39 protein-coding genes (1 of these 39 cut by a window edge) are annotated in these 40,892 nt (G+C 62.7%); 17 read left to right on the top strand and 22 right to left on the bottom strand.

The genetic code is table 11. The features are described 5' to 3' along the window. Window positions 1–183: 183 nt before the first annotated feature. Window positions 184–1,656: a cobyric acid synthase gene (locus tag NKH52_RS24285; protein WP_352734084.1), complete on the bottom strand. Its 1,473-nt coding sequence runs from the start codon at window positions 1,654–1,656 to the stop codon at window positions 184–186. Then, window positions 1,656–2,270, bottom strand: coding sequence for a dimethylsulfonioproprionate lyase family protein (locus NKH52_RS24280; RefSeq protein ID WP_352734082.1), 615 nt, complete (start codon window positions 2,268–2,270; stop codon window positions 1,656–1,658). Before NKH52_RS24280 ends, NKH52_RS24285 begins: the two co-directional genes overlap by 1 nt. A 144-nt stretch (window positions 2,271–2,414) precedes the next feature. Between NKH52_RS24280 and NKH52_RS24275 the strand changes: the two genes are divergently transcribed. Both NKH52_RS24275 and mmsB read left to right on the top strand, forming a co-directional pair. Beyond that, a complete protein-coding gene (locus NKH52_RS24275; protein WP_352734080.1) occupies window positions 2,415–3,581 on the top strand; it encodes an isobutyryl-CoA dehydrogenase in 1,167 nt (388 codons plus the stop codon). 23 nt (window positions 3,582–3,604) lie between these two features. Continuing rightward, on the top strand, window positions 3,605–4,489 hold the full coding sequence (gene mmsB, locus NKH52_RS24270; protein ID WP_352734078.1) for a 3-hydroxyisobutyrate dehydrogenase: 885 nt from the start codon (window positions 3,605–3,607) through the stop codon (window positions 4,487–4,489). A gap of 329 nt (window positions 4,490–4,818) precedes the next feature. On the opposite strand, the gene NKH52_RS24265 is transcribed toward mmsB, so the two are convergent. The 7 genes from NKH52_RS24265 to NKH52_RS24235 all read right to left on the bottom strand — a co-directional run bounded on the left by NKH52_RS24265 (window position 4,819) and on the right by NKH52_RS24235 (window position 14,918). After that, window positions 4,819–7,254, bottom strand: coding sequence for a GcvT family protein (locus NKH52_RS24265; RefSeq protein WP_352734076.1), 2,436 nt, complete (start codon window positions 7,252–7,254; stop codon window positions 4,819–4,821). 178 nt (window positions 7,255–7,432) lie between these two features. Then, entirely contained in the window at window positions 7,433–8,077 is a 645-nt protein-coding gene (locus NKH52_RS24260; protein WP_352734074.1) for a cytochrome c oxidase assembly factor Coa1 family protein, read from the bottom strand. A gap of 81 nt (window positions 8,078–8,158) precedes the next feature. Then, window positions 8,159–8,524, bottom strand: coding sequence for a hypothetical protein (locus NKH52_RS24255; protein WP_352734072.1), 366 nt, complete (start codon window positions 8,522–8,524; stop codon window positions 8,159–8,161). 141 nt (window positions 8,525–8,665) lie between these two features. Then, complete coding sequence (locus tag NKH52_RS24250) at window positions 8,666–10,045, bottom strand: aspartate aminotransferase family protein (protein WP_128303967.1); 1,380 nt, start codon at window positions 10,043–10,045, stop codon at window positions 8,666–8,668. Between the two features lie 255 nt (window positions 10,046–10,300). Then, complete coding sequence (locus NKH52_RS24245; protein WP_352734070.1) at window positions 10,301–12,373, bottom strand: prolyl oligopeptidase family serine peptidase; 2,073 nt, start codon at window positions 12,371–12,373, stop codon at window positions 10,301–10,303. Window positions 12,374–12,441: 68 nt separating this feature from the next. After that, window positions 12,442–13,614 carry an MFS transporter gene (locus tag NKH52_RS24240; RefSeq protein WP_352734068.1) on the bottom strand — a complete coding sequence of 391 codons (1,173 nt, stop codon included), beginning with the start codon at window positions 13,612–13,614 and terminating at the stop codon, window positions 12,442–12,444. 128 nt (window positions 13,615–13,742) lie between these two features. Next, a complete protein-coding gene (locus tag NKH52_RS24235) occupies window positions 13,743–14,918 on the bottom strand; it encodes an MFS transporter (RefSeq protein WP_352679758.1) in 1,176 nt (391 codons plus the stop codon). A gap of 251 nt (window positions 14,919–15,169) precedes the next feature. Here NKH52_RS24235 and NKH52_RS24230 point away from each other — a divergent pair, with 251 nt between their 5' ends. The 4 genes from NKH52_RS24230 (at window position 15,170) to NKH52_RS24215 (ending at window position 21,303) form a co-directional block, all read left to right on the top strand. Continuing rightward, window positions 15,170–16,747: a trimethylamine methyltransferase family protein gene (locus tag NKH52_RS24230; RefSeq protein ID WP_127291733.1), complete on the top strand. Its 1,578-nt coding sequence runs from the start codon at window positions 15,170–15,172 to the stop codon at window positions 16,745–16,747. 258 nt (window positions 16,748–17,005) lie between these two features. After that, entirely contained in the window at window positions 17,006–17,371 is a 366-nt protein-coding gene (locus NKH52_RS24225) for an endonuclease domain-containing protein (RefSeq protein ID WP_502908100.1), read from the top strand. Further along, window positions 17,368–19,938, top strand: a complete 2,571-nt coding sequence (locus NKH52_RS24220; protein WP_352734063.1) for a GcvT family protein — start codon at window positions 17,368–17,370, stop codon at window positions 19,936–19,938. The genes NKH52_RS24225 and NKH52_RS24220 overlap by 4 nt, the downstream gene beginning before the upstream one ends. Before the next feature lie 9 nt (window positions 19,939–19,947). Further along, window positions 19,948–21,303: a M24 family metallopeptidase gene (locus tag NKH52_RS24215; protein ID WP_352734061.1), complete on the top strand. Its 1,356-nt coding sequence runs from the start codon at window positions 19,948–19,950 to the stop codon at window positions 21,301–21,303. Here the strand turns inward: NKH52_RS24215 and NKH52_RS24210 are convergent. After that, window positions 21,268–22,095 carry a phosphate/phosphite/phosphonate ABC transporter substrate-binding protein gene (locus tag NKH52_RS24210; RefSeq protein WP_352734059.1) on the bottom strand — a complete coding sequence of 276 codons (828 nt, stop codon included), beginning with the start codon at window positions 22,093–22,095 and terminating at the stop codon, window positions 21,268–21,270. The genes NKH52_RS24215 and NKH52_RS24210 overlap by 36 nt on opposite strands. A 91-nt stretch (window positions 22,096–22,186) precedes the next feature. Then, a complete protein-coding gene (locus NKH52_RS24205; protein WP_352734057.1) occupies window positions 22,187–23,197 on the bottom strand; it encodes a fatty acid desaturase in 1,011 nt (336 codons plus the stop codon). A gap of 229 nt (window positions 23,198–23,426) precedes the next feature. On the opposite strand from NKH52_RS24205, the gene NKH52_RS24200 reads away from it, so the two are divergent. Together NKH52_RS24200 and bmt are read left to right on the top strand one after the other, a co-directional pair. Further along, a complete protein-coding gene (locus NKH52_RS24200; protein WP_352734055.1) occupies window positions 23,427–24,284 on the top strand; it encodes a helix-turn-helix domain-containing protein in 858 nt (285 codons plus the stop codon). Window positions 24,285–24,418: 134 nt separating this feature from the next. Continuing rightward, complete coding sequence (gene bmt / locus NKH52_RS24195; RefSeq protein ID WP_352734053.1) at window positions 24,419–25,441, top strand: betaine--homocysteine S-methyltransferase; 1,023 nt, start codon at window positions 24,419–24,421, stop codon at window positions 25,439–25,441. Between the two features lie 15 nt (window positions 25,442–25,456). Here bmt and NKH52_RS24190 read toward each other — a convergent pair whose 3' ends face one another. From NKH52_RS24190 to NKH52_RS24180, 3 genes are all read right to left on the bottom strand, one after another. Continuing rightward, on the bottom strand, window positions 25,457–25,726 hold the full coding sequence (locus NKH52_RS24190) for a hypothetical protein (RefSeq protein ID WP_352734051.1): 270 nt from the start codon (window positions 25,724–25,726) through the stop codon (window positions 25,457–25,459). 207 nt (window positions 25,727–25,933) lie between these two features. Then, window positions 25,934–28,048 carry a vWA domain-containing protein gene (locus NKH52_RS24185; RefSeq protein ID WP_352734049.1) on the bottom strand — a complete coding sequence of 705 codons (2,115 nt, stop codon included), beginning with the start codon at window positions 28,046–28,048 and terminating at the stop codon, window positions 25,934–25,936. 2 nt (window positions 28,049–28,050) lie between these two features. After that, window positions 28,051–28,611 carry an RNA polymerase sigma factor gene (locus tag NKH52_RS24180; RefSeq protein WP_352734047.1) on the bottom strand — a complete coding sequence of 187 codons (561 nt, stop codon included), beginning with the start codon at window positions 28,609–28,611 and terminating at the stop codon, window positions 28,051–28,053. A 155-nt stretch (window positions 28,612–28,766) separates the two neighbouring features. On the opposite strand from NKH52_RS24180, the gene NKH52_RS24175 reads away from it, so the two are divergent. The 6 genes from NKH52_RS24175 (at window position 28,767) to NKH52_RS24150 (ending at window position 31,159) form a co-directional block, all read left to right on the top strand. Continuing rightward, window positions 28,767–29,090, top strand: a complete 324-nt coding sequence (locus NKH52_RS24175; protein WP_352734045.1) for an ArsR/SmtB family transcription factor — start codon at window positions 28,767–28,769, stop codon at window positions 29,088–29,090. Beyond that, window positions 29,087–29,512, top strand: a complete 426-nt coding sequence (locus NKH52_RS24170; RefSeq protein ID WP_352734043.1) for an SRPBCC family protein — start codon at window positions 29,087–29,089, stop codon at window positions 29,510–29,512. Before NKH52_RS24175 ends, NKH52_RS24170 begins: the two co-directional genes overlap by 4 nt. Before the next feature lie 55 nt (window positions 29,513–29,567). Further along, entirely contained in the window at window positions 29,568–29,789 is a 222-nt protein-coding gene (locus NKH52_RS24165; protein ID WP_352734041.1) for a hypothetical protein, read from the top strand. Between the two features lie 10 nt (window positions 29,790–29,799). After that, a complete protein-coding gene (locus NKH52_RS24160; protein ID WP_352734039.1) occupies window positions 29,800–30,237 on the top strand; it encodes a DUF1801 domain-containing protein in 438 nt (145 codons plus the stop codon). A gap of 83 nt (window positions 30,238–30,320) precedes the next feature. Further along, window positions 30,321–30,713: a VOC family protein gene (locus NKH52_RS24155; RefSeq protein ID WP_352734037.1), complete on the top strand. Its 393-nt coding sequence runs from the start codon at window positions 30,321–30,323 to the stop codon at window positions 30,711–30,713. A 41-nt stretch (window positions 30,714–30,754) separates the two neighbouring features. After that, on the top strand, window positions 30,755–31,159 hold the full coding sequence (locus tag NKH52_RS24150) for a DUF1801 domain-containing protein (protein ID WP_352734035.1): 405 nt from the start codon (window positions 30,755–30,757) through the stop codon (window positions 31,157–31,159). Between the two features lie 29 nt (window positions 31,160–31,188). Here NKH52_RS24150 and NKH52_RS24145 read toward each other — a convergent pair whose 3' ends face one another. Next, window positions 31,189–32,367: a BaiN/RdsA family NAD(P)/FAD-dependent oxidoreductase gene (locus NKH52_RS24145; RefSeq protein WP_352734033.1), complete on the bottom strand. Its 1,179-nt coding sequence runs from the start codon at window positions 32,365–32,367 to the stop codon at window positions 31,189–31,191. Window positions 32,368–32,447: 80 nt separating this feature from the next. Continuing rightward, the gene (locus NKH52_RS24140) at window positions 32,448–33,035 is read right to left on the bottom strand and encodes a TetR/AcrR family transcriptional regulator (RefSeq protein ID WP_352609536.1); all 588 of its coding nucleotides are present in this window, start codon (window positions 33,033–33,035) and stop codon (window positions 32,448–32,450) included. Between the two features lie 130 nt (window positions 33,036–33,165). On the opposite strand from NKH52_RS24140, the gene NKH52_RS24135 reads away from it, so the two are divergent. Further along, a complete protein-coding gene (locus NKH52_RS24135; protein ID WP_352734031.1) occupies window positions 33,166–33,723 on the top strand; it encodes a DUF308 domain-containing protein in 558 nt (185 codons plus the stop codon). A 138-nt stretch (window positions 33,724–33,861) separates the two neighbouring features. Here the strand turns inward: NKH52_RS24135 and NKH52_RS24130 are convergent, their stop codons facing one another. The 5 genes from NKH52_RS24130 to NKH52_RS24110 all read right to left on the bottom strand — a co-directional run bounded on the left by NKH52_RS24130 (window position 33,862) and on the right by NKH52_RS24110 (window position 39,136). After that, entirely contained in the window at window positions 33,862–34,599 is a 738-nt protein-coding gene (locus NKH52_RS24130; protein ID WP_352734029.1) for a dienelactone hydrolase family protein, read from the bottom strand. 104 nt (window positions 34,600–34,703) lie between these two features. After that, complete coding sequence (locus tag NKH52_RS24125; protein ID WP_352734027.1) at window positions 34,704–35,999, bottom strand: CynX/NimT family MFS transporter; 1,296 nt, start codon at window positions 35,997–35,999, stop codon at window positions 34,704–34,706. Next, complete coding sequence (locus tag NKH52_RS24120; protein ID WP_352734025.1) at window positions 35,996–36,673, bottom strand: FadR/GntR family transcriptional regulator; 678 nt, start codon at window positions 36,671–36,673, stop codon at window positions 35,996–35,998. Before NKH52_RS24120 ends, NKH52_RS24125 begins: the two co-directional genes overlap by 4 nt. A 103-nt stretch (window positions 36,674–36,776) precedes the next feature. Then, window positions 36,777–37,472, bottom strand: coding sequence for a hypothetical protein (locus NKH52_RS24115; RefSeq protein ID WP_352734023.1), 696 nt, complete (start codon window positions 37,470–37,472; stop codon window positions 36,777–36,779). Window positions 37,473–37,561: 89 nt separating this feature from the next. Further along, on the bottom strand, window positions 37,562–39,136 hold the full coding sequence (locus NKH52_RS24110) for a trimethylamine methyltransferase family protein (RefSeq protein WP_352734021.1): 1,575 nt from the start codon (window positions 39,134–39,136) through the stop codon (window positions 37,562–37,564). 274 nt (window positions 39,137–39,410) lie between these two features. Here NKH52_RS24110 and NKH52_RS24105 point away from each other — a divergent pair, with 274 nt between their 5' ends. Beyond that, on the top strand, window positions 39,411–40,109 hold the full coding sequence (locus NKH52_RS24105) for a cobalamin B12-binding domain-containing protein (protein ID WP_126069400.1): 699 nt from the start codon (window positions 39,411–39,413) through the stop codon (window positions 40,107–40,109). Between the two features lie 86 nt (window positions 40,110–40,195). On the opposite strand, the gene NKH52_RS35515 is transcribed toward NKH52_RS24105, so the two are convergent. After that, a complete protein-coding gene (locus tag NKH52_RS35515) occupies window positions 40,196–40,336 on the bottom strand; it encodes an entericidin A/B family lipoprotein (protein WP_013531174.1) in 141 nt (46 codons plus the stop codon). 63 nt (window positions 40,337–40,399) lie between these two features. On the opposite strand from NKH52_RS35515, the gene NKH52_RS24095 reads away from it, so the two are divergent. Next, on the top strand, window positions 40,400–40,892 hold the 5' portion of the coding sequence (locus NKH52_RS24095; protein WP_127291795.1) for a DUF1638 domain-containing protein. 140 nt of this gene lie beyond the right edge of the window; only the first 493 of its 633 coding nucleotides appear in the window; the start codon lies at window positions 40,400–40,402; the stop codon falls past the right edge of the window.

The following is a 40,892-nucleotide window of genomic DNA, read 5'->3' as shown; positions in this document are numbered from 1 at the left end:
ACGGCCTGTCCTCGAAAGGACGACCAGGATCCCCTCGGTCTCCTTCCCACTTCAGACATAGCATGGGAACAACACACAGGATCCTCGGGTCTGCGGCGCGTCGCTACGCTCCTTGCTCCGCCCGTGGATGACGACGTGATGGGCGTTTATCGCTAGTTGCCAAGGTGGTTCGCCAAACGGGCTCTATCGAGCCAGCGCAAAGATCGCGTCGCAGTCGAGATGGGTCTCCAGCTCGGCTGCGACCTCGTCCAAGGCCCGCTCGACCTCGGCCCGATAGTCGATGCCACCGCCCTTGATGCCGAGGCTTTCGAGGAATTTCCCGCGAAAGCCATCGGCGCCAAACAGACCGTGCATATAGGTGCCGATCACCTTGCCATCGGCAGACACTGCGCCGTCATCGACACCATTGATGACTGCCGACGGCCGCAGCGTATCCGGTCCGGTGGTGCGGCCGAGATGGATTTCGTAGCCCTCGAGCGGCAGGTCGAACGGCACCGAGCGGGCGCTGACGTTGCGCACCATCTTTTCCGGTTCCATCACCGTTTCGACGTCGAGCAGGCCGAGCCCTTCGGCCTCGGTGACGCTGCCTTCGATGCCGTCAGGATCGCGCACCATGCGGCCGAGCATCTGGAAGCCGCCGCAGATACCGACGACATGACCGCCGCGCTTCCGGTGTGCGAGAAGGTCGCGATCCCAACCGTTCTCGCGGAATTTCAGGAGATCGCCGATCGTCGACTTCGAGCCAGGAATGACCACCAGCCCGGCATCGGCGGGCAGCGGCTTTCCCGGCGGCACGAACACCACCTCGACCTGCGGTTCGGCCTTGAGCGGGTCGAGATCGTCGAAATTGGCGATGCGGCCAAGCATCGGCACCGCCACCTTCAGCGCGCGCGCTTCGCCGGACGCCAGCCTTTCCAGCACCACCGAATCTTCCGAGGGCAGGCGTGCCGCCGCCTTCAGCCACGGCACGACGCCAAAACAGCGCCATCCCGTGAATGTCTCGATCGACCTTATGCCGTCGTCGAACAGCGAAACGTCGCCGCGGAACTTGTTGATGAGATAGCCGACGATCATCCGCCGGTCCTCTTCCGGCAGGATCAGATGAGTGCCGGCGACCGAAGCGATGACGCCGCCGCGATCGATGTCACCGACCAGCACCACGGGCACATCAGCGCGCGTGGCAAAGCCCATGTTGGCGATGTCGCGGCTGCGCAGGTTGATCTCGGCCGGCGAGCCGGCGCCCTCGACGATGACCAGATCGGCGCCCTCGCCGACCTTGCCCCAGGAGTCCAGAACGGCATCCATCAGCCGGCCTTTCAGTGCCTGGTAGTCGCGCGCCCGCGCTTCGCCGAACACCTTGCCCTGCACGATGACCTGCGCGCCGACATCGGTCTGCGGCTTGAGCAGCACCGGGTTCATGTGGACCGATGGCGCGACGCCGCAAGCGATCGCCTGCAGCCATTGCGCGCGGCCGATCTCACCGCCGCCGGCTTTATCGCCGGGGATATCGGCAACGGCGGCGTTGTTTGACATGTTCTGCGGCTTGAACGGCCGCACCTTCAGACCACGGTTCTTTGCCGCGCGGCAGAGGCCGGCGACCAGCACCGTCTTGCCGACATCGGAACCCGTGCCTTGCAGCATGATCGCTCTGGCCATCAGCCCCTGCCCTGCGCCACGGTTCCAGTGATGTTCGATTTTGCCGCCAGCGGCCCGCCGCGCCAGATGTAGAGCGCCAGCAATGGCTCCTTGCCGGTGCGCATGGCATGATTGACGTTGGACGCGTGGTGGACGACCTCGCCGGCCGTGCGCATGCAAAAGCCGCTCTCGCCCATGCGCCATTCGGTACCGCCGGTCAGCGGAATGTAGATTTCCTCGGCAATGTGATGGTGGTCGGGATAGACGATATCAGGCCCAAGGATCAGCACGCCGGCGGCGACCGCGTCATTGACGAAGTGGCCTCGGGTGCCGAACACTTCCAGCCAGCCGTAATTGTCGATGAACTCCTTTCCGAAATCCGCCTCGCCATAGGTCTGCCCCCAGCGGAAATCATTCCGACGCTCGGCAAGCAGTTGCACCAGCGGCTTGGCATCCGGCGGCGCCAGTTCGGCGGCGCGACCAAGATGGCGCAGGCAGGCAAGCGGATGCGGCTCCAGCGTGCGGGCCGGCATGTCCCAGCCGATCCGCGGCACGGCATCGCGCACCAGGGCGTGATCGACGGACGCAAGGTATGCGTGGAACCGGCCCAGCAGTTCATCGAATTTTGTCGCCACATCTTACTCCGGACATGCATTGATGCACAGCCGCTCCGCAGGGGATCGGGTTGCGCGGCGGCATCATTGGTCTAGATTGGTGCGCGCGCAAAGCCAAAAACGACAGGCCAGCGAGCTAGCTGGCCAGCACATAGGGAGCACGCCATGGACGCCGCGGTCGATGCGAGCACCAGCCAGTTCGAACTCAACGAGGAGCAGCGTGCCATCCAGGAGATGGCGCAAGCCTTCGCCGCCGACCGTGTCGCGCCGAAAGCGCTCGACTGGGACCGCAACAAGCATTTCCCGGCCGACGTGATCCGCGAGACCGGGCCGCTCGGGCTCGGCGGCATCTATATCAGGGACGATGTCGGCGGTTCGGCACTTGGCCGGCTCGATGCCGTGCTGATCTTCGAGGCGCTTTCGCACGCCGATCCGGCCTTTTCGTCCTTCATCTCGATCCACAACATGGTGGCCTCGATGATCGACCGTTTCGGCAATGACGAACAGCGCCTGCGCTTCCTACCAAAACTGACCTCGATGGAATGGCTGGCGAGCTACTGCCTGACCGAGCCAGGCTCCGGCTCCGACGCCGCGGCGCTCAAGACCCGTGCGGTCAGGAGCGGCGGCGACTATGTCCTCAACGGCACCAAGCAGTTCATCTCGGGCGCCGGCGACAGCGATGTCTACGCCGTCATGGTGCGCACCGGTGCCGAGGGGCCGAAAGGCATTTCCACCATCATCGTGCCGAAAGACGCGCCAGGCCTCTCCTTCGGCGCCAACGAACACAAGATGGGCTGGCACATGCAGTCGACCCGCCAGGTCATTTTCGAGGATTGCAAGGTACCGGCCGAGAACCTTTTGTCCGGCGAAGGCGCGGGCTTCGGCATCGCCATGGCCGGGCTCGACGGCGGCCGGCTGAACATATCAGCCTGTTCGCTGGGCGGCGCGCAGTCGGCGCTCGACAAGGCGCTTTCCTACACCGCCGAGCGCAAGGCTTTCGGCTCGAAGATCAACCAGTTCCAGGCGCTGCAGTTCAGGCTGGCCGACATGGAGACCGAGCTGCAGGCAGCGCGCATCTTCCTCTATGCCGCTGCCTCGAAACTCGACCGCAAGGCGCCGGATGCCGGCAAATGGTCGGCGATGGCCAAGCGATTCGTCACCGACATCGGCTTCAACGTCGCCAACGATGCGCTGCAACTGCTTGGCGGCTACGGCTATTTGCACGACTACGGCATCGAGAAGCTGGTGCGGGACCTGCGGGTACACCAGATCCTCGAAGGCACCAACGAGATCATGCGCGTCATCATCGCGCGGGCATTAATTGGCCGCTGACGGCAACAATTCAGGAGAAATCGATGAGCACCATTGCCTTCATCGGCCTAGGGAACATGGGTAATCCGATGGCCGCTAACCTGGTCAAGGCGGGGCATGCGGTGAATGGTTTCGACCTTGTGCCGGAAAGCCTCACCGTCGCCCGAGAGCATGGCGTGACTGTGATGGCCAATGCCTTGGCCGCGGTGAAGGATGCCGACGTGGTGATCACCATGCTGCCTGCGGGCAAGCATGTGCTGTCGGTCTATGAGGACATAGCGCCCAAGGCGAAAAAGGGCACACTATTCATCGATTCCTCGACCATCGACGTCGAGTCAGCCCGCAAGGCCCATGCCGTCGCCAGGAAGCACGGGCTGTCGTCGATCGATGCACCGGTCTCGGGCGGCACCGGGGGTGCCGCGGCCGGCACGCTGACCTTCATGGCGGGAGGCTCCGATGATGCCTTCGTCGCTGCCGAGCCGATCCTGAAGCCGATGGCCGGCCGCATCGTCCATTGCGGCGGCGACGGCGCCGGCCAGGCGGCAAAGATCTGCAACAACATGATCCTCGGCATTTCGATGATCGGTGTCGCCGAAGCCTTCGTTCTGGCCGAAAAACTCGGCCTGTCGCATCAGGCGCTGTTCGACGTCGCCTCGACCTCGTCGGGACAATGCTGGTCTTTGACCACCTATTGCCCGGTGCCCGGCCCGGTGCCGACTTCGCCCGCAAACAGGGACTACAACCCAGGATTTGCAGCAGCACTGATGCTGAAAGACCTGAAATTGTCCCAGGAAGCCGCGCAAAGTGCGGGTGCAGTAACGCCGCTTGGTGCCGAAGCAGCCCAGCTCTATGCCTTGTTCAACGCCCAGGGACATGGCGGCGTCGATTTCTCCGGCATAATTAATTTTCTCAGGGGTAACCCAGCGTAACCCTTGGATTTGGCGGGTTTTCCGGTTTCCTTCGGTGGAAAAAATGCAAATTTAGATTTGCTTAAGCTCTCGATAACTCCGCGGTAACGATGTCCCTATAAAACGGACTGCGAGGCGGACATATCTCATCCGCCCGGCGCTCCGGATCAGGTCTCGCGTACCGGAGCCCGTAAGTTTCGACAAGTGCCATAAGTTTCGCAAAGTGTTTGCGTAGCGAAGCGCCATGCGTATCTGGCAAAGCCGCGTTCCTGATGGAGCGCGGTTTTTGCGTTTTGCCCTGCAGCACGTTTTGAGACATCGATAACCCGGAAACTGTACTCCGGGATGCCTCACATGCGCCCGCGGGCGCCTTCCGGATCATAGGGCGAGTCGGCGATCACCTTGGCCGCGCGGCGCTCGCCGAGGATGGACACCTCGAGCTCGATACCGGGCGACACAAGTTCCAGGGGCAGCAGCGCGAGTGCGATGTCGTGACCAAGAGTATAGGAAAAGCCTGCCGAAGTGACGTGACCAACGAGTGCGCCTTCGCGGTAGACGCCCTCGAAGGCGAACGCGCTCGCACCTTCGGTATCGATCGACAGCGTGACGATCCGGCGTGTCACCTGCTTCTGTTTTGCGACCAGTGCCGCGCGGCCGACAAAATCCCCCTTGTCGAGACTGACGAAGCGGTCGAGACCGCTTTCCCAGGCCGACAATTCGAGATTCATATCGCGATACATGGCGCGGTAGGATTTATCGAGACGAAGCGATTCCAGCGCTTGAAGTCCGACCAGCCTCAGCCCGTGTGCCTCTCCCGATGCGAGGAGCGCATCCAGCAAATGCCGCTGGTAGCAGAGCGGATGATAGAGCTCCCATCCCAGTTCGCCCGAATAGTTGACGCGCAGCAGTCGCACGTCGCTGGCCATGCCGACAGTGCCGGACTGCACGCTGAACCATGGAAAGGCTTCATTGGAGAGGTCGATCTCCGTCAGCGGCTGCAATATGTCGCGCGCCTTCGGCCCAACCACCGTGAAGCTGCCGCGATCCTCCGTGACGTTGCGCAGATGCACGCTGCCGTCCTTCGGCAACAGCCGGCTGAGATCGTCAAGGTTCCAGCGCTCTGCGCGCGGGGTCGATATGAGGTAGAACAGGCCGCTCTGCAGCCGCACCACCACATACTCGGCCTGCACGCCGCCGGCTGGCGTCAGGTGATGGGCAAGAGCGACACGACCGGGACGCGGCAGTCTGTTGGCCAGGATTCCGTCGAGCCAGTCCCTTGCGCCCGGTCCGCTGACCTCGAACTTGGTCATTGGTGTCATCTCGACCAGGCCAGCGGCCTGGCGGACAGCCTGGACCTCTGCGGCGACGTGGTTTCCTTTAGGGGTCCAGCGCCAACTGTAGACGTTGCGCGCTTCGATACCGGCAGGCGCAAACCAGCTCGGCATCTCCCAGCCGTTCAACACATCCCACACGGCGCCGAGCTGGCTTAGGCGGTCATAGGAGGGGGCCGTTTTCTGCGGTCGCGCCGCCGGCATGTCCTGGCCAGGATAGTGCTGTGCGGCGTGGGTGCCCCAGGCTTCCCGGACCTTTGCCCGGGTCCAGTTCTTGTTGGCATATTGGCCGAACCGACGGGGATCCAACTCCGCCGTGTCGATGCTGTTGCCACCCTCCACGATCCGTTCGGAGAGGTAATAGCCAATCGCACCGCCCCAAAGGATGCCCCCTGGCACTCCTTCGGCGAGCCAGACATTCTCCAGGCCCCACGCCTGCCCCATCAGCGGCAGTTCATCGGCTGTCATCTGGAAAGGTCCTCGCACGTTCCGCTTGATGCCGGCGCGTCCGAGCGCGGGAACTAGTTCGGTCGCGCGTTCCCAGTTCCAGGACACAGCGTCGAAATCTTCATCGAGCAGATCGGCGCCGAACCATTCCGGGACGCCGTTTTCGGCGAACAACTTGAGCTGTTCGGTACGCTCATAGGGACCGAACATCAGCCCGTCCCCCTCCTCGCGCAGATAGCCCTCGTAACCCTCGTCCCTGAGGATCGGCATCTCCGGAAGACCAAGCCGTTTGCGTTCCACCACCTCGGGAACCGCCTCGGTGATCCAGTACTGATGCAGGATCGGGATCGCGGGAATGTCCAGGCCCAGCATGGCGCCTGTCTGGCGTGCGTAATTGCCGGTCGCAAGGATGACATGTTCGCAAACGATGTCACCGCGCGAGGTCTTGACCCTCCACTCGCCGCTCGGCATCCGCTCGAAACCCACAACCTCGGTATCAAGATGGATCTTCGCGCCGAGGTCGCGTGCACCCTTGGCCATGGCCTGGGTGACATCGGCGGGTGCAATGTGGCCGTCATCGGGATGGTAGAGGGCGCCCAGCATGCTGTTGTTGTCGAGCAGCGGCCAGATCTCTCGCGCCTCCGCGGGCGATACGATCCGGGCCCGCACACCCTGGACCTCGGCGACGTCCATATAGCTTCTGTACTCGTCCAGCCTGTCGCGCGTGTTGGCAATGCGCAGTTGCCCGCATTTGTGCCAGCCGACGTTCTGGCCCGTCTCCGCCTCCAGGCCCTCATAGATTTCGATCGACCTGGCGATCATGCGGCCGACATTACGGCTGCGCGCGTAAGAGGGGATGAGCCCCGCGGCATGCCATGTCGAGCCGGCCGTAAGCTGTGTTCGCTCCAGCAATGCCACATCGGTCCAGCCGCGCTTTGCCAGGCCGTAGAGAATGCCGGCACCCACACAGCCGCCACCGACCACGACCGCACGAACGGAACTCACCATATGCACGTGCCCTTGTCTGAAATTGCCACCGATCCACATGAACGCATGCGCATACTGTCAGACAGCATCCGGCTTTTCAGCATATTTCCTTGTCTGGAACGCAGCAGTGGTCACCCGACTGTTGGGCCACAAAGCCGGCCGCGCCCGCGTTTAGGCTGCGTTTTTGCGTTTTGCCCAGCTATATTCCGATTGCAGCATTCGGGATCGGGACATGATCTTCGTTGATCAGCACGATTGGCGCATCGGCTCCCTCGACCCTGACGACCAGCAGGCGCAGGCTCCATGTGCCGGCTGTCCGGACAGCGGTCGAATAGGCCGTGCCCTTGCCCTTGGCGCCGTGGACAGGAATGCCGAACTGGGCGTCGCCGGCCCCATTTGCATTGACGTTGAGATGGCCGCCGACCCAGAAACTGTCGGTCAAATCATCACCCAACGCCGCCTTGACGCGGTCGTCGGCGCGAAGCCTGTCCATCGTCATGTGGTAGGCATCGCTGCCTTTCAGGACGTAGGGAATGCTGCCCACCATCGTCGCGCAGCCGCCAATCCCGACCACCCAGACGGCAAGGCCGGCGATTGCCCAGTTGCGCTGCGTCTTGCGAAACTGTTCCGCGTCGCGCCAGGCGCGGTTCTGCCAAGCCCAGCGGCTGCCGCGTGCGCCCAGCACGATGATCATGACGATGTTGACGACCGGGATCAGCGCCAGCAGCGCGATGAAGGTGCTGTTGCCTATGCCCCAGATCCAGTTGAGGAAGAAGGCGCCCCAGTTCCAGCGGTCGAGTTCGGCTGGAATTTCAGCCGGCTGGTTGAGCGGTTGTCCGGCCATCGTGTCCCCCATCGGTAACGTACCGACTGGTTCTAGCGCATGCGCTCCTCGATGCGCAAAATCAAAGTTCTGCAACCTCGCTCAGGTCTTGTTGGACAGCCGGCGAAAATTCGCTTTCACGGCACGGCTTGCCGGCTTCAGCGCGGCGCTGATCGAGCGTTCAGCGGCGACCCCGTTGAACAGCGATGGCGTGCGGCCGGAAAAGATTTCCGGCCAGAACCGCGATGCCGACTGCAGGAAGGACATTTGCGCCGCAAGCGCACCTTCGGCCATGGCAACGGTCTTCTCGTTGACCGCACGCGCGGTCTCCGTGCTCCATGGCTGGCTACTCCCGCTATCCATGGCCATCAACGGCAGCCGCATCATCGCCACCAGCGGCGCCAGCATCAGGTCGTCGCCGATGCTGGCCGCTTCTTGCGTCCGTCGGCTTTTGCCGGTCTTTCTCATGGAAACAAACCCCTTGTCGCGGCCGAATCAGCCGCAGCCCCACACACTACGCGCTTGTGGTGGAATTCGTTCGCTCCCCGCTTCAGCATGGTCTCAAGGCTGGGCGCTCCCTCAAGGAGCGCCCAGCCAAGGGGTCGAGTTCTACCGCTTGCGAAGATCGGCTTGCGCCAGATCCAGCGCCTTCGAGATGCGATCGCAGGCCATGTCGATCGTATCGCGGGTCCAGATCAGCGGCGGCGACAGGATCATCGTGTCGCCGGTGGCGCGCAGCATCATGCCATGCGCGATGGCATGATCGCGCACGGTCACCGCCGCACTTCCAGCCGGCAGGAACCGCTCCTTGGTCGCCTTGTCCTTGACGATCTCGATCGCGCCCATCAGTCCGATCGAACGCACCTCGCCGACCAGATCATGTCCGGCAATGCGCTCCTGCAACGCCTTGGCGAAATAAGGACCGGTGTCGTTCCTGACGCGGTCGACCAGCCCTTCGCGCTCGATGATCTCGAGGTTCTTCAGCGCCACGGCGCAGGCCACCGGGTGCCCGGAATAGGTGTAGCCATGGTTGAACTCGCCGCCCTTCTCGACCAGCGTCGAGGCGATGCGGTCGCCAACCAGCAATGCCGACAACGGCTGATAGCCCGATGTCAGCGCCTTGGCCGTGGTGATCGTGTCGGGCTCGATGCCGAGCGTCTGGGCGGCGAACCATTCGCCGGTGCGGCCATAACCGGTGATGACTTCGTCCAGCATCAGCAGGACATCGTATTTGCGGCAGATGCGCTGCACTTCCGGCCAGTAGCTCGCCGGCGGTATCTTCACGCCACCCGCCCCCATGACCGGCTCGCCGATAAAGGCGGCAACCTTGTCGGCGCCGGCCTCGAGGATCGCCTCCTCGACAGCCCCGGCCGCGCGCAGGCCGAAATCATGGTCGCTCTCTCCCGGCAGCGCCAGTTCATAGGCGTAGGGCATCATCACATGGACGATGTTGGGCACCGCACCGTTGAGCTGCTTGTGCATACCATCCATGCCGCCGAGCGAGGTGCCGGCAACGGTCGAGCCGTGATAGGCCATCTTGCGCGAGATGATGCGGTTCTTCTCCGGCTGGCCTTCCAGCACCCAATAGTGGCGCACGAGGCGCAGGGCCGTGTCGTTGGCCTCCGAGCCCGACGAGCCATAGAACACCTGGTTGACGTGCTTCGGCGCGATCTCCGCCAGCTTCTTGGACAGCAGCACTGGCGTCGGCGTCGAGCATTTGAAGAAGGAGTTGTAATAAGGCAGTTCCTTCATCTGGGCATAGGCGGCGTCGGCCAGCTCGTCACGGCCATAGCCGATGTTGACGCACCACAGCCCGGCCATGCCGTCGAGGATTTCAGCCCCTTCGGAATCGTAGATGAAAGGGCCGTTGGCATGGGTGATGATGCGCGACCCGGCCCCGCGCATTTCCTTGTGGTCGGTGAACGGATGCAGATGATGCGCGGCGTCGATCTGCTGAAGCTGCTTCAGCGAATAATTCTGATAGGTCATGTCTGATCTTTCCTCTGGATTCTATCCGGCAAGCCGGGGCGAATGCTTCAGAGGCAGAGAGGTGGCGAATAGCCGATGCGGGCGCACAGCCGCAAAAGCTCGGCGCGCAGCGTACGCGGTGACGGCGTCACCGCGACCCGCAATGCGCGAGCCTCAAATGCGTCAATCAACATCCTGACGAGAGCCATGGAAGCATCTTAGAGCAAAGGCTGGTCGAGGAGAACCACCCTTTGCTTGGCCCATAACGGAATGAGTCTAGGCCTTGGCTGTCAGCGCCCTCTGCAGGAAGACATATTTCATCGCCGTCTGCGCCGCCTGCGGCCGGCGGTCGCCACGCCCGCCATGGCCGCCCTCGGTCTCCTCGAAGAACAGCGTCCTGGCATGGCCGGCTTCCTGCAGGCGGGCGGCCATCTTGCGCGCATGGCCGGGATGGACCCGATCGTCAGCGGTCGATGTGGTCAGCAGCACCGGCGGATAGGCGGCAGCGGCGTCGACATGCTGGTAGGGCGAGTAGGCTGAAAGCCACTTCGCGTCTTCGGGTTTCGACGGATCGCCGTATTCGGCCATCCACGAGGCGCCGGGCGGCAATTCGGCGTAACGCAGCATGTCGAGCAGCGGCACCTCGATAATGACGGCGCCGAAAAGCTCGGGATGCTGCGTCAAGGAAACGCCGGTCAGCAAGCCGCCATTCGAACCACCCTGGATGCCGAGCGAGCTTGCTGTCGCGATGCCGCGCTTGACGACGTCCTGCGCGACCGCTGCGAAATCATCGAATCCGTTTTGGCGATTGCCCTTGAGCGCCGCTTGATGCCAGGCCGGGCCGAACTCGCCGCCGCCACGGATGCAGGCCTGCACATAGGCATTGCCCTTTTCCAGCCATAGCCTGCCGCGCACGCCGGCATAGCCGGGCAGCAGCGGCACTTCGAAACCGCCATAGCCGTAAAGCAGCGTCGGCACCGGCCGCTTCTGATCGCGCCGCCTGACGACGAAATAAGGGATCATCGTGCCGTCCTTGGAGCGCGCCTCGAACTGTTCCGAGATCAGCGGCGAGGCATCGAAACGCGCCGGCTGCGACTTCACGGTTTCTAGCGTCTCGCCATTGTCCTCAGACCAGATGATCGAACTCGGGGTCAGGAAATCGGTGAAGGAGAAGGACACGCTCGAGCCGAACTGCTCGGCATGGCTGATGCCGACATTGCCATTTTCGGGCAGCGCCACCGGTTTCAGCGACCAGTTGCCATCCTTGCGCTCGCAGACGACGACCTTGCCGCGCACATTGTCCATCAGGCTGATGAACAGCCGGTCCCGCGTGCGGGCAACGCCGGCTATGGAAACGCGATATGCCGGCTCGAACAAGGTTTCGACAGGTCCGAGCGCGCCGATCTTGACCCAGTGCGCGAGATCCAGCGAATAGAGGCCGTCGGGCTTGCAAACCGTGCCGTCGGGCGCCGTCCATGGACTGCGCACGCCGAACACGAGCTGATCCCTGAATATTGCCGTATCGGTCATGTCGTCCGGTAGCGGCAGTTGTTTGTTTTCGCCGGAAGGCAGCCGAAGGAAGATGTGCGAAGCGAAGAAATTCAGCGTTCGAGCCAGGACCAGATAGCGTCTGTCATCGTCGTACTCGACAGCGGCACCAACGGCGAGATCCTCTTTCTGCGCCTCGAAGATCGGCGTCGCGTCTTCCAGCTTGGTACCGCGCTTCCACAGCTTTATGACTCGCGGATAGCCGGACTCGGTCTTGTCGGCCTCGTCGAAAGCGGCCGAAACAATCACGGTGTCCTTGTCCAGCCAGCTGAAGCCCGACTTGGAAGCGGGTGCACGAAACCCACCCTCGACAAACGACTTGGTCGCGATGTCGAATTCGCGCATCTCGCTGGCGTCGCCGCCATCCGGCGACATACTCACCAGGCAACGGTTGAAGTCTGGATAGAGTCGGCTTGCGCCGCCAAAAACCCATTTTACCCCCTCCTTCGCCGCAAGCTGGTCGAAGTCGATGATCGTTTCCCAGTCGGGCTTCTCGGTCTTGTAGGAAGCGACGGTCGTGCGGCGCCAGAGGCCGAGCACATTGGTCTTGTCCTGCCAGAAATTGTAGACATGACCGGCTGTTGCCGCGCCGACCGCGATGTTGTCCTCGGCCGTCATCAGGTCGAGCGCGGTCTGGAACGACGCCTGATAGGACGGATCGCCCTGCAATTCGCCAACCGTGACCTCGTTCTGGCGATGTACCCAGTCCAGTGACTGCTTGGCCGTCCTGTCCTCCAGCCAGAGGAAGGGATCGTCGGTCGAGGGGGTGGAATTCGGCGTCTGGGTGGCAGGCTTGGTCATGAGGTCTCCGATAAACGCGTTGCTTTGAAAAAGCCAACGCCGATAGGCTGTATCGATATTCACTATGCTCAGCGCATGATTGAGGCTTTCCGCCGACCAGCGAGGCTCGCAATGGCCAGCGCCAGGCACAGCAGCCCAAGCGTGATCGGCAGCCCGCCGGCACCCAGAATATCCATGGCGCCGCCGGCCAGCGGCGGCACGGCGATACCGCCGACGCCCCACATCAAGGAAAAGGCCGCATTGCCGGCAACCAGTGCGGAGCCGGTGAAGCGTTCGCCGAGCTCGATGATCGACATCGTGTAGATGCCGTAGGAAACCGCGCCCCAGACAAAGATCATCGGCCAGATGAGCGGCGACTCGATGAGAAGCGGAAGCAGGGTGCAGCCGAGCACCGTGATCGCGACGCAGGCGAGCCGCACCAGGCGCGCGGAAAGCCTTTCCGCCAAAAGGCCGAGCGGCACCTGCATGGCGATGTTGCCGGCAATCATCACCGACAGCAGCGCCGACATGCGGGTTTCGGTGATGCCGTGATGGGTGCCATAGACCGGCAGCAACGCCAGCGCGCCCTGTTCGAAGCCGGCGGCGACTATGACGGCAAACAAAAGCAGCCACGCCAGCGGCACGAAACCCAGGACGGAAACCTGATGCCCGGCCTCGTCGACCTTGGGCAAACGCGGCAGCACCAAGCCCAGGCAGATGCCGCACAGCACGAAGGCGGAGATGCCGACGAGGAAGGGCGGCCAGCCCTCGGTGCCGACTGCAAGCAGGCACAGTGGCCCGGCCGCGAAACCGGCCGAGATGATCGTCGAATAGACACCCATGACGCGCCCTCGCCGGGCCGGCGGCGCCAGCGCGATGACCCAGATCTCGCTCAGCACATAGAGCGGGTTGGTCACCACACCGATCAGGAAGCGCAGGGGAAACCACAAATAGACATTTTGCGTCCAGCCGATCAGCGCCAGCACGACAGCCGAAAGGGCCGCACAGGTAAGCGCCGTGCGCCCTGCCCCGAACCGCCGCGCCAGCGCCGGGATCAATGGCGACGACAGGATGAAACCGATCGGCGTCATGGCCGCCGACAAGCCGATCATCGCTGGCGAAACGCCCTGGCGCTGCAGGATGAAACTCAGCAGCGGATAGGACAGCCCTTGCGCGATGGCGAACACCGAGACGGTCGCGATCACCCCGGTGATCGCTGCCCATTGCATCGTCTCGTCCTTGTTCGATTCAACCAAATTCATGTGCGCACCGCTATCGAGGCTGCAGGATTAGCGATTGAGCAACGTGGTGGTAAGCCCCTGGCAGGCGAAAACCGCTTTCTCCGGACAATGCCTGTCAGGAGGTTGGGCCTGTCAGGAGGTTGGGCTCGTCAGGAAGCTCGGCGCACGGACGACCGATACAGCGCGAACATCACCAGCACCGCGTCGAGGCCGGCGATCACGACCGGCAGCCCGAGCGGGCCGATGCCTTGCATGAGCAGGCCGGCACCGGGTGGGCCGACGATGCCACCGACGCCCCACATCAGTGCAAAGGCAGCGTTGCCGGCGACCAGCACAGAGCCCTTGAACCGGCTGCCGAGTTCGACCAATGCCATGGTGTAGACGCCGTAACCGACCGCGCCCATCACCAGCAGCACGACCCATATCAACGGCGTTGTGATCAGCAGAGGCAGCAAAAGCGCGCAAACGGTTGTTGCCAGCGCGCAGACGATGATCATGGCGCGGCCGCCAAAACGCTCCGCCAGAAGACCGAGTGGTATCTGCAGCAGGATGTTTCCGAGGGAAAGCGCCATCACCAGCGAGGCCAGAACGGCTTCGGCCAGGCCGTAGCTGGCGCCGAAGACCGGGACCAGCGCATAGGTGCTCTGCTGGACCGCCGCCGAGACAAGCACGGCAAGCAGCAGCGCAGGCGCCATCCTGGCAAAGCCGACAAGGCCGCTGGCAGGCTGGCCGTCATCCTCGAAACCGGTGAGCTTAGACGAGACCGCGTGCAGGATCACCGCGCAGAGCGCGAAACCGGCGACGCCGACCATGAAGGGCGCCCAGCCCGACGTACCGAGCAGGGTCAGCGCGAATGGTCCGGCGGCGTAACCGGCGCCCATCAGCGTGTTGAACACGCCCATCACCCTGCCGCGCCGCGATGGCGGCGCCAGCGACAGTGCCCACACCTCGCCGAGGATGTAGAGCGGGTTGATGACGACGCCGATGATAAAGCGGATGACGAACCAGGCCACCCAGTCCTGCAGATAGCCGATGCCCAGGAAGCAGAGCGCGCCGATCAGCGAGCAGCCGACCGCCAGGTTGCGCCCACCGACCAGCCGCACCGCGGCCGGCACGAAGGAAGCCGAAAGGATCAGCCCGAGCGGCATCATCGCCGCCGACAAGCCGATCAGCGCCGGCGACATGCCCTGTTTCTGCATCAGCAGCGTGAACAGCGGCGAGCTCAACCCCTGCGCAGCGCCGAACATGGCAAGTGCCGCGGTGACGCCGGCAAGCGCTGCCCATTGCGTTCCTGCTTCGCCTTCGCTCGAGCCGGTCGCGACCATGCTGCCATCCAAATGAACTGCTGGCCATCCGGCCGGCAAGCCGAGTAGCTATCGGTTCGATCCCGGGAAAGGAAGGGCCGGCCGCCGAAATCCGCTTAAGCCAACGAGGCGGCGGGATCAGGCCGATGTCGTGGCCGCGCAACTGCCGTTCCGACATGTCGCTTCCCTCGCCCTAGTGGTCGCCGCCTCCGCAATGGCTGGGCAGCCGCCGGTCCATTATGTCGCCGCTATCGCATCCTACGAGGACCATCATGACCGCCGCCCTACAACCCTTGGAACCGGCATTGGCCACTGACCGCGCCCGTCGCGGCGGCCGCGCCGGAAAGCGCGCCGGCGGCTCGGCCGCGTTCGAGCAGCCGGCTTTTCGCCAGCTGAAGAACCCGCTGGCGCCAACCAGGCTGGTCTCCGACGACGAGCTGGAATCGATCCACCTCGCTTCCCTGCGCGTGCTGCGGGAAATCGGCGTCGACGTGCTGCATGACGAGGCCCGAAGCATCATGAAGGCGCATGGCGCCGATGTGCGCGACGGCAGCGAACGGGTGCGTTTCGACAGCGACATGATCCTGGAACTGGTGTCGCACTGCCCGTCGGAGTTCACCATCCATGCCCGCAATCCCGCTCACAATGTGCGCTTCGGCGGCAACAATGTGATCATCTCGATGATGGCGTCGGCGCCCAATTGCTCCGATATCGATCGTGGCCGCCGGCCCGGCAACCAGCAGGACTACCGCAACTTCCTCAAGCTTGCGCAGATGCACAACATCCTGAACTGCACGGGCGGCTATCCGGTCGAGCCGACCGATATCCATCCGTCCGTCCGCCACCTCGAATGCATCCGCGATCTCAGCGTGCTCACCGACAAGGTGTTCCACATCTATTCGCTCGGCAAGGAGCGCAATGTCGACGGCATCGAGATCGCCAGGATCGCGCGCGGCATCAGCCATGAACAGATGCTGGAGGAACCATCCGTCTTCACCATCATCAACACGAATTCGCCGCTCAAGCTCGACGTGCCGATGATGGAAGGCATCATCCAGATGTCGAGCAAGGGCCAGGTCGTCGTCGTGACGCCGTTCACCCTGTCGGGGGCCATGGCGCCTGTCACCATCGCCGGCGCACTGGTGCAGCAGAACGCCGAGGCGCTTGCCGGCATCGCCTTCGCCCAGATGGTGCGCAAGGGCGCGCCCGTCGGCTATGGCGGCTTCACCTCCAATGTCGACATGAAGTCCGGTTCGCCGGCGTTCGGCACGCCGGAATACATGAAGGCGCAGCTTGTCGGCGGCCAGCTTGCCCGCCGCTACAACATCCCCTACCGCACCTCCAACACTTGCGCCGCCAACACGGTCGACGCGCAGGCGGCTTATGAAAGCGTGTTCTCGCTGTGGGGCGCCATCCAGGGCGGCGGCAATCTGATGATGCATGCCGCCGGCTGGCTCGAGGGCGGCCTACGCTGCTCCTACGAGAAGACCATTCTGGACATCGACCTGCTGCAGATGGTCGCCGAATTCCTGACCCCGCTCGATCTTTCCGAAGATGCACTCGGCTTCGACGCCATCCAGTCGGTGGGGCCAGGCGGCCATTTCTTCGGCACCCAGCACACGCAGGACCGCTACAAGACCGCCTTCTATTCGCCGATCCTCTCCGACTGGCGCAATTACGAGACCTGGGCGGAAGCCGGCTCGCCGACGGCACTCGAAAAGGCCAACAAGGTCTGGAAGGAGCGGCTGGCGTCCTATGAGGAGCCTTACATGGACCCGGCCATCCGCGAGGAACTCAACGCCTTCGTCGCCAAGCGCCGGTCCGAAGGCGGCGCGCCGACCGATTTTTGATCATCTGTGTTGTTGATGAACGTTCGACCCCCACTCCGTCGAGCTGCGCTCGACACCTCTCCTCCAATCGACGGCGGAGAGGGAAGGCGCGAGCTTATACAGGCTGGCTCCCTTCCTCTCCCTCCGGAGGGGGGAGAGGTGGCGCCGCGAAGCGGCGACGGAGTGGGGGAAGCCGTTCATGAAACGCGCAGCCGCCGAAAAACAGGCACAACTCGGCGAGCGAGAAAACTCAGGCAAGGCGACAATCAAGCCGAAGCGCTGCTTTGGCTTGAGTTAAAAGCCCGCAAGCTTGGCGGTTACAAGTTCACGCGACAGTTCTCTATCGAACCATACTACGCTGACGTCGCTTGCCGCGAAAATTGGCTTGTCGTGGAAATCGACGGGCACCAACACGCCGGCAGTTCCTATGACCGCCGCCGCGACGATTTCATGCGCGCCCAAGGCTATTCGATCCTGCGTCTTTGGAGCCATGACGTCCTGAAACATCGTACTTCCGTCTGTGAAACCATCCTTGCCGCGCTTGCTAGCAGGCTGGCCGAAAACATCGCTGTCTCGGACCTCCGCTTTGTTTTCACGCCGCTCTCACTCGATTCAATCCCTTCAAGAACGGACCTATCTAGATGAAATCTCACGTAAAAGCGGTTGTCATCGGCGGCGGCGTCGTCGGCTGCTCGGTTCTCTATCATCTGGCCAAGGCCGGCTGGACCGACATCATGCTGATCGAGCGCTCGGAGCTCACCTCCGGGTCGTCCTGGCATGCGGCGGGAGGCTTCCACACGCTGAACGGCGACCCCAACGTCGCCAAGCTGCAGGCCTATACGGTGCAGCTTTACAAGGAGATCGAGGAGATATCCGGCCAGTCCTGCTCGCTGCACCTGACCGGCGGCGTAATGATGGCTGATACGCCAGAGCGCATGGATTTCCTGCGGCTGGCCCACGCCAAGGGCCGCTATCTCGGCATGGACACAGAGCTGATCACCCCGTCCGAAGCCAAGGCGATGTTTCCGCTGATGGACGAGACCAATTTCGTCGGCGCCATGTGGGATCCGGTCGAAGGCCATCTCGACCCGTCCGGCACCACCATCGCCTATTCCAAGGCGGCGAAAAAACTCGGCGCCGAGATCGTGCTGCGCAACCGCGTCGTCGAACTGACACAGGAGGTCGACGGCACCTGGAACGTCGTCACCGAACAGGGCACGGTGAAGGCCGAGCATGTCGTGAACTGCGGCGGCCTGTGGGCGCGCGAGATCGGCCGCATGGTCGGCGTCGAGCTGCCGGTTCTGGCCATGGAGCACATGTATCTGCTCACCGAGCCGATGCCGGAGGTCGAGGAGTTCAACAAGTCGACCGGTCGCGAAATGATCGGCGTGCTCGATTTCAAGGGCGAGATCTACACCCGCCAGGAGCGCAACGGCATCCTGCTCGGCACCTATGAGAAGGCCTGCAAGCCATGGTCGCCGGTCAATACGCCGTGGGATTTCGGCCATGAATTGCTGCCGCCCGACCTCGACCGCATCGCGCCGTCGCTGGAAATCGGCTTCAAGCATTTCCCTGGCATCGAGAAGGCCGGCATCAAGCAGATCATCAACGGCCCCTTCACCTTCGCGCTCGACGGCAACCCGCTGGTCGGCCCGGTGCAGGGCCTGACCAATTTCTGGTGCGCCTGCGCCGTGATGGCCGGCTTCAGCCAGGGCGGCGGCGTCGGCTTGGCGCTGTCGAACTGGATGGTCCATGGCGATCCCGGCTTCGACGTCTGGGGCATGGATGTCACCCGCTTCGGCGAATGGGCAGGCCTGCGCTACACCAACGCCAAGGTGCGCGAAAACTATTCGCGCCGCTTCTCCATCCGCTTCCCCAATGAGGAACTGCCGGCGGCACGCCCGGCGCAGACGACGCCGCTCTACGACACCATGCTGGCCAACAACGCCGTCATGGGCGACTCCTGGGGCCTCGAAACCCCGCTCTGGTTCGCACCTGAAGGCAAGGAACCCAGGGATATCGTCTCCTTCCACCGCTCCAACGATTTTGGGCCGATCGGCGAGGAAGTGCGCGCCACGCGTGAGCGCGTCGGCGTCACCGAGATCGCCAACTTCGCCAAATACGAAGTCTCGGGACCCGCGGCCGAGGATTTCCTCAACCGGCTGATGACCAACCGCATGCCGAAGACCAGCCGCATCGTGCTGACGCCGATGCTCAACGAATTCGGCAAGCTGATCGGCGACTTCACTATCGCCAAGGCGGCAGAGGACCGCTTCATGATCTGGGGCTCGTCGGCGGCGCAGAAATACCACATGCGCTGGTTCGAGAAGCACCTGCCGAAGGACGGAACGGTGCGCATCCACCGCTTTGACCAGACGCTGGTCGGCCTGTCGATCGCCGGGCCGAAATCGCGGGACTTGCTGCAGAAACTGGTCGATGTCGACGTCTCGACAAAAGCCTTCCGCTTCATGGATTTCCGCGAGATGGCGGTTGGCGGGGCGCCCTGCATGGTCAACCGCATCACCTACACCGGCGACCTCGGCTATGAAATCTGGATGGCGCCGGCCTACGAGCGCCTGGTTTACAAAGCGATCAAGGACGCCGGCGAGGAATTCGGCCTTGTCGATTTCGGCATGCGCGCTCTGCTCTCCATGCGCCTCGAAAAGAATTTTCCGACCTGGTTCCGCGAGTTGCGGCCGATCTACGGACCGTTCGAAGGCGCGATGGACCGCTTCATCAAGCTCGAGAAGAACGATTTCATCGGCCGCGTGGCCGCCGCCAAGGAACAGGCCGAGGGTCCGAAACTGCGCCGCGTCTCCTTCATCGTCGATGCCGCCGACGCTGATGTCATGGGCGATGAGCCGATCTGGGCCAAGGTCAGCAAGGACTATGGCACGGTTGAAAAGCCGCATGGCTATGGCGCGCCGCGCTTCGACAAGAGCGGCAAGGAAATACGCGGCTCCAAGGCTGCCGAAGGCGCGTCCGCCGTGCGCGGCATCGTCGACGGCGACTGGCGCGTGGTCGGCTGGGTCACGTCGGGCGGCTATGCCCATTACGTGCAGAAGTCGATGGCACAAGGCTACGTGCCGGCGGCTCTTGCCGAGGACGAAAGTGCCGGGCTGTTCGAGATCGAGATCCTCGGTCACCGGCGCCCGGCCCGCATCAATGTCGAAGCGCCCTTCGATCCGAGCGGCGAGAAGATGCGGACCTGAGGTTCGACGATGGACAGCGCGGGGCCGAAGGGCAGCTTTGGCCGCCATCGCAAGATCATGCCGTTCGAGCCAGGCTCGATCGAAGTGCTGCGCGACGCCTCCCGCCGGAAGGCGGCTTCGCTCAACCAGCATGTGCTGGGCTATGGCGCGCAGGCCGAGGCTGAATGGGCTGCGGCAGGCATTGCCGCTCCCGACCTGGCGGCGATGCGCCAATACCGGCTGGAGCGCATCCGCGCCGAGTTGAAGCGGCGCGGCTATGCCGGCGTCCTGCTCTACGACCCCGTCAACATCCGCTACGCCACCGACTCGACCAACATGCAGCTGTGGGTGGCGCACAATCCAACGCGGCATTGCTTTGTCGCCACCGAAGGGCCGGTGGTGCTGTTCGACTATTTCTCCTGCGAGCACCTGTCCGACCATTCCGGCGTCGTCGACGAAGTGCGGCCGGCGGTATCCTGGATGTATCTTTATGGCGGCGAACTGACCGAGCAAAAGGTCCGCCGCTGGGCCGCCGGTATCGCCGATCTGGTGAAAGAGCATAGCGGCGGCAACAGCCGCATCGCCGTCGACCATATCAATCCGGAGGGCGTCGAAGAACTGGCGCGCCTCGGTATTTCCATCGGCAATGGCGAAGCGGTGATGGAGAACGCGCGGCTGATCAAATCACCCGATGAGATCCTCGCCATGCGCCGCGCCATTGTCGCTTGCGAGGCGGCGATGGGCGAGATGGAACAGGCGCTGAAGCCGGGGATTTCCGAAAACGAACTGTGGGCGGAACTGCACCGCGGCAACATCGCGCGCGGCGGCGAATGGATCGAGACGCGACTGCTGACGTCAGGCCCGCGCACCAATCCATGGTTCCAGGAATGCTCGTCACGCCAGATTATATCAGGCGACCTCGTCGCCTTCGACACCGACCTGATCGGCCCCTACGGCTTCTGCGCCGACCTGTCGCGGACATGGCTGTGCGGCGATGCAAAGCCGACCAATGAACAGCGCGACCTGTTCCGTATCGCCGCCGATCAGATCGAGCACAACACGGCACTGATGCAGCCGGGCATCTCTTTCCGCGACCTTGTCGAACGCTCGGCGGTGCCGCCCGGCGACTGCTTCCCGACGCGCTACGGCGTGCTCTATCACGGCGTCGGCCTGGCCGATGAATACCCGACCTTGCCGCATGCCAGCGACTGGACATCGGACACTCCGGACGGCGTGCTGGAACCGGGCATGGTGCTGTGCGCGGAAAGCTATATCGGCCGGCTTGGCGGGCGCGAAGGCGTCAAGATCGAGGAACAGATCCTGATCACCGAGACCGGCAACGAACAGCTCTCAACCTACCCATTGGATGCGAGGCTGCTCGGCTAGCCCGGCAAGGGCCTCGCGCAACGCCCCAACCGTCTTTTCCGGTGTCACCGCGGCGGTGATGTAAGGCAGGCCTTTGCGCCGTCCGGTCCAGCCGACGACCGCCACCTTTTTCGCCGCCGGCTCGAAACGCTGCGCCAGTGCCCAGCTCTCGCAGTCGATCGCAGCTATATCGGCCTTGCCTTGGGCGACAGCGATGATCGAGCCGCGATGGCCACCGCTTTCGCTGCGCGACGAGAAGATGCCCAGGCTTTCGCCGGCCGTTTGCAGGTCGCGCGTCAGCGCAATAGTACCCGACATCGAATCGAGGCTGTTGAAGGTAAAGCGCTTGCCGCGCATCAGATCAAGCGGGAGCAAGGGGCTGCCATCCGCCGGCGATCGAATCTCTGGCCCCTCGCCTGTCCGCATCACCAGCGCGCTGGAATAGAGTTCGCCCTGCCCGCCTTCATAGGCGTCGTAACTGGGCTGGCCGATCACCTGCACATGCCTGGACAGGCCAAGTTCCATCGGCCCCCAGCAGGTCTGCGCGAACAGCAGCGCCGGATGCATCCACAATCTATGGAAATCGAGTTCATCCGGCGGCAATGTCGCCGGATCGGGCGCAACGAGTTTCCCCTCGGCATCACGAATACCGCCCGGCACCCGCGGCAGATCACCATTGCGGCGCACGATGGTTTGCGGCGCGTCGATGCCCTTTTGCCGAAACGCATCGCGCAGCAGCGCCCAATGCGCGTCGACCTCGCCGCGCATTTCGGGCCAGTCATACATCGGCAACGCCGCAACCAATTCACTCATGCCGATATCAAATCATCATGTCTGGAAAAAGGATCGCAAAAACGCGGCGTCCAATCAGAATTGGCCGACACGGATTCCGGATAGACCGGAATCATTCCTTCGGCGGCTCGGCGGGAACCGGCGCACTGCCGAGCCCGCTGATGCTGCGCGCCCTGATGCGTGGCTTGAAGGCCCTGCCCGGCTCGGCTTGACGCCGCAGCACCGGGTGCACGATCGGTTCCTTCGCCTTGAAGGCATAGGCTTTGATCAACGCGAAATAGTTCGGATAGGCATAGCCATTGTTCATCCGCAGCCATTCTTCACGGCGGTCGCGAAACAGCTTGGGCAGCTTGTACCAGGCCACGGTCGGGGTCTTGTGATGGACGAAGTGCAAATTGTTGTTGAGGAACAGGAACGACAGCGGCGAGCGCTCGACGATCACCGTGCGGCCTTCCGGATGTTCCGACCATTGATGCTCGGCAAACGTACGGATCGAGATCAGCGACTGGCCAAGCCAGACCGGCACGAGAATGTAAAGCCACAGTGGAATGCCGAAGCCGAACTGCACGATCGGCATCACGACGGCAAGGCCGATCGCATGCAGCAGCCAGGCCTTGCGGATCGCCTTGTCGCCGGCGATCACCTGCTTGGCATCGTCGATGAAGAAGCCGAGGCAGGACAGCCACGGGCCAAGCACGAAGCGGCCGGCCATGGTGTTGTTGATCTTGAGCAGGAATTTCATCGTCGGCGGCAACTCGTCATGCTGCCAGAGCGCCTGATAATAGCTTTCCGGATCGTCCAGCGGATCGGTCAGCCGCTCGTCGGCGTGGTGGCGCAGATGGATGGTCTTGAAGCGGCGGAATGGCCAGACCAGACCGATCGGCAGGAACACGAAGGCTTCGTTGACCCGTGCATTGCGTGTCGGATGCCCGTGCAGCACTTCGTGCATGATCGACGATTGCAATGCGGCTGTGAAAGCCAGGATGGCGAGCGCCAGGACGGGATAGGATGGCCAGAGCAGAAAACCGGTGGCGAACCATGTTGCGTAGCAGAAGAAGGCGAGTATCACGGTTGGCCACTCGATGGCCGGTACGCTGTGTCGCCTGATGCTCTTGCTCGTCATGCTATCGACCACTGTCCCTCAGTCGCCGGAACCACAATTGGTTCCTGACAGCATTGTGTCAGGAGAAATGATTCCACTCAACGAGACAAAGTGCACAAACTGTTGCGATTGCGCATTTTTGACCGCACATGTTATATATTGTAAACAGACCTAGGGATTCATTTACGCATCAAACGGCCCCAGAGCGGCTTCGGCGCAAATTTTTCCTCAATCGGGGTGGAGCACGGACATGGACAAGCGCGACCTGTCGACGATCTTCCGTGAACGCCTGAAAATGCTCTTGACACGCTCCGACCTCAATCAGTCGGCCTTCGCGACCGCGGTCGGCATCGACCGCTCGGCGCTATCGCAACTGCTGTCGGGCGCCTCGACGCGCCTGCCTCGCGCCGAAACGCTGCTCAACATCGCCGCCGAGTTCAAAGTGTCGCTCGATTGGCTTCTCGGCCTCAGCCAGGACGAGGGTCTCACCGGCGAAATCCGCGAGAGCCTGGAGATCGAGGAGGCACCGGACGGCTTCGACCGCACGCTGCTGGCCAAATGGCATGCCGAGGCGGCCGGCACCAAGATCCGCTACGTGCCTGCCGGCATTCCCGATCTTCTGCGCACCGAAGCGCTGGTCGACTACGAAGCCGGCATCACCAACAAGAGCCGCCTGGCGCAGGCCGGAGAAACGCAATACCGCATCGACTACAACAGGCGGCCGGAAACCGACATGGAAGTCTGCATGCCGCGCCACACGCTGGAGATCTTTGCGCGCGGGCTGGGTGTCTGGGACCGTTTCCCCGAAGCCGACCGGCGCGCGCAGCTGCTGCACATGGCGACGCTGCTCGACGACCTCTATCCGACCTTCCGGCTGTTTCTCTATGACGGGCGGATGCGCTATTCGATCCCCTACACAATCTTCGGCCCCTATCGCGCCGCCATCTATGTCGGCGACATGTATCTGGTGCTCAACGCCACCCAGCCGATCCAGACGCTGATCCAGCATTTCGACAATCTGATCCGGGCCGCCAACATCAATGCGCACGAGGCGTCCGGCTTCGCGCACAGACTGGCCGGCATGTCGTTCCCAACAGGCACTGTCTGATTTTCGGCAGCCAAGATCACCACCGCGCCATGGCTCAAGGCGCCGCATGGGCGAATCCGTCCTAGCTATTCATTGACTACACATAAAGACTTCTTTATATCCTTATTCGACTTCGAAACGTGAAAGCCAATCCGATGACGACCACCAACCCGATCGATGCGCTGCTGGCTGAAAAGGGCGTGCTGCTGGCCGATGGCGCCACCGGCACCAATTTGTTCGCCATGGGTCTGGAGGCTGGCGAGGCACCCGAGCTGCTGAACGAGACGGCGCCCGACACCATCACCAGCCTGCACCAGAATTTCGTCGATGCCGGCGCCGACATCATCCTCACCAACTCGTTCGGCGGCACCCGTCACCGCTTGAAGCTGCACCATGCGCAGGACCGCGCGCATGCGCTGAACAAGCGCGCCGCCGAGCTTGCTCGTGCCGTCGCCGACAGAGCCGGCCGCAAGGTGATCGTCGCCGGTTCGGTCGGCCCGACCGGCGAATTGCTGGTGCCGCTCGGCGCCATGACCTATGACGAGGCGGTCGACGCCTTCGCCGAGCAGATCGAGGGTCTCAAGGAAGGCGGCGCCGAAGTCGCCTGGATCGAGACGATGTCGGCTCCCGACGAGATCCGCGCCGCCGCCGAGGCTGCCATCCGCGTCGGCCTGCCCTACACCTATACCGGTTCCTTCGACACCGCTGGCCGCACCATGATGGGCCTGCTGCCCAGGGATATCCACGGCGTCACCGACGGCCTGTCGCAGGCGCCTCTCGGCGTTGGTGCCAATTGCGGCGTCGGCGCATCCGACATCCTGGCCTCGCTGCTCGACATGACGGAGGCGAAGCCGGAGGCCACGGTGATCGTTAAGGGCAATTGCGGCATTCCCGAATTCCGCGGCACCGAGATCCATTATTCCGGCACGCCCGAACTGATGGCCGACTATGTCAGGCTCGCCGTCGATGGCGGCGCCAAAATTATCGGCGGCTGTTGCGGCACCTCGTTCCAGCACCTCGCCGCGATGCGCAAGGCGCTCGACGCGCACACCAGGGCGGATCGTCCGACGGTTGCCGCGATCGTCGAACGCATCGGTCCGATGCGCAACAAGGTGGCGACGGAAAACACCGCCGAGACCAGCGAAGCCCGCCGCGAGCGCCGCCGCAGCCGGGCCTGACCCATCGGTTTTCGACTATTCGCTGTTGTCGGCGTAGCTCGACTGCGCCGAGTTGAAGTCGACCACATTGTCGCCGCGCATCGTCATCAGCGCGCCTGAAGCGCTGGGGTCGGTGATCTGTTCCAGCATGATGCGGAAGCGGTCGTTGGTCAGCGCCGACAGGGCGGTATGGCGCGCCTGCGCGACATCGTCACTGATACGCCTGGCTTCCGATGATGGGGCCGATGAAACCGCCGAGGCGTCTCGCGCCGGGGGTATCGAGTTGGCGATAGTCCTGATCTGCAATTTCGGCTCCCTCAAGCCCAATACGCCTGTCCTGCGTAACAAGGAGAGGGTTGCCATCCAGTACCGGAAATGTCGCGCAATTTAACGACCCGGAAAACCGCGAAAAAAGGCCGGCAAGGTTTCCCTCGCCGGCCTGCCTCACCCGCCCGCGGTCGGTTCCCCGTATCAGAACGATCCCATCTGAAAGAAACCGGCCGTCATCACCACTTACCGGTTACCGCCCAGCGCAGAGGCAAGGCGCACAAGCGAGAGGAACTCGGCCCTGTACCCAAACGGGTCGGCTCCTCGAGCGGCGGTGGCGATCTCCATAATCTTGTCGTAGCCGAACTTCGCGGTCGCATCCTCGTCGCGCAGCTTCTGGCTGAAGGCGGCGACCGCGACGGAGAAGCGCTGGTCGGTGCTGGCCTGGTCGAAGGACGAGATCTCGTTTGCCGAGGTCACCGGCGTGGTGATCAGCTTCGAGACGTCTTCATTCGGCAGCTTGTAGCGGATCTTGACGAAGGCATATTCGCCCGCATTGGCGACGCCGCCATTGTCCACCGACGCCTGGCCATAACGCAGCGGATCGATCTGCTCGCCACCGCTGCCTTTCGGCGTGATCTCGTAGATCGCGGTGACGGAATGGCCCGAACCGATATCGCCGGCATCGACGCGGTCATTGTTGAAATCCTCGCGGTTCAAGGCGCGGGTCTCGTAGCCGATCAGGCGATATTCCGAGACCTTGTTCGGGTTGAACTCGACCTGGATCTTCACGTCCTTGGCGATGGTGAACAGCGTCGAGGAGGCATCCTCGACCAGCACCTTCTCGGCCTCGGCCAGCGTGTCGATATAGGCGGCGGTGCCGTTGCCGTTCTGGGCGATGGTCTGCATCATCTGGTCGTTCAGATTGCCGCGGCCGAAGCCGAACACCGACAGGAAGACACCGGTCTTGCGCTCTTGCTCGATCAGCCGCTTCAGATCATCGTCGTCGCTCTGGCCGACATTGAAGTCGCCGTCGGTGGCAAGCATCACCCGGTTGACGCCACCCTTGACGAAGGATTTTTGCGCCAACCTGTAGGCTTCCTTGATGCCCGCCTCGCCGGCCGTGCTGCCGCCAGGCGTCAAATTGTCGATGGCACTGAGGATCTTGTCCTTTTCGGACGCCTTGGTCGGCTCCAGGACTGTGCCGGCGTCCCCCGCATAGGTCACGATCGAGATGGTGTCGTCGGCCTTCAGCTTGCCGACCAGCAGCCGGAAAGCCGATTTGAGCAGCGGCAGCTTGTCCGGCTCGTCCATCGAGCCCGAGACATCGATCAGGAAGACCAGATTGGCCTTCGGCTGCTCGGTCGGCTTGACGTCAAAACCCTTTATGGCGACATGCATCAGCCTGGTCTGCGTGTTCCACGGCGTCGGCATGACGCTGACGGTCGAGTTGAATGGTGTCGAGGCCGACTCCGGACCCTTCCAGTCATAGGGGAAGTAGTTGATCATCTCCTCGACGCGCACCGTATCGGCCTGCGGCAGGGTGCCCTGCTTCAGCGAGCCGCGCACGAAGGAATAGGAGGCCGTGTCGACGTCGATCGAGAAGGTCGAGACCGGGTCCTCGAGTGCCGCATGCACCGGATTGGTCTTGAAATCCTCGATGCGGTCGCGATTTTCCTCCTGCGGCAGCATCTGGTCGGCCGGCGCCATGGCCGGCTGCTGCGGCGCCATCAGCTTCGACTCCGCCGCCATGCGGGCTCGCGAGGTGCTGGGTACACTTGCAGCGCCATCCAGTGCGAATTCACCTGTCGGTGCCAGTGGCGCAGGCTCGGCCAGCACACCGCGCTGCAGCGCATTTTGTTGTGCAGCGCCCCCAGCAACGGTCGATTCGGATTTGTGCGGCGAGGCCGGCGCCACAAGCGCATCGGTGGCGTCGCGGCTTTCCACATCGGCGTCGGCCTTCTTGTCCTTCTCCAGCCCGGTCGGAGCCGGCTTCGGCTGAGCGGTCGTCGGCTTCACCGTCGCCGGCTTGTCGGCCAGCGTCTCGCTGATTTTCTCGTCGCCGCCGAATTTCGGCGGCTGTTCCCTCAGCAGATGGAAGGTGGCGTATCCGGCGATCGGCAGGGCGACGAGCCCGGCAAGAGCCGGCGTGGCAATGAGTTTCTTTTGCATGATCTCGCTCCAGAGCTTTTGTGCTCGCTCTGTGAGACGAAGCCCGCCAACCGATCCTTGGGTAACGGCAGAAATATTTTCCTGATCGTAGGCGCGCAGGGCGGCTTCGAAAGCACGCGCCTTGGCGTCCTGGGCGGGCGCCGGCGCCGCTATATCGCGCAATCTGTTGAGTTCGTTGTCGTCGACCATGGTCACACTTCCCCGGCCGAGCGCATCAGCGTCTTCAGCCGTTTCTTCGCTTCATGGATGTGCCAGGAAACCGTCGTCTCCGAGATCGCCATCGCCTCGGCGGCGGCCGCATGGCTCAAGCCCTCGCCATAGACCAAAAGCACGGCGTCGCGCTGCTTGTCCGGCAATCGCCGGACGGCTGCCCACAGCGCTTCGGCAGGGTCTTCCGGTTCGACCGACGCCTCGCCCGAGATCAGTGCATGGACGCCATAGGCCTCGGTCTTGACGGTCTCGCGGGCGGACTTTCGCATCATGTCGCGCGCGGCGTTCAGGGTCACGGAATAGAGCCATGTGGTGAAGGCGCCGCCGCCGCGATAGTCGCGGATCGCCTTGCCCAGCCTGACGCAGACTTCCTGGGCGATGTCTTCGGCATCGGCCTTCCTGCCGCACCAGCGATAGGCAGCGCGATAGACGAAGTCATAGTGCCTTTCCAGCAATGTGCTGAAGGCCCCCCTGTCTCCGCCCTTCGCCCGCCCGATCAGTTCGGCGTCGGAGGCTTCGCTCTCATCCAGCATCATAGCCATCATTTGCCTGTTGGACGAAGGCTAATGGCTAATCCTTGGGGCAATGGAAAGATTTTTTTGGAAACCGCCGGATCGTGACCGCCGGCACCCCGCTTGACACATCCATATCTCGGCGGTTATACGTCAATCAATAGCCACAGGGTTATCGATCCCAGATGACGAACGCTCACGATGTCCTCTTCAGAACGCTCTCCGATCCGACGCGTCGGGCAATCTTCGAGCGCCTGTGCCGGCAAGGCGAGCAGACGGTCGGCGCCCTGACGGCTCAGTCAGGGGTCTCTCAACCTGCGGTGTCGAAGCATCTCGGCGTGCTCAGGCAGGCCGGGCTGGTGCGGGACCGCCATCAAGGACGGCAGACCCATTATAGCGCCCAGCTGGCAGCACTTTCCCCGCTGACCGACTGGACGAACCAGATGAACACGTTCTGGCAGTGCCGGTTCGACGACCTCGAAAATTTGCTCAAAAGAATGGACCAATGACCAACATCGCGACCGAAACGCGCTCCGTCATCGTCGAACGTGAGATCCCCTATCCGCCGGAAAAAATCTGGCGCGCGCTGACCCAGCCGCATCTCATCGAGGAATGGCTGATGAAGAACGACTTCAAGCCAGTCGTGGACCACCGTTTCAATCTGCGAAAGGAACCGCAGCCTGACGTGAGCATCGTTGTCGACTGTCAGGTAACAGCCGTCGAATTGAACAAGACACTATCCTACACGTGGCAGGCCTATGGCCTCGAGAGTGTCGTCACCTGGACTCTCATGCCGACCAGCACGGGCACCCGGTTGCGCATGGAACAATCCGGCTTCCGGCCGGATCAGGAGCAGGCGTATCGGGGCGCGACGAGTGGGTGGCGGCAGTACTTTACAAATTTGAGTCAGATCCTGGCGCGGATAGATTGAACCCGCCGACATGCGGATCACGGGTCCGCGTCGGCTGTTTTGACAGGAGGAACTATTGGACTGGAACATGTGGGTTCGGCAAATTCATCGCTGGCTGTCGATCATCTTTACGCTGACCGTCATCACCAACTTCGCCACCCTGGCATTCGGCCAGCCTCCCGCCTGGGTGGTCTACTCGCCGCTCCTGCCGCTCTTCCTGCTGCTGTTCAGCGGCCTGTACATGTTCGTGCTGCCCTATGCCGCCAAGGGCCGCGGCGCGCCGCGTGCCGGCGGATAGAGTGGGTAGAATGGCCAAGACACAGGGTCAGTCGACCAAGGCCGCACCAGTGCTGCTCTCCGGCGGCAACCCGCAAATCGCCAAGGGCGACGGCGACGCCCCGGTGCAGGCCTATATCGCTGCGATGCCGGGCTGGAAGCGTGGCCTCGGCGAGCGGCTTGACGCGCTCATCGAACACAACGTGCCCGACGTGCGCAAGGCCGTGCGATGGAACTCGCCCTTCTACGGCATCGAAGGCCAGGGCTGGTTCGTGAGTTTCCATGTCTTCACCCACTATTTGAAGGTGACCTTCTTCAGTGGCATCTCATTGCAGCCGATCCCACCTGGCGGCACGGCCAAGAGCAAGGATGTGCGCTGGATCGACATCCGCGAAGACGATCAGTTCGATGAGGCGAGGATGGTGGAATGGATCAAGCAGGCCGCGGCCCTGCCCGGCTGGATCCCGTAGCGGCCGCAACGACGACTGCAAGCAAAAATTCGAATTCTTTCCTGCCGAAAGGCGGGGCCAAAGACGACAGAGGAGAAAGAGCCATGAAGATCAAGCTGACCAGCGTGTATGTGGACAACCAGGAAAACGCACTGCGCTTCTACACCGACGTGCTGGGCTTCACCAAAAAGGCCGATTTCAGCAACGGGCCCTATCGCTGGCTGACCGTGGCCTCGGCTGAAGAGCCTGATGGAACCCAGCTGCAGCTCGCGCTCAACGACAACCCGGCCGCCAAGGCCTATCAGGAAGCCATCTTCAAGCAGGGTCAGCCCGCCGTCATGTTCTTCACCGACGACGTCAAGAGCGATTATGAGCGCATCAAGGCGAAGGGCGGCGCGTTTATCAAGCCGCCGACCGAGGTGACCGGCTCGATCATCGCCCAGTTGAACGACAGCTGCGGCAACCTCGTTCAGATCACCCAGCTGGCGCGCTGGTAACGGGCGGCGGTTGAAACGCGTCGAGGCACAGGAGACACCCAATGACCCCCTCGCAACAAATCGACCAATTGATCGCCGGCCTCTCGGACTGGCGCGGCGAGACGCTCGCCCGCATCCGCAAGACCATCCTTGCAGCCGACCCGGACATCGTCGAGGAGTGGAAGTGGATGGGCAGCCCGGTATGGTGTCTCGACGGCAACATCGTGGTCGGCAACGCCCACAAGGACAAGGTGAAACTCACCTTTTCCCATGGTGCCAGCCTGCCGGACCCCGACAATCTGTTTAACAACGGTTTTGGCGGCAAGGTGTGGCGGGCAATCGACATGTTCGAGGGCGACACGCTCAATGAGGGCGCTTTAAAAGAGCTCGTCCGTGCGGCCATCGATTACAACCACGCCAAAAAGAAGAAAGCGCCGGCGGCTAGGCGGGCAAAGCCACAGAAATAAAGTCTATGAAGCTCGTCGGCGCGTTTGGCCTATGCCGCCTGCCCCGCCACCCAGCCGGACGACCATGCCCACTGGAAATTATAGCCGCCCAGCCAGCCCGTGACATCGACGGCTTCGCCGATGAAAAACAGGCCCGGCACGGATTTCGCCTGCATCGTCTTCTGGTCCAGCCCGTTGGTGTCGACTCCGCCCAGCGTCACTTCGGCGGTGCGATAGCCCTCTGAGCCGGCAGGCTTGATGCGCCAATCATTGACCGCGGCGGCGACCGTCTTGATCTGGGCGTCGGAAAGATCGGCAAGGTTGCCGTCGATCCCGGTTCGCTCGGCGATCGACTGCGCCAGCCGCTTCGGCAGATGATTTGCCAGCACCGTCTGCACCGCCTGCCGTCCATTGCTTCGCTTGGCCACCCGAATGAGGTCAGCCACGTCAACTCCCGGCAGCATGGCGATGCGGATTTCGTCGCCCTCGCGCCAGTAGGACGATATCTGCAGGATGGACGGCCCACTGACGCCGCGATGCGTGAACAGCATTGCTTCGGAAAACCGCGTCTTGCCGCAGGCGACTTCCGCGTCCACGGCATTGCCGGCCAGCGGCGCCAGCCGCTCGAGCGTGTTTGCGTCGAAGGTCAGCGGCACCAGCGCCGGCCGCGTTTCGACGATGGCAAGGCCGAACCGTTCGGCAAGCTCATAGCCGAAACCGGTCGCCCCCATCTTGGGGATCGACTTGCCGCCACAGGCCACGACCAGCGACTGGCAAGTAACCAAGCCTGTGGAGAGGGTGAGCGCAAACCCCTCCACGGTTTTGCGGACATCCTCAACGCTGGTCGAGAGCGCCAGCTCCACGCCCCTGCCCTGCATTTCCGAGACCAGCATGTCGATGATCTGGCGCGCCGAGCCGTTGCAAAACAGCTGCCCCAACGTCTTCTCGTGATAGTCAATGCGGTGGCGTTCGACGAGGGCGATGAAATCGCGCTGCGTGTAGCGACTGAGCGCCGAAATGCAGAAATGCGGATTGCCCGACAGAAAATTCTTCGGGCTGGCATGGATGTTGGTGAAATTGCACCGGCCGCCGCCGGAGATGCGGATCTTCTCGCCAGGCGCCGCTGCATGATCGAGGATCAGCACCGAACGGCCGCGCTTGGCCGTCTCCACGGCGCACATCATTCCGGCGGCACCCGCGCCGATGATCACGACATCATAAGATTGCATCAGGCTATTCGTTCCCGCTGGACCGGCTCATTGGGGCGCGCCACTTGCGCTGCCTGGTACCACTTTGGCCCGATAGTTTTCTAGCAATTCCGTCCCAGCAGCCTGGTGATCTGGAGGGTGACGATTGTGGTGAACAGCCCGGGATCACTGAAAGCCCTCGCGGACAGCATTGCCCCATGAACCGATGCCATCAGCATCTGGGCCTCCTCCTCCGGCCGGTTGTTCAAGCGGAACAAGTCCTGCTCCATTCCAGCCCGCAGCACCGACGTAAGCCATCCCGCGAGATTTTGGAAATGGGCACGAACGCGTGATGCGACCTCTTCCGGCAGCATCTGCATCTCGCCGGCGAGCATCGCGCAGACGCAGAAGGACGGCGAGGCATCGCGAATGCATGTCCGCCAATAGTTCAGATAGGACTGAAGTTGTTCAGCAGGGCTTGAGAGTTCTCCTCGGAGAGATTCCAAGCCTGCTTCGGCCTGCCGCCTGTAACGATCCACCAGCACCGAAACCAGCTCGGCCTTCGTCGGAAAGTGATGGTGGATGCTCGCCTTCCGGATGCCGATGGCAGCCGAGATATCAGCATAGCTGAACCCGTTGTAGCCTCCCGCGACGATGAGGGATTGCGCGACATCGAGAATCTTTTCTGAGGTCGAAGCCATTGATTTCATGGCGCTGCCTACCTTCTGATAGGCAGATTGTCAAGGTCCCGTTTCTCACAGAGAGGTGTTCGAGCGTCGGGTTGACTCAAAGCAAGTGCCTTCCTACTAGTAGGTAGAAATCACAACAAGGAACCTACTGATGCAAAGCCAATCGTCGATCCCATCCAACTGGTTGCGATCCTATTATTTCGGACGCGCCATATTCTCTATCGCCTGGATTGCTGCCGCCATTCTGTTCGGCGGGCAACCCGGCCCCATCGCGTTTCTGCTCGTGATCTACCCTGCATGGGACGCCCTCGCCAATCTGGTTGACGCCAAGGCAAATGGCGGCCTGAAAGCCAACTCGTCCCAGGCATTGAATGTCGTGGTCAGCACGATAACGGCGCTCGCCGTCATCGTGGCGGTCAGCAACAGCATGTATGCCGTTCTGGCCGTGTTTGGGGTTTGGGCGATCCTGTCGGGTCTGCTGCAGCTCAACACGGGAGCAAGGCGTTGGCGCTACCAAGGCGCGCAGTGGCCGATGATCCTCAGTGGCGTGCAATCGGCCCTCGCCGGCGGCTTCATGATCAGCCGATCCCTCGGCACGCTTGCGCCGACGATTCTGGACATCGCCCCTTATGCCGGGTTCGGCGCGTTTTACTTTCTGCTTTCCGCAATTTGGCTTGTCGTCGCAGCCTATCGCAAGGCAAACGCCTAAGCGCAGCCTGATCCGGCGGCGGCAAGGTGAACGGTCATCTGCCGCGTCGAAAGGGCAAGCATCGCTCACTCTTTGCCGCGTGGGCTGCCGTTCTGGTTCAAAAACGCGTAGCGTCCTGCTCAGGGTCGACCGCTGACCTTAGATCAGCGTCTCGGCGAACAACGTCGTCAGCCGCTTCCAGTGGCGTTCGGCGCCGGCGGCATTGAAAACGCTATGATCGGGTACGCACCAGCCATGCGCCATCCCGGCATAGTTCTCGATGACATGATCGACTTCAGCGACCCGCAGCGCTTCGGCCAGCCGCGCCGACTGTTCCGGCGGGAAACTCCTGTCGACGCCGGATGTGCCGACATAGACGCGCCCCTTGATGGAGGCTGCCTTGCGATGCGGGCTGTCGGCGGCGTCGCTGGCCAGATTGCCGCCATGGAAGCTTGCGGCCGCTTTTATCCGTTCGGGATAGGTTGCGGCCGCATTCAGTGCCCGGCCGCCACCCATGCAATAGCCGACGGTACCGACCGGCCCTGTGATGCCTTCAGCCGCAAGCGCATCAAGGAATGCACCGCTGTCGCTGATGGTCATCTCCTGCGTCGTGCCGGTGACCAGCGCCATCAGCGCTGCCTTGGTCTTTTCCTCGACGAAGGCGGTCTTGGCGTCGAATGGCCCGTAAGGCGCATTGCGGTAGAACAGGTCCGGCACCAGCACCGCATAACCTTCATTCGCCAGCCGGTTGGCCATGCTGTCGAGCGCTGGCCGCGGACCAAAGGCGTCCTGATAGAGAATGACGCCGGCCTTGGCAGGAGATGCGTTTGCCGAGCGGAAAAGCCCGGCATTGGCGACACCATCCCTGGTCTTGATCTGAAGGTCGTGTTTCGTCATCGCCCGCTCCGTTCGACTGATGCGCGATACATATCCGCGCGAGGCCATACGGCAAGGCATTCCCCGGGCATGGCAGTCAACATTTCGTACAGGATTGCGTGACGCTATTGCTCGCCTTCTCGCACGGTCCGCGCGCCGACATGCAGCGCACGGCCGGCACCGAGCCCCATGATGGCTACGCCAAGCCCGAGCGCGACGAACAGGAACGCCGTCCCCGAAAAACTGCCGGTCCAATCGCGGATCAGGCCCACCAGCAGCGGGCCGGATGCCGCCAGTACATAGCCGACGCCTTGCGCCATGCCTGAAAGATGCGCGGCGACATGCGAATCCGGCGAACGCAGCACGATCAAGCTCATGGCAGCCGCGATAAGGCCCCCCTGCCCGATGCCTTGCAGGACCGCCCAGAACAGCACCGTCGAGGTCGGCGCAAAGAGAATGCCGAGCAGCGCGATCACCGCCGTGGCAACGAGCGCCACATTGATGCCGCGCTGGTCCTTCAGCCGCATCGCAAAGGATGGCACGGCGAGGCACGTGATGACCTGCGCCATCACCGACACCGAAACCATCGCGCCGGCGGTGGCCGCGTCAAAGCCGCGCTCGCGCAGGATCGGCGCCAGCCAGCCGAAGATGCAATAGGCAAGCGCCGACTGCAGCCCCATGAACAGCGTCACCTGCCAAGCCAGGCGATCGCGCCAAAGCCCGACGACGCGAAAGCCGCGATGACTGACCTGCCGACGGCTGCCCAGCGCCTGCGGAATCCAGATCAAAAGCACGACCAATGTAGGCACCGCCCAGGCAGCGAGTGCCCCGGACCATGAACCGGTGACAAAATGCTCGATCGGCAGCGTGAAGCCCGCGGCGGCGGCCGAACCGGCGCAGAGCGCCATGGTGTAGAGCCCGGTCATGACAGCGGCGCTGTCGGCGAAATCGCGCTTCACCAGGCCCGGCAGCAGCACATTGCCGATGGCAATCGCGCCACCGGCCAGAAAGGTGGCGACAAACAGCAGGGGAACCGTACCGAACCAGCGCAGGCCGGTTCCCAGCACCAGCAAGGCGAGCGCCCCGAGCAAAGTGCGCTCGGCTCCATAGCGCTGCGCAAGCCTTGGCGCGAAGGGCGCGAACAGGCCGAGGCACAGGACGGGCAGCGTCGTCAGCAGGCTCGCGCCGGTCGTCGAAAGACCGGTTGCCTGCATCACCTCGGGCAACAGCACCGACAGGCTGGAAAACAGTGGCCTCAAGCTGAAGGCGATCAGCACAAGGCTTGCGCCAAGCACGATGCGCGCCGCACGGCTGCGCAGTTCAGGCGGCTGCGGCATGGGCAGGCTGTCGGCCTCGGCATCGACGAGTTCCAGACCCTCGACCTCGGCCTTCGGATCAGGCTGACGAAAACTCTGGTTCATTGCGAAAGCAGTCTTTCAAGTTGGGTAAGCACCGGCGCCATGAAGGCTCGGACGGCGGCAACGGCGCGCTCGGGATCGCTCGCGGCAATGGCGTCGACGATTGCCGCATGCGCCTGGTGGTCCGGTTCGGGCAGATCGCCGTCGATGGTGGCATGGATGGTCTCGGTGATGGCGGCGGTAAAGAAGTCATAGAGCTCCATCATCGCGCTGTTGCCGGACGCCGCGACGACGGATTTGTGGAAAGCGAGATCGCGCCGGATGAAGGCATCGCTTCCGCCGTCGGCGACGGTGCCGCGTTCGGCAAGCAATTGCCGCATCCGCTCGAGGTCGGCTGGCGTGTGACGCAAGGCGGCGAGCCTCGCGGCCTCGAGGTCCAGCGCCGCCCGCGCCTCCCACTGATCGCGCAAGCCGCTGCGTTTGACCCGGTCAAGCGCGGCAGAAGTATCGACGGTGGAGCGCACATAGGTGCCCGAGCCCTGACGCGTATTCAGCAACCCCTGCGAGACCAGCACCCGCACCGCCTCGCGGACGGTGCCCCGACTGACCGACAGAAGGTCGGTCAGAGCTGCCTCGTTGGGGATACGCTCGCCGACACCCCAGCGGCCGCTGACGATTTCAGCCCGCAGGCTCTCAGTGGCGCTGTCGGTGAGATTGGTTCGGATAGCAGGTTGCATCGGCCTATTCATCAAGTCATCAGATGACTTGATGAATAGGCTTGCTTCTAACTGTCGTCAAGATGCTCATCGAAGCGAACGAACACCACGCAATGGGAATGGATCAGCTGGTGGCTCGTGCGAAGCTCGCCATGTGGAAGGCCTGAACCTCCGGCGGATAGCGATACTCCGTGCCATAGGGGCACCCATTGCGATCAAGACAACCGCCGCTGCGACAAGGCGAGCCGCCGGCTCCACGCACATGCTTCAGGCAGGATTGATAAGCAAATCCTTGCGCGGAATAGGCGTCGGCCGGACAAGATTTCAGGCAAGGTTTCTCGACGCAGCTATCGCAAAGGTGAGGCGCCGTTTCGCCGGCTTGAATCGGAAGCTCGTCCTCGAACAGCAGCGCACCGCGATAGGCATGCCATAGCCCGTATTGCGGATGCATGAGGATGCCGAGCGGCGACGGCTTCAGTCCCTCCGCCCGCATCGCCCATTGCTGAAACGGCAGATAAGGTCTGTCGGAAGGGGAAACGGCTCGCGCCCCGAATGCCTCGGCCACGGCTCCGATCACTTCGCGCGACCACGTGTCGAGCGGATTGGCGATGGTCCGCGATTGCTTGTCGATCCAGCGCAGGAAATGCGGCCAAGGCGCTGCACCCGCCTGCCCGACCAGCAGGACGGATTTGACGGGAGCACCTGAGAGGTCGGCAAACGGGGTTTCGCTCGCTCCGCACTTGAAGCCGCCGCGCAGGATGAGGCCATGGGCCGAAAGCACGGTCGCGATGTCCTCAACCCGGCGCCCCGCGGCAATCATTCCTTCTTGACCGGATCAGAGAACGCGCTCCGCCAGACTTCCTTGTGGATAATGTTGGCGACTTTAGCCCCGCCTGACTCGGGCTCCTTTCAAGTGAAGGCGTCGGGCATCGACCCCTTCCTCTTGGCGATGAAGTCCTGCAACGCTTCGTCGATGCTCGGATCGAGATAGGGCGCCTCGTAGCTTTCCAGCCAGCGACGGGCGAGCTCGTTGGCGCGCTGCGGCGCGGTCTTCTCGCCTTCGGCCAACCACTGCTCGTAGGAATTGTTGTCGGCGATGTTGGAACGATAGAAAGCGGTCTGGAAGTTGGCCTGGGTGTGGTCGCAGCCGAGATAGTGGCTGCCCGGCCCGACCTGGCGGATGGCGTCCATCGCTTGGCCGTTTTCCGACAGATCGACGCCCTCGGAAAACTTCTGCGTCATGCCGAGCTGGTCGATGTCCATCATGAATTTCTCGTAGCAGGACGCCAACCCGCCCTCGAGCCAGCCGGCCGAATGCAGCACGAAATTGGTGCCGGCCAGGATGGTCGAGTTCAGCGTGTTGGCGCTTTCATAGGCCGCCTGAGCATCCGGAACCTTCGACGCGCAGAGCGAGCCGCCGGTGCGGAACGGCAGGCCCAGCCGACGCGCCAGCTGCGCGGCGCCATAAGACACCAGCGACGGCTCCGGCGTGCCGAAGGTCGGCGCTCCCGACTGCATCGAAATCGACGAGGCGAAGGTGCCGAACAGCACCGGCGCGCCGGGACGGATCAGCTGCGTGAACGAGGCGCCGGCCAGCACTTCGGCCAGAACCTGCGTCAGCGTGCCGGCCACCGTCACCGGGCTCATCGCGCCGGCAAGGATGAATGGCGTGACGATGCAGGCCTGGTTGTGGCGCGCATAGACTTTCAGCGCGCCGAGCATGGTCTCGTCGAACACCATCGGCGAGTTGGCGTTGATCAGGCTGGTCAGCACCGTGTTGTTCTCGACGAAATCGTCGCCGAACACGATCTTGGCCATGGCGACGGTGTCTTCGGCGCGCTCAGGCGCGGTCACCGAGCCCATGAACGGCTTGTCGGAATATTTGATGTGGCTGTAGATCATGTCGAGGTGGCGCTTGTTGACCGGCACGTCGACGGGCTCACACACCGTGCCGCCCGAATGGTGGATCGACGGCGCCATATAGGCGAGCTTCACGAAATTCTGGAAATCCTCGATCGTCGCATAACGCCTGACGCCATCGAGGTCACGCACGAAGGGCGGACCGTAGACCGGCGCGAAAACGGTGGCATTGCCGCCGATCTGCACCGAACGCTCGGAATTGCGGGCGTGCTGGGTGTAGACGGACGGCGCGGTCTTGAGCAGCGAACGGCACAGCCCCTTCGGAAAGTGCACGCGCTCGCCCTTGACGTCGGCGCCGGCCTCTTTCCACAGTTGCAGCGCTTCCGCGTCATCACGGAAGATGATGCCGATCTCCTCGAGCACCGTGTCGGTGTTCTTTTCGATCAGCGCCAGGCCTTCCTCGTCCAGCACCTCGTAAACGTTGATCTTGCGTTTGATGTAGGTGAGCTGCGTACCCGGGCCACCGCCCGAACGTGCTGCCCGCCGGGCTGCAGCCCCGCCACTGGCGCCACGCCCACGTCGCGCGTTTGACGCTTCCTGATCGACTGCCGCGTGTTCGCTCATGGTGGTTCTTCCCTGAATCTGTTCTTGTCTGGAATCCATAGCGGCTGCATCTCGCCGCTTCTTGCCAGATCGTAGCCATGCACCCTATTCGAAACGGCCCGCCAGCGCCAACGCCTGTCGCAAAATCGACAAGAATTCCAAGAGAGTTACGGTCGCTTTCCTTTTGCGGGAAGTCGCAAATCAGCTATGGATACATGCCCTCAGCGGGTTAGGTATGAACGCGAAGATGTGTGCCTTGCGACATGGTCGCGATGCCGGCAGGAGCTCGATACAAATGTCCGACGACGAGATCATCCTTTCTGAACTTTCCGATGACGAGTTGGTGCAGCAGATGCACGACGATCTCTATGACGGGCTGAAGGAAGAGATCGAGGAAGGCACCAACATCCTGCTCGAGCGCGGCTGGGTGCCCTACAAGGTGCTGACTGAAGCGCTGGTCGAAGGCATGCGCATCGTCGGCGAGGATTTTCGCGACGGCATCCTGTTCGTTCCCGAAGTGCTGCTGTCGGCCAATGCGATGAAGGCCGGCATGTTCATCCTGCGTCCGCTGCTCGCCGCCACCGGCGCGCCGAAGCAGGGCAAGATGGTCATCGGCACCGTCAAGGGCGACATCCACGACATCGGCAAGAATCTCGTCGGCATGATGATGGAAGGTGCTGGCTTCGACGTCATCGATCTCGGCATCAACAATGCGGTCGAGAAATATCTCGATGCGATCGAACAGCACCAGCCGGACATCATCGGCATGTCGGCACTGCTGACCACGACCATGCCTTACATGAAGGTCGTCATCGACACGATGAAGGAAAAGGGCATCCGCGACGATTATGTCGTGCTGGTCGGCGGCGCGCCGCTGAACGAGGAGTTTGGCAAGGCCGTCGGCGCCGATGCCTATTGCCGCGATGCGGCGGTGGCGGTCGAGACCGCCAAGGACTACATGAAGCGCAAGCACAATGTGCGCGCTTCGGCCTGATTGGCCAATTCGGCATGGACAATAGGAAGCCGCGCCTTGCAGCGCGGCTTTTTTGTTCCCAGATGGTGGAGAAGGCCGCGCGCGGATCAGGGCTTGGTGACGGTGTCCTCGACCGCCTTGGCAGTCGATTTGACATCCCTGCCGACACCACGGACGGTGTTCGCGCAAGCCGCAAGGGCCAAGGCGCAGGCCAGTATGGCAATCGGCGTGATGCGTAGCAGTTTCATAGACGGTGTCTCCCTCAATAGATAAATTAGCGCCACAACAACGAAGGCCGCTCGACTGGTTCCATGGCCAAGACGCAAAAAACGAAACCGAATCAAGACGACAGGCTGCTCGTCATCGCCTGCGGGATGATTGCGCGTGAAGTTCTGGCCGTCAAGGAACAGCTCGGACTGGATCACCTCGACCTGACCTGCCTGCCGGCGGAATTCCACTTCTACCCGGACCGCATCGCTCCGGCCATGGACAAGGCAATCGAAAAGGCCAAGGCCGAAGGCTACAGCAACATCTTCGTCGGCTATGCCGATTGCGGCACCGGCGGCCTGCTCGACAGGGTCTGCGAGAAGCATGGCGTCGAGCGCATGGCCGGCCCGCATTGCTTCGCATTCTACCAGGGCATGGAGGCCTACGCGAAGGTCGCAGACGACGACATGATGTCGTTCTACATGACCGATTTCCTCTGCCGGCAGTTCGACGCCTTCTTCATGAAGCCGCTCGGCCTCGACAAGCATCCGGAGTTGATCAAGGACTATTTCGGCAACTACGAAAAGCTGATCTATC

This window comes from Mesorhizobium sp. M1066 (assembly GCF_040318635.1).
In the GTDB taxonomy this organism is placed as follows: domain Bacteria; phylum Pseudomonadota; class Alphaproteobacteria; order Rhizobiales; family Rhizobiaceae; genus Mesorhizobium.
The sequence above is the reverse complement of the archived record's forward strand: the minus strand, read 5'-3'. Positions and strand labels throughout refer to the sequence as shown.

Bases quoted from the DNA above. Each gene is read 5' to 3' on its own strand.
- NKH52_RS24170 (WP_352734043.1), top strand. From the start codon at position 29,087: ATGACCAACATCGCGACCGAAACGCGCTCCGTCATCGTCGAACGTGAG.
- NKH52_RS24210 (WP_352734059.1), bottom strand. From the start codon at position 22,095: ATGAGTGAATTGGTTGCGGCGTTGCCGATGTATGACTGGCCCGAAATG.
- NKH52_RS35515 (WP_013531174.1), bottom strand. From the start codon at position 40,336: ATGAAACTGCTACGCATCACGCCGATTGCCATACTGGCCTGCGCCTTG.
- NKH52_RS24200 (WP_352734055.1), top strand. From the start codon at position 23,427: ATGGACAAGCGCGACCTGTCGACGATCTTCCGTGAACGCCTGAAAATG.
- NKH52_RS24125 (WP_352734027.1), bottom strand. From the start codon at position 35,999: ATGAACCAGAGTTTTCGTCAGCCTGATCCGAAGGCCGAGGTCGAGGGT.
- NKH52_RS24240 (WP_352734068.1), bottom strand. From the start codon at position 13,614: ATGAATTTGGTTGAATCGAACAAGGACGAGACGATGCAATGGGCAGCG.
- NKH52_RS24150 (WP_352734035.1), top strand. From the start codon at position 30,755: ATGACCCCCTCGCAACAAATCGACCAATTGATCGCCGGCCTCTCGGAC.
- NKH52_RS24235 (WP_352679758.1), bottom strand. From the start codon at position 14,918: ATGGTCGCGACCGGCTCGAGCGAAGGCGAAGCAGGAACGCAATGGGCA.
- NKH52_RS24265 (WP_352734076.1), bottom strand. From the start codon at position 7,254: ATGGTGAGTTCCGTTCGTGCGGTCGTGGTCGGTGGCGGCTGTGTGGGT.
- NKH52_RS24255 (WP_352734072.1), bottom strand. From the start codon at position 8,524: ATGAGAAAGACCGGCAAAAGCCGACGGACGCAAGAAGCGGCCAGCATC.
- NKH52_RS24120 (WP_352734025.1), bottom strand. From the start codon at position 36,673: ATGCAACCTGCTATCCGAACCAATCTCACCGACAGCGCCACTGAGAGC.
- NKH52_RS24220 (WP_352734063.1), top strand. From the start codon at position 17,368: ATGAAATCTCACGTAAAAGCGGTTGTCATCGGCGGCGGCGTCGTCGGC.
- NKH52_RS24285 (WP_352734084.1), bottom strand. From the start codon at position 1,656: ATGGCCAGAGCGATCATGCTGCAAGGCACGGGTTCCGATGTCGGCAAG.
- NKH52_RS24180 (WP_352734047.1), bottom strand. From the start codon at position 28,611: ATGGCTATGATGCTGGATGAGAGCGAAGCCTCCGACGCCGAACTGATC.
- mmsB (WP_352734078.1), top strand. From the start codon at position 3,605: ATGAGCACCATTGCCTTCATCGGCCTAGGGAACATGGGTAATCCGATG.
- NKH52_RS24185 (WP_352734049.1), bottom strand. From the start codon at position 28,048: ATGGTCGACGACAACGAACTCAACAGATTGCGCGATATAGCGGCGCCG.
- NKH52_RS24135 (WP_352734031.1), top strand. From the start codon at position 33,166: ATGCAAAGCCAATCGTCGATCCCATCCAACTGGTTGCGATCCTATTAT.
- NKH52_RS24230 (WP_127291733.1), top strand. From the start codon at position 15,170: ATGACCGCCGCCCTACAACCCTTGGAACCGGCATTGGCCACTGACCGC.
- bmt (WP_352734053.1), top strand. From the start codon at position 24,419: ATGACGACCACCAACCCGATCGATGCGCTGCTGGCTGAAAAGGGCGTG.
- NKH52_RS24205 (WP_352734057.1), bottom strand. From the start codon at position 23,197: ATGACGAGCAAGAGCATCAGGCGACACAGCGTACCGGCCATCGAGTGG.
- NKH52_RS24175 (WP_352734045.1), top strand. From the start codon at position 28,767: ATGACGAACGCTCACGATGTCCTCTTCAGAACGCTCTCCGATCCGACG.
- NKH52_RS24245 (WP_352734070.1), bottom strand. From the start codon at position 12,373: ATGACCAAGCCTGCCACCCAGACGCCGAATTCCACCCCCTCGACCGAC.
- NKH52_RS24260 (WP_352734074.1), bottom strand. From the start codon at position 8,077: ATGGCCGGACAACCGCTCAACCAGCCGGCTGAAATTCCAGCCGAACTC.
- NKH52_RS24275 (WP_352734080.1), top strand. From the start codon at position 2,415: ATGGACGCCGCGGTCGATGCGAGCACCAGCCAGTTCGAACTCAACGAG.
- NKH52_RS24160 (WP_352734039.1), top strand. From the start codon at position 29,800: ATGGCCAAGACACAGGGTCAGTCGACCAAGGCCGCACCAGTGCTGCTC.
- NKH52_RS24140 (WP_352609536.1), bottom strand. From the start codon at position 33,035: ATGAAATCAATGGCTTCGACCTCAGAAAAGATTCTCGATGTCGCGCAA.
- NKH52_RS24145 (WP_352734033.1), bottom strand. From the start codon at position 32,367: ATGCAATCTTATGATGTCGTGATCATCGGCGCGGGTGCCGCCGGAATG.
- NKH52_RS24215 (WP_352734061.1), top strand. From the start codon at position 19,948: ATGGACAGCGCGGGGCCGAAGGGCAGCTTTGGCCGCCATCGCAAGATC.
- NKH52_RS24155 (WP_352734037.1), top strand. From the start codon at position 30,321: ATGAAGATCAAGCTGACCAGCGTGTATGTGGACAACCAGGAAAACGCA.
- NKH52_RS24250 (WP_128303967.1), bottom strand. From the start codon at position 10,045: ATGACCTATCAGAATTATTCGCTGAAGCAGCTTCAGCAGATCGACGCC.
- NKH52_RS24110 (WP_352734021.1), bottom strand. From the start codon at position 39,136: ATGAGCGAACACGCGGCAGTCGATCAGGAAGCGTCAAACGCGCGACGT.
- NKH52_RS24105 (WP_126069400.1), top strand. From the start codon at position 39,411: ATGTCCGACGACGAGATCATCCTTTCTGAACTTTCCGATGACGAGTTG.
- NKH52_RS24115 (WP_352734023.1), bottom strand. From the start codon at position 37,472: ATGATTGCCGCGGGGCGCCGGGTTGAGGACATCGCGACCGTGCTTTCG.
- NKH52_RS24130 (WP_352734029.1), bottom strand. From the start codon at position 34,599: ATGACGAAACACGACCTTCAGATCAAGACCAGGGATGGTGTCGCCAAT.